This window comes from Ilumatobacter coccineus YM16-304 (genome assembly GCF_000348785.1).
Taxonomy (GTDB): Bacteria; Actinomycetota; Acidimicrobiia; order Acidimicrobiales; family Ilumatobacteraceae; genus Ilumatobacter_A; species Ilumatobacter_A coccineus.
This window is the reverse complement of record NC_020520.1, coordinates 631,029-687,647: the sequence shown is the minus strand read 5'-3', so window position 1 is coordinate 687,647 and position 56,619 is coordinate 631,029. Positions and strand designations below refer to the sequence as shown.

At 66.6% G+C, this 56,619-nt stretch carries 58 protein-coding genes (2 of these 58 running past the window's edge); 32 read left to right on the top strand and 26 right to left on the bottom strand.

The features are described 5' to 3' along the window. The 7 genes from YM304_RS03160 to YM304_RS21875 all read right to left on the bottom strand — a co-directional run. Positions 1–691: the 5' portion of an ABC transporter ATP-binding protein gene (locus YM304_RS03160; RefSeq protein WP_015440188.1), read on the bottom strand. Its footprint begins 293 nt before the window's first position; 691 of the gene's 984 nt are visible here — the first part of the coding sequence; the start codon lies at positions 689–691; its stop codon lies off the left edge, out of view. After that, the gene (locus YM304_RS03155) at positions 688–1,131 is read right to left on the bottom strand and encodes a fasciclin domain-containing protein (RefSeq protein WP_162142027.1); all 444 of its coding nucleotides are present in this window, start codon (positions 1,129–1,131) and stop codon (positions 688–690) included. The genes YM304_RS03160 and YM304_RS03155 overlap by 4 nt, the downstream gene beginning before the upstream one ends. Positions 1,132–1,648: 517 nt before the next feature. Continuing rightward, entirely contained in the window at positions 1,649–1,867 is a 219-nt protein-coding gene (locus YM304_RS03150; protein ID WP_015440185.1) for an amphi-Trp domain-containing protein, read from the bottom strand. A 109-nt stretch (positions 1,868–1,976) separates the two neighbouring features. Then, entirely contained in the window at positions 1,977–2,447 is a 471-nt protein-coding gene (locus YM304_RS03145; RefSeq protein ID WP_051071293.1) for a hypothetical protein, read from the bottom strand. Next, the gene (locus YM304_RS03140) at positions 2,447–3,235 is read right to left on the bottom strand and encodes a protein kinase family protein (RefSeq protein WP_154723287.1); all 789 of its coding nucleotides are present in this window, start codon (positions 3,233–3,235) and stop codon (positions 2,447–2,449) included. The genes YM304_RS03145 and YM304_RS03140 overlap by 1 nt, the downstream gene beginning before the upstream one ends. Positions 3,236–3,522: 287 nt before the next feature. Beyond that, positions 3,523–4,692 carry a hypothetical protein gene (locus YM304_RS03135; RefSeq protein ID WP_015440182.1) on the bottom strand — a complete coding sequence of 390 codons (1,170 nt, stop codon included), beginning with the start codon at positions 4,690–4,692 and terminating at the stop codon, positions 3,523–3,525. Between the two features lie 182 nt (positions 4,693–4,874). After that, complete coding sequence (locus tag YM304_RS21875) at positions 4,875–5,675, bottom strand: SDR family NAD(P)-dependent oxidoreductase (protein WP_015440181.1); 801 nt, start codon at positions 5,673–5,675, stop codon at positions 4,875–4,877. 50 nt (positions 5,676–5,725) lie between these two features. Between YM304_RS21875 and YM304_RS03125 the strand changes: the two genes are divergently transcribed. From YM304_RS03125 to YM304_RS03095, 7 genes are all read left to right on the top strand, one after another. Then, the gene (locus YM304_RS03125) at positions 5,726–6,487 is read left to right on the top strand and encodes an ABC transporter ATP-binding protein (RefSeq protein ID WP_015440180.1); all 762 of its coding nucleotides are present in this window, start codon (positions 5,726–5,728) and stop codon (positions 6,485–6,487) included. Continuing rightward, the gene (locus tag YM304_RS03120; RefSeq protein ID WP_015440179.1) at positions 6,487–8,340 is read left to right on the top strand and encodes an AMP-dependent synthetase/ligase; all 1,854 of its coding nucleotides are present in this window, start codon (positions 6,487–6,489) and stop codon (positions 8,338–8,340) included. Before YM304_RS03125 ends, YM304_RS03120 begins: the two co-directional genes overlap by 1 nt. After that, positions 8,337–9,236 (top strand): branched-chain amino acid ABC transporter permease, encoded by a 900-nt coding sequence (locus tag YM304_RS03115; RefSeq protein ID WP_015440178.1) that lies wholly within the window; start codon positions 8,337–8,339, stop codon positions 9,234–9,236. The genes YM304_RS03120 and YM304_RS03115 overlap by 4 nt, the downstream gene beginning before the upstream one ends. A gap of 97 nt (positions 9,237–9,333) precedes the next feature. Next, positions 9,334–10,407 carry a branched-chain amino acid ABC transporter permease gene (locus YM304_RS03110; RefSeq protein WP_015440177.1) on the top strand — a complete coding sequence of 358 codons (1,074 nt, stop codon included), beginning with the start codon at positions 9,334–9,336 and terminating at the stop codon, positions 10,405–10,407. A 77-nt stretch (positions 10,408–10,484) separates the two neighbouring features. Next, the gene (locus tag YM304_RS03105) at positions 10,485–11,837 is read left to right on the top strand and encodes an ABC transporter substrate-binding protein (protein ID WP_015440176.1); all 1,353 of its coding nucleotides are present in this window, start codon (positions 10,485–10,487) and stop codon (positions 11,835–11,837) included. Between the two features lie 18 nt (positions 11,838–11,855). After that, positions 11,856–12,647 (top strand): ABC transporter ATP-binding protein, encoded by a 792-nt coding sequence (locus tag YM304_RS03100; RefSeq protein ID WP_015440175.1) that lies wholly within the window; start codon positions 11,856–11,858, stop codon positions 12,645–12,647. Between the two features lie 28 nt (positions 12,648–12,675). Beyond that, positions 12,676–13,548: an LLM class F420-dependent oxidoreductase gene (locus tag YM304_RS03095; RefSeq protein WP_015440174.1), complete on the top strand. Its 873-nt coding sequence runs from the start codon at positions 12,676–12,678 to the stop codon at positions 13,546–13,548. On the opposite strand, the gene YM304_RS03090 is transcribed toward YM304_RS03095, so the two are convergent. Continuing rightward, the gene (locus YM304_RS03090; protein ID WP_015440173.1) at positions 13,542–14,222 is read right to left on the bottom strand and encodes a TetR/AcrR family transcriptional regulator; all 681 of its coding nucleotides are present in this window, start codon (positions 14,220–14,222) and stop codon (positions 13,542–13,544) included. The genes YM304_RS03095 and YM304_RS03090 overlap by 7 nt on opposite strands. Before the next feature lie 67 nt (positions 14,223–14,289). On the opposite strand from YM304_RS03090, the gene YM304_RS03085 reads away from it, so the two are divergent. The 4 genes from YM304_RS03085 (at position 14,290) to YM304_RS03070 (ending at position 17,417) form a co-directional block, all read left to right on the top strand. Further along, positions 14,290–15,570, top strand: a complete 1,281-nt coding sequence (locus YM304_RS03085; protein WP_015440172.1) for a cytochrome P450 — start codon at positions 14,290–14,292, stop codon at positions 15,568–15,570. A gap of 12 nt (positions 15,571–15,582) precedes the next feature. Next, positions 15,583–16,125: a nuclear transport factor 2 family protein gene (locus YM304_RS03080; protein WP_015440171.1), complete on the top strand. Its 543-nt coding sequence runs from the start codon at positions 15,583–15,585 to the stop codon at positions 16,123–16,125. Positions 16,126–16,224: 99 nt separating this feature from the next. Continuing rightward, positions 16,225–17,127, top strand: a complete 903-nt coding sequence (locus tag YM304_RS03075) for a phytanoyl-CoA dioxygenase family protein (protein WP_015440170.1) — start codon at positions 16,225–16,227, stop codon at positions 17,125–17,127. Further along, positions 17,124–17,417, top strand: coding sequence for a hypothetical protein (locus tag YM304_RS03070; protein ID WP_015440169.1), 294 nt, complete (start codon positions 17,124–17,126; stop codon positions 17,415–17,417). Before YM304_RS03075 ends, YM304_RS03070 begins: the two co-directional genes overlap by 4 nt. Positions 17,418–17,421: 4 nt before the next feature. Here the strand turns inward: YM304_RS03070 and YM304_RS03065 are convergent, their stop codons facing one another. The 3 genes from YM304_RS03065 to YM304_RS03055 form a co-directional block, all read right to left on the bottom strand. After that, entirely contained in the window at positions 17,422–17,736 is a 315-nt protein-coding gene (locus YM304_RS03065; RefSeq protein WP_231897622.1) for a hypothetical protein, read from the bottom strand. Then, a complete protein-coding gene (locus YM304_RS03060; RefSeq protein WP_015440167.1) occupies positions 17,729–19,072 on the bottom strand; it encodes a class II fumarate hydratase in 1,344 nt (447 codons plus the stop codon). Before YM304_RS03060 ends, YM304_RS03065 begins: the two co-directional genes overlap by 8 nt. A gap of 162 nt (positions 19,073–19,234) precedes the next feature. Next, complete coding sequence (locus YM304_RS03055; RefSeq protein WP_015440166.1) at positions 19,235–20,224, bottom strand: isopenicillin N synthase family dioxygenase; 990 nt, start codon at positions 20,222–20,224, stop codon at positions 19,235–19,237. 40 nt (positions 20,225–20,264) lie between these two features. On the opposite strand from YM304_RS03055, the gene YM304_RS03050 reads away from it, so the two are divergent. Beyond that, positions 20,265–20,852, top strand: a complete 588-nt coding sequence (locus tag YM304_RS03050) for a helix-turn-helix domain-containing protein (RefSeq protein ID WP_015440165.1) — start codon at positions 20,265–20,267, stop codon at positions 20,850–20,852. 11 nt (positions 20,853–20,863) lie between these two features. Here the strand turns inward: YM304_RS03050 and YM304_RS25020 are convergent, their stop codons facing one another. The 5 genes from YM304_RS25020 to YM304_RS03025 form a co-directional block, all read right to left on the bottom strand. Then, positions 20,864–21,274 carry an ester cyclase gene (locus tag YM304_RS25020; protein ID WP_015440164.1) on the bottom strand — a complete coding sequence of 137 codons (411 nt, stop codon included), beginning with the start codon at positions 21,272–21,274 and terminating at the stop codon, positions 20,864–20,866. Then, positions 21,261–22,094, bottom strand: a complete 834-nt coding sequence (locus YM304_RS03040) for a phytanoyl-CoA dioxygenase family protein (protein ID WP_015440163.1) — start codon at positions 22,092–22,094, stop codon at positions 21,261–21,263. The genes YM304_RS25020 and YM304_RS03040 overlap by 14 nt, the downstream gene beginning before the upstream one ends. Next, positions 22,087–23,394 carry an aromatic ring-hydroxylating oxygenase subunit alpha gene (locus YM304_RS03035; protein WP_015440162.1) on the bottom strand — a complete coding sequence of 436 codons (1,308 nt, stop codon included), beginning with the start codon at positions 23,392–23,394 and terminating at the stop codon, positions 22,087–22,089. Before YM304_RS03035 ends, YM304_RS03040 begins: the two co-directional genes overlap by 8 nt. Further along, positions 23,391–23,996: an aromatic-ring-hydroxylating dioxygenase subunit beta gene (locus tag YM304_RS21865; RefSeq protein ID WP_015440161.1), complete on the bottom strand. Its 606-nt coding sequence runs from the start codon at positions 23,994–23,996 to the stop codon at positions 23,391–23,393. Before YM304_RS21865 ends, YM304_RS03035 begins: the two co-directional genes overlap by 4 nt. A gap of 133 nt (positions 23,997–24,129) precedes the next feature. Continuing rightward, positions 24,130–25,542 carry a sulfatase family protein gene (locus YM304_RS03025; RefSeq protein ID WP_015440160.1) on the bottom strand — a complete coding sequence of 471 codons (1,413 nt, stop codon included), beginning with the start codon at positions 25,540–25,542 and terminating at the stop codon, positions 24,130–24,132. Positions 25,543–25,901: 359 nt separating this feature from the next. Here YM304_RS03025 and YM304_RS03020 point away from each other — a divergent pair, with 359 nt between their 5' ends. The 4 genes from YM304_RS03020 (at position 25,902) to YM304_RS03005 (ending at position 33,955) form a co-directional block, all read left to right on the top strand. Next, positions 25,902–27,026 (top strand): ABC transporter substrate-binding protein, encoded by a 1,125-nt coding sequence (locus YM304_RS03020; protein ID WP_197536920.1) that lies wholly within the window; start codon positions 25,902–25,904, stop codon positions 27,024–27,026. Positions 27,027–27,082: 56 nt separating this feature from the next. Further along, entirely contained in the window at positions 27,083–27,904 is an 822-nt protein-coding gene (locus YM304_RS03015; RefSeq protein WP_154723286.1) for an ABC transporter ATP-binding protein, read from the top strand. Continuing rightward, positions 27,901–29,532 carry an ABC transporter permease gene (locus YM304_RS03010; protein ID WP_015440156.1) on the top strand — a complete coding sequence of 544 codons (1,632 nt, stop codon included), beginning with the start codon at positions 27,901–27,903 and terminating at the stop codon, positions 29,530–29,532. Before YM304_RS03015 ends, YM304_RS03010 begins: the two co-directional genes overlap by 4 nt. A 91-nt stretch (positions 29,533–29,623) precedes the next feature. Beyond that, the gene (locus YM304_RS03005; protein WP_154723285.1) at positions 29,624–33,955 is read left to right on the top strand and encodes a glycoside hydrolase family 38 N-terminal domain-containing protein; all 4,332 of its coding nucleotides are present in this window, start codon (positions 29,624–29,626) and stop codon (positions 33,953–33,955) included. A gap of 14 nt (positions 33,956–33,969) precedes the next feature. Here the strand turns inward: YM304_RS03005 and YM304_RS21860 are convergent, their stop codons facing one another. After that, complete coding sequence (locus YM304_RS21860; protein WP_162142026.1) at positions 33,970–35,283, bottom strand: GGDEF domain-containing protein; 1,314 nt, start codon at positions 35,281–35,283, stop codon at positions 33,970–33,972. A gap of 199 nt (positions 35,284–35,482) precedes the next feature. On the opposite strand from YM304_RS21860, the gene YM304_RS25250 reads away from it, so the two are divergent. Both YM304_RS25250 and YM304_RS02990 read left to right on the top strand, forming a co-directional pair. Continuing rightward, complete coding sequence (locus YM304_RS25250; protein WP_051071287.1) at positions 35,483–36,493, top strand: nuclease-related domain-containing protein; 1,011 nt, start codon at positions 35,483–35,485, stop codon at positions 36,491–36,493. Between the two features lie 59 nt (positions 36,494–36,552). Next, on the top strand, positions 36,553–37,080 hold the full coding sequence (locus YM304_RS02990) for an O-acetyl-ADP-ribose deacetylase (protein ID WP_015440152.1): 528 nt from the start codon (positions 36,553–36,555) through the stop codon (positions 37,078–37,080). A 193-nt stretch (positions 37,081–37,273) separates the two neighbouring features. Here YM304_RS02990 and YM304_RS02985 read toward each other — a convergent pair whose 3' ends face one another. Both YM304_RS02985 and YM304_RS02980 read right to left on the bottom strand, forming a co-directional pair. Beyond that, complete coding sequence (locus YM304_RS02985; protein ID WP_015440151.1) at positions 37,274–37,546, bottom strand: DUF7218 family protein; 273 nt, start codon at positions 37,544–37,546, stop codon at positions 37,274–37,276. A 107-nt stretch (positions 37,547–37,653) separates the two neighbouring features. Next, positions 37,654–38,106, bottom strand: a complete 453-nt coding sequence (locus tag YM304_RS02980) for a hypothetical protein (protein WP_015440150.1) — start codon at positions 38,104–38,106, stop codon at positions 37,654–37,656. A 380-nt stretch (positions 38,107–38,486) separates the two neighbouring features. On the opposite strand from YM304_RS02980, the gene YM304_RS02970 reads away from it, so the two are divergent. Continuing rightward, positions 38,487–38,834, top strand: a complete 348-nt coding sequence (locus YM304_RS02970) for a PRC-barrel domain-containing protein (protein WP_051071286.1) — start codon at positions 38,487–38,489, stop codon at positions 38,832–38,834. A gap of 233 nt (positions 38,835–39,067) precedes the next feature. Next, a complete protein-coding gene (locus YM304_RS02965) occupies positions 39,068–40,039 on the top strand; it encodes a TIGR03557 family F420-dependent LLM class oxidoreductase (RefSeq protein ID WP_015440146.1) in 972 nt (323 codons plus the stop codon). Between the two features lie 66 nt (positions 40,040–40,105). On the opposite strand, the gene YM304_RS02960 is transcribed toward YM304_RS02965, so the two are convergent. Further along, positions 40,106–40,540, bottom strand: coding sequence for a winged helix-turn-helix transcriptional regulator (locus YM304_RS02960; protein ID WP_015440145.1), 435 nt, complete (start codon positions 40,538–40,540; stop codon positions 40,106–40,108). A gap of 66 nt (positions 40,541–40,606) precedes the next feature. Here YM304_RS02960 and YM304_RS02955 point away from each other — a divergent pair, with 66 nt between their 5' ends. Genes YM304_RS02955 through YM304_RS02945 form a run of 3 tightly spaced genes read left to right on the top strand, consistent with a single transcriptional unit; the run spans position 40,607 to position 43,356 of the window. Beyond that, positions 40,607–41,566 (top strand): NADP-dependent oxidoreductase, encoded by a 960-nt coding sequence (locus YM304_RS02955; protein WP_154723284.1) that lies wholly within the window; start codon positions 40,607–40,609, stop codon positions 41,564–41,566. 12 nt (positions 41,567–41,578) lie between these two features. Then, on the top strand, positions 41,579–42,568 hold the full coding sequence (locus YM304_RS02950; RefSeq protein WP_015440143.1) for an LLM class oxidoreductase: 990 nt from the start codon (positions 41,579–41,581) through the stop codon (positions 42,566–42,568). Beyond that, positions 42,553–43,356, top strand: coding sequence for an SDR family NAD(P)-dependent oxidoreductase (locus tag YM304_RS02945; protein ID WP_015440142.1), 804 nt, complete (start codon positions 42,553–42,555; stop codon positions 43,354–43,356). The genes YM304_RS02950 and YM304_RS02945 overlap by 16 nt, the downstream gene beginning before the upstream one ends. Positions 43,357–43,455: 99 nt before the next feature. On the opposite strand, the gene YM304_RS02940 is transcribed toward YM304_RS02945, so the two are convergent. Then, positions 43,456–43,983, bottom strand: a complete 528-nt coding sequence (locus YM304_RS02940) for a MarR family winged helix-turn-helix transcriptional regulator (protein ID WP_015440141.1) — start codon at positions 43,981–43,983, stop codon at positions 43,456–43,458. Between the two features lie 120 nt (positions 43,984–44,103). Between YM304_RS02940 and YM304_RS02935 the strand changes: the two genes are divergently transcribed. From YM304_RS02935 to YM304_RS02910, 6 genes are all read left to right on the top strand, one after another. After that, on the top strand, positions 44,104–44,664 hold the full coding sequence (locus YM304_RS02935; RefSeq protein ID WP_015440140.1) for an NADPH-dependent FMN reductase: 561 nt from the start codon (positions 44,104–44,106) through the stop codon (positions 44,662–44,664). 25 nt (positions 44,665–44,689) lie between these two features. Further along, a complete protein-coding gene (locus tag YM304_RS02930; RefSeq protein WP_015440139.1) occupies positions 44,690–45,496 on the top strand; it encodes a DUF4386 domain-containing protein in 807 nt (268 codons plus the stop codon). Continuing rightward, complete coding sequence (locus YM304_RS02925; RefSeq protein WP_015440138.1) at positions 45,493–46,749, top strand: hypothetical protein; 1,257 nt, start codon at positions 45,493–45,495, stop codon at positions 46,747–46,749. The genes YM304_RS02930 and YM304_RS02925 overlap by 4 nt, the downstream gene beginning before the upstream one ends. After that, entirely contained in the window at positions 46,746–47,384 is a 639-nt protein-coding gene (locus YM304_RS02920; protein ID WP_015440137.1) for an NAD(P)-dependent oxidoreductase, read from the top strand. The genes YM304_RS02925 and YM304_RS02920 overlap by 4 nt, the downstream gene beginning before the upstream one ends. A 148-nt stretch (positions 47,385–47,532) precedes the next feature. Then, positions 47,533–48,231, top strand: coding sequence for a DUF2271 domain-containing protein (locus YM304_RS21850; protein ID WP_162142024.1), 699 nt, complete (start codon positions 47,533–47,535; stop codon positions 48,229–48,231). Then, a complete protein-coding gene (locus YM304_RS02910; RefSeq protein WP_015440135.1) occupies positions 48,228–48,905 on the top strand; it encodes a PepSY-associated TM helix domain-containing protein in 678 nt (225 codons plus the stop codon). The genes YM304_RS21850 and YM304_RS02910 overlap by 4 nt, the downstream gene beginning before the upstream one ends. Here YM304_RS02910 and YM304_RS21845 read toward each other — a convergent pair. Together YM304_RS21845 and YM304_RS21840 are read right to left on the bottom strand one after the other, a co-directional pair. Further along, on the bottom strand, positions 48,898–49,863 hold the full coding sequence (locus tag YM304_RS21845) for an FAD:protein FMN transferase (protein WP_015440134.1): 966 nt from the start codon (positions 49,861–49,863) through the stop codon (positions 48,898–48,900). The genes YM304_RS02910 and YM304_RS21845 overlap by 8 nt on opposite strands. After that, on the bottom strand, positions 49,856–51,436 hold the full coding sequence (locus tag YM304_RS21840; RefSeq protein ID WP_051071284.1) for a DUF389 domain-containing protein: 1,581 nt from the start codon (positions 51,434–51,436) through the stop codon (positions 49,856–49,858). The genes YM304_RS21845 and YM304_RS21840 overlap by 8 nt, the downstream gene beginning before the upstream one ends. Before the next feature lie 257 nt (positions 51,437–51,693). Here YM304_RS21840 and YM304_RS02895 point away from each other — a divergent pair, with 257 nt between their 5' ends. Next, complete coding sequence (locus YM304_RS02895; protein WP_154723283.1) at positions 51,694–52,155, top strand: hypothetical protein; 462 nt, start codon at positions 51,694–51,696, stop codon at positions 52,153–52,155. A 96-nt stretch (positions 52,156–52,251) separates the two neighbouring features. On the opposite strand, the gene YM304_RS02890 is transcribed toward YM304_RS02895, so the two are convergent. Next, entirely contained in the window at positions 52,252–52,704 is a 453-nt protein-coding gene (locus tag YM304_RS02890) for an Lrp/AsnC family transcriptional regulator (RefSeq protein WP_015440131.1), read from the bottom strand. A gap of 23 nt (positions 52,705–52,727) precedes the next feature. Here YM304_RS02890 and YM304_RS02880 point away from each other — a divergent pair, with 23 nt between their 5' ends. Beyond that, positions 52,728–54,512 carry a UGSC family (seleno)protein gene (locus YM304_RS02880; RefSeq protein WP_273701417.1) on the top strand — a complete coding sequence of 595 codons (1,785 nt, stop codon included), beginning with the start codon at positions 52,728–52,730 and terminating at the stop codon, positions 54,510–54,512. Positions 54,513–54,589: 77 nt separating this feature from the next. Here YM304_RS02880 and YM304_RS02875 read toward each other — a convergent pair whose 3' ends face one another. After that, positions 54,590–55,000, bottom strand: a complete 411-nt coding sequence (locus tag YM304_RS02875) for a PaaI family thioesterase (RefSeq protein ID WP_015440128.1) — start codon at positions 54,998–55,000, stop codon at positions 54,590–54,592. 135 nt (positions 55,001–55,135) lie between these two features. Beyond that, a complete protein-coding gene (locus YM304_RS02870; RefSeq protein ID WP_162142023.1) occupies positions 55,136–56,140 on the bottom strand; it encodes a diadenylate cyclase in 1,005 nt (334 codons plus the stop codon). A gap of 170 nt (positions 56,141–56,310) precedes the next feature. Here YM304_RS02870 and YM304_RS02865 point away from each other — a divergent pair, with 170 nt between their 5' ends. Beyond that, positions 56,311–56,619, top strand: the 5' end (the start) of a protein-coding gene (locus YM304_RS02865; protein ID WP_231897648.1) for an adenylate/guanylate cyclase domain-containing protein. 735 nt of this gene lie beyond the right edge of the window; the window shows 309 of its 1,044 coding nt (coding positions 1–309); it begins with the start codon at positions 56,311–56,313; its stop codon lies off the right edge, out of view.

The following is a 56,619-nucleotide window of genomic DNA, read 5'->3' as shown; positions in this document are numbered from 1 at the left end:
CCTGGCGTCGGAGCTCGTCGGGAGCGCCGACTGCGACGAGGCGTCCGTCGGCGAGGAGACCGACCGTGTCGCAGTGCGTCGCTTCGTCGACGAACTGCGTGCTGATCACCAGCGTGTCGCCGGCGTCGCTCAATGCTCGGAAGTGCTCCCAGAACCGACGTCGAAGGATCGGGTCGATTCCGGCGGTGGGCTCGTCGAGCATCACCAGATTCGGAGCGTGCACCAACGTGGACGCGAGGGCGAGTCGACGCTGCATGCCGCCCGACGACTCCCGCACGAGCTTCTTGCGGTGACCGTCGAGTTCGACGAGTTCGAGCACGTCGAGCAGCCGCCGCTTTCGACGGAGTCCGACGCCGTTCAGCGAGGCATGGAAATTGAGGTTCTCCCACAACGAGAGCTCGTCGAAGAGCACCGGCTGCTGGGGGAGGTAGCCGATCATCGATCGGTCATGACGCCGTCGAGCGACCGGGTCGGCGCCGAGCACGTCGACCGTGCCGGCGTCGGGCCGGTAGGCGCCGGTCATGAGTCGAACCGTCGTGGTCTTTCCCGAACCAGACGGTCCGATCAAGCCGATGATGCTCCCCCGCGGCACGCTGAAGCTGAGGTCTTCGAGGACCCATTCGTCGTCGAACGCCTTGCCGACCCCGTCGAACGTGACAGCGGGCTGTGCTCCCTGCGTGGCGTCGCTCATTCGAGGATCAGCCCGTCGACGATGTGCACGACACCTTGGGTCTCTGCGGATGCTCCCGTGGCAACCTCGGCTTCCACGACCGTGATGCCGCCGATGGTGACGGCGTTTCCGTCGACCGTCACGTCGAGCATCCGACCCGACGCAGCCTCCATCGACGCACCGTCACGCAGCTCGTCGGCGACCACGGCTGAGGCGATGATGTGGTTACGCAGCACGCGCTCCACCTGGCCGGGGTCCGCGAGCAGATCGGCGAGTTCGTCGGCATCGACGGCGAAGAACGCGTCGTTGTTCGGCGCCAAGAAGGTGAACTCACCGGCGTCGACGATGTCGGTCAGGTCGGCCGACGCCACCGCGCTCGCCGCACTGTCGAGCCCCAGGCCGTTCAGCGAGGCGATCAGTTCGTCGACCACGTCGGTCACGTCGTCGACGGCTGCGTCCACGCCGGGTTCGTCGACGCTCGCGGTGTCGTCGCCACAGGCAGATGCCGACAACAACATGATCGCGGCGCATGACAATCGTTTCGACCATCGTGACCTGGGCGGGCGAGACATGGGCGGGCTCCCTACGGTTCGGTGCGGGTGGACAGGCACGTCAGCGCCGCGGGTTCAGCAGACGATGGGGGACGCGTTTCGGATGACGTGCAGCGATCGGGGACGAACGACGGGCCGGCTCGGAGAGCCGGCCCGTCGTCTGGGATCTGGAGTTTCCACGGTGGACTCGCAGCGGCGGGGGGACCGCCACGGGCCGACCGGAGTCAGACTCGCTTCGCGAAATAGATGATCGCGAGAATGACCAGAATGGTGATGAGAATTCCTCCGCCATAAACCATGGATGACTCCTTCTGTGTAGGCACTAGTTGGTTTCAACTACAAGAAGATCACTACCCATCCAGGACGAATCCAAACGCTGTTCGTCAAGGAATCATCAACGATCGACACGTTCTGTTCGCCCGAGCGGTCACCAGGAGAGTTCGATCTCGAGTTTGGTCTCGTCGTCTTCGACCTCGAGTTCGACTTCCAAGTTGATCACCGATGGCACGGCGATGGTGTACCGGAGGCCCTCACGCACGAACTCGACGTCGTTGTGGCGGGCGAGCGAGTCGGCGAGGTCCCGGAGCCACGCGGCAGCCGCCTCCCGACCGATCGGGCCTTCCTGCTTGATCTCCATCAGTTCCATCGTCGATCACTCCTGTGTCGTTCGGGTCGGGGGACGACTTCCATGGTCGCGCCCGACCAGCCGGCGGAACAGGGCCGGAGGTCACGACCTCCGTGTCCGCCCTCGAACTTCAGCGTCGGTCGCCGATGAACGGATCGACTGCCCATTGCGCCTCGCGCCCCAGATGCCGTGCCATGTAGCCATCGACGCGCGCTGCCAGCGACGCGTCGCTCCCTACGACCCCCGACCGGACCACGGCGTCGAGTGCGAGGCGCAAGCGCTCGGCTTCATCGACCAGAGCCTCGACGGATGGCCACGGCTCGGGGGCGACCGGCGGAGCATCGAGGACAGCGGCGACCTCCATCAGAGGCCCGACCTCGGGATGGATCTGCACTGCGCCGAGCACCGCTCGCAGTTCTGCGTTGTCTTCGGCCAGCCCCTTTCCTTCGAGTTGCACTCTCGCGCGTACGTGGCGAAGCAGATTCGTGACCGTTCGCGCCGCGCTCACCGCGAAGTCGTCGTCGATAGCAGGAGTGATCTGATTCTCGAAGGTCCACAAAATCGATCCGAGTACCTCATCGGTCGTCGGGTGCGATGACATCAGCGTCCTTTCGATTCGTCAGTCGGGCGTTCGGCTCGGATGCCGAACGCCGCTGCCAGTCGTGCTTGGCCGTGATGCTGCATCTCGATCGCCACCCAAGCGAGACGGGCCTGATGATCGCGGCCTTCGGCGAGCGCTCGGGCAGCCCGACTGGCAAAGGTGAACATGATCAGGCCGTAGAGCGTGCGATACCACTTGACCGCCGCTCGCTCGATCGTCCGACCGGTGAGTTCGCGGTAGTAGGCGAGCGCATGGTCGAGGCTCCAGATCACTTCGCCGTCGTGTTCGATGCGATCGATGAAGCCTTGGAGTTGAGCGAAGTCGTACGCCGGGTCACCGATCGCGGCGAGTTCCCAGTCGCTCATCGCCACCAGGTCGGTGCCAGCGAACACTTCCTCACCGAGACCGTTGGTGCCTTTGACCAATCGGAGGTCCCCGGCTGAGGGTGCGGTCTCGCGAAGTCGGGCGATCCCACGGGTGACCACCGGGTGCGCCACCATCCGGGCGTCGTCGAGATGGGCTTCGTGCAGGTCGATCAGGTGGTGTGCAGCATGTTCGGGACTCGCAGGCACGGGCAGGATCTCGGCGAATCCGAGGCTGCGCCAGTCGACCTCGTGCACGGTCGCCAGGGCCCTGATGTGCGAGCGACAGATCTCGACGCGCCGGAGGTTCCACTGCGGATCGGGATCGTCGAAGTGCTCGGGCATCCAGTGACCGTCGACGTGCGAGCGCAGGTACGCAGGCCGCTGATTCGGGCATCGTGTCGTGTCGTCGTCATACGACAGCACGTCCACGACGGGAACCGCTGAGTCGGCGAGCGCCCGATAGATCTCATACTCCTGCCGGAGAGGCGAGGCGTCGATGCTGCCACCGGCCAAGTCGCGTCGCAGGATGAGTGTGCGGGACGGGTCCGCATCCGTCGAGACGTCGAACGTCCACGTCTCGCGCGAAACCCCGCGGCTGATTCGATCGACCGCACTCACTCGGGCCCCTGAGAACGACTCCGGCAACAGGCTCTGTAGCCAGCGTTCGAGCTCGGGAGCGGTCAGTTCGTCTGAGTTGTCAGGAACGACGCTCACGTCAGACCCAACGGTTCGTATGGCCCGTCGAGAAAGCACTCGAGGTGCGCGAGTCCCGGCCCGTGTTCGGTTCCATCGGGTCCGGTGACCCACAGGCGACACACGTACTCGAGGCCAATCGAGTTCGGGATCGAGCGCCCATCGGCGAGCACCAACTCGAAGGGTTGCGGGTCGACCTGCAACTCGTCCCACTCCGACGCGACGCCTTCGCGGTAGGTGAACATCGAGCCGCCATCCGACCACGAGCCGCGCCCGTAGCCGATCGTGGCGGGCGTCCACGGAACCGCCGCCGGTTCGTAGCGGTGGACCCACGTCTGGTCGTCGGTGTCGGTGAAGCGCACCGTCACCCCGCTGACGAGTCGCGTTCCGGGCACCAGTTCGATCTCGTGTTCGGCGTCGGTGAAGCGGACGGCCACCTCGCCGTCTCTCCATGCTGCGCCTTCGAAGGGGCTGGAGAAGGTGTCGTTCAGTCCGTCGCGGCTGCCGTCGGCTGCTTCGTGGAGATGGAACATGCCGGCAGCACCGTCGACCTCGAAGTTGGCCCAGAGTCGCAGTGCCCGCGACTTGCCGTCGTGCTCGCTCGGCGGCAGCCACCGCGACGAGGGGGCGAGCGGCGCACGCGAGGCGTAGAGGCCCCACGAGTGGTCTCGGTCGGCCGACCAGTTCGCGGGCGTGACCTCGTGCGTGTGTCCGTCGATCGTGATGCGTCCGGTCGGCGATCCGCCTTGCGAGTAGCGCGATTGATCGGTGGTCAGGCGGCCGCGCCGACGCGCCTGATGCCGTGGTTCGAGATGGGCGGGGCGGGTGGCGACCCAGGTGAGATCGACCTCGATGCCCGATTCGTTGGCATCGAGGACGAGTCGAATCTCTTCGAACGGTTCGATCACATCGAGGCGCAATGGACCGATGGTCGTGCTCATGTCGGCACGCCACGGGCGGCTGACGCGGCACGTCCGTTGACGCCCGTCGTGGATGACGCCGACGTACCCGCCGATCATGTCGGTGTTGGGTGCGACCCGCATGCCGGCGAAGAGAAAGACCCCGGCATCAGCCGAGTACGCGCCCAGGTAGGTGCCGTCGTCCCAGCCGAGATCGGAGGACGACACCTCGCCGAACGTCGTGGGCGTCTGGTGGACGAAAAGTTCGTCGTGGGGGGACAGGGTCATGCTTCGACTCGTTTCGGAAGGGCCACGAGGATTAAAAGTAGTCCATAATATGTTTCGTGCAAGAGGCCAACCCGCAGCGGATGGCACTCGAGCAGTTGTCACCGGTCAGGGGACCGGGCAGTTCTCAGGGGGAGCGAATGGATTCCAGAAGTGACGAGCGGCGTCGTGCTGCATTCAGCGCCTCAGTCGGACGCCGCGGGCCATACGCCGCCCTCTGCGATCGAGTGGAGCGCATCCTCGCCGACGATGGTTCGCATCGGCGGATCCTCGGCTCGCAGCACTCCAACGATGGCTTCGGCCACGACGCTCGCCTCCACGCCTTCAGCGATCGCTCGGCGAGCACGCCGACACTGTCGCTCCAGGGCCGAGGCGTAGACACTCTCGGTCGGTTCGTGCCCCGCCACCGCCTCGGCCCCGTGTCCGTCGCCATCGAGGATGCCCGTACGCACTCCGCCGGGCACGACGAGTCGCGCGGCGATGCCGAACGGTCGCACTTCGTGATCGAGCGAGACGGTGAGATGTTCGAGCGCCGCCTTCGATGCGCCGTACAGACCGAAGTACGGGCTCGGCAGGTGAGCCGACTGCGACGAGACGTTGACGATCAGCCCGCGCTGCGCAGCGCGCATGACGGGCAGCGCCGCTCGAGCAACGTGCATCGCACCGCGCACGTTGGTGCCCATGACGCGATCGAACTCGTGGCCGGTCGACTCCTCGACGGTGCCGCTCAGCGTCACTCCGGCGACGTAGACGGTCGCGTCGAGTCGACCCAGCGCCTCGGCAGCACCACGAGCGGCGGCCGCGGTGGCCTCGGCATCGAGCAGATCGACGAGCACATGGTGCACGTCGGCCTCGAAGGCGACGTCCGGAGCCGAACGGCTCAGTGCGATCACGGTGTCGCCGTGCGCACGGCAACGATCGACCAGAGCGCGGCCGATGCCGCGAGAAGCACCAGCCACGAGAACGACACGAGGTTCATCAGCCATGAGGCCGGACCCTACGTGCGAGCTCCGCGGCTCGAACGACGGAGCGTGTCGTGCTGAGCGTCGAAGGATTGACCCTCGAATACGGAGCGGTCCGAGCGATCGACGACGTCTCGTTCAAGGTGAACGAAGGCGAGTTGTTCTCGATCGTCGGCCCCAACGGTGCCGGTAAGACCTCGATGTTCAACGTCCTCACCGGACTCACGCCTGCCACATCGGGCCAGGTCCGACTCGACGGCGAGGTGATCAGCGGGCTTCCGCCGCACGGTGTCGCTCAGCGCGGCATCGCGCGCAGTTTCCAGAACCTGGCGTTGTTCTCGAACTCGACGGTGCTCGAGAACGCGATGGCCGGCCGCCACCGCCTCATGCAGCGCGGACTCTTCGCCGGCATGTGTTTCTGGGGTCCGGCAAAGCGTGAGGAGATCGCCCACCGAGCGCGAGTCGAGGAGATCCTCGACTTCCTCGACATCGATCACTACCGCCACAGCGTCGTGACCGAACTCCCCTACGGCCTGCAGAAGCGTGTCGAACTCGCCCGAGCACTCGCGACCGAGCCACGGCTGCTCCTCGTCGACGAACCGGCAGCGGGCCTCAACCTGGAAGAGACCGAAGACATCGCTCGATTCCTGCTCGACGTCGTGTCGGAGTGGGGCGCGACGGTCGTGTTGATCGAGCACGACATGGGCATGGTCATGGACATCTCCGATCGCGTGCTCGTCCTCGACTTCGGCCGCCTGGTCGGCGTCGGCACGCCGGCGGAGATCGTGAAGAACGAACGCGTCGCCGCGGCCTATCTCGGCGAGGAGGTCATCTGATGACCATGCCACTGACACACGACGGCCGCATCTCCACGCCTGACGACACGCCGACCACGCTCCCGGCGTGGCTTCGTTTCCAGGCGCAGCAACGGCCGACCGAAACGGCGATCCGCGAGAAGCGCCTCGGCCGGTGGCGCGAGATCGACTGGGCCGAGTACTGGAACCTGGCCGCCACGGTCGGCGCAGCACTCACCGAACTCGGCGTCGCCGCGGGTGACCGCGTCGCGATCCACTCCGAAAACCGACCCGAGTGGGTCTATGCCGACATCGGAGCCCAGGGCATCGGCGCGATCCCGTTCGGGATCTACCCGACGAACCCCGCTGCCGAAGTCGGCTTCCTGCTCGAACACTCCGGGGCGCGCGTTCTCATCGCCGAAGACCAGGAACAGGTCGACAAGGTGATCGAAGCCGGCGACGCGTGTCCGTCGGTCGAACGCATCATCGTCATCGATCGACGCGGCGTGACCGACTACGACGACGAGCGACTGATGTGGTGGGAGGACTTCCTCGCCCTCGGCACCGCAGCGCTCGAACAGCACCCGTTGCTGTTCAACGACGAGGTCGATCGCCGCGTGCCGAGCGAGGTCGCGACCATCGTCTACACCTCCGGCACGACCGGCCAGCCCAAGGCGGCCATGCTCAGCGCTCACCTCATGGTCGAAGACGGCCAAGCCGCGCTCGGCGCCCTGGGCATGACCCGGTCCGACGAGGTGCTGTCGTACCTGCCGCTCTGCCACCTGGCCGAGAAGGTCTACACGCTCTTCATCCCGCTGCAGTTGGGGTGCGTCGTCAACTTCGCAGAGAGCATCGAAGCGGTTCAGCAGAACCTCGTCGAGATCCAGCCGTCGGTGTTCCTCGGCGTGCCCCGCATCTGGCAGAAGATGCGCGCCAACATCGAGTCGCGAGCCAACGACACCGACTGGTTGAAGCGAGCGAACTTCCGGCTCTGGCTGCGAGTCGCGCGCTGGCGCGGCAGCGTTCGTGTCGCCAACCGCGGCCAGGACACGCTCGCCACGCGGATCGTCGGCGGCATCGGGCACTGGATGCTGTACCGGCCGCTCAAGGCGAAGCTCGGCATGCTCCGCTGCCGCCAAGCGGTGTCGGGTTCGGCCCCCATCTCGCAGGAGACGCTCGAGTTCTTCCTCGGTATCGGCGTGCCGATCTGCGAGGCGTACGGCCTCACCGAAGCCGCCACCGTCTCGTGGACGCTGTCGGACGACGTGCGCGTCGGCACCGTCGGGCCGCCCGTGCCGAGCATGGACGTGAAGATCGCCGACGACGGAGAGATCCTCGTCAAGGGGCCCCTCGTGTTCAGTGGCTACTTCCGCGACGAGGAGGCGACGAAGCAGTCGTTCACCGACGACGGCTGGTTGATGACCGGCGACATCGGCGAACTCGCCGACGGCCACCTGCGCATCACCGACCGCAAGAAAGACGTGATGATCACGGCCGGCGGCAAGAACATCACGCCGACCGTCATCGAGAACCGTCTGCGTGCCTCTCCGCTCGTCAAGGAAGCGATCGTGATCGGCGACGGACGCAAGTACGTGTCGGCGCTGATCGGCATCGAAGGCGAAGTCGCCGGCGACTGGGCGCAGCGCAACGACGTCGCGTACACCACGTATCGCGACCTCACCGAGCAACCCGAGATCCTCGAGTTGGTCGCCGAAGTCGTTCGTGAGGCGAACACCGAACTCGCTCGAGTCGAGCAGGTCAAGTCGTACCGGCTCCTGCCCAAGGAACTCGACGAAGACGACTCCGAAGTCACCGCAACACAGAAGGTCAAGCGGCGCGTCATCGCTGAGCGGTTCGCAGACCTGATCGAAGGAATGTACGAGGAAACCTCATGACCGAACTTCTCCAACTCGTCTTCAGCGGCGTGGCGCTCGGCTGCATCTACTCGCTGATCGCGCTCGGCTTCGTCATCGTCTTCAAGGCGACCGGGGTCTTCAACTTCGCACACGGCGAGTTCGTGATGATGGGCGCCTACCTCGTGTTCCTCATGGTGACGGAGCGCTCCGCGGTGCCGTTCTACCTGGCGGTGCCGATCGCTGCGGCGTTGACCGCCGCGTTCGGCGTGTTCGTCCAGGTGGTCGTGCTGCGCACCATGGTCGGCGAGTCGCTGTTCAGCATCGTCATGGTCACCCTCGGCCTGTCGATCGTGATGCGTGCCGGACTCGCCTCCGGTTTCGGGTTCGACAGCAAGTCGATCGGCGACCCGTACGGCGCGAAGCTCATCGACGTCGGTGGCGTCCGGATCACGCACGTCAGCATCGCCACGGTCGTCACGACCGTCGCGCTCGTCGCTGTGCTGACCTGGTTCTTCCAGGCGAGTCGGTACGGCGTCGCAATGCGAGCGACCGCTCAAGACCACGAAGCGGCGAGTGCGATGGGCGTCAACGTCCGCTCGATCTACGCCCTCGCCTGGGCGCTCGCAGCGATCCTGGCCACGGTCGCCGGCGTCTTCCTCGCCGGCTTCCCACGGGCGCTCGACCTCAACATGTCGTCGGCCGCACTCCTTGCGCTGCCCGCCGCGATTCTGGGCGGTTTCGACTCGATCGTGGGAGCAATCACCGGCGGGGTCATCGTCGGCGTGGTCCAGGTGCTCGTGGCCGGCTATCAGCCCGAGTGGGCGCCGTGGCTCGGGTCGAACTTCCACCAGGTCGCTCCGTACGTCATCTTGATCGTGGTGTTGATGGTCCGGCCCTACGGACTGTTCGGAACGAAGGAGATCACCCGTGTCTGAGACCGCGACACCCAAAACGACGCCCAGAGCGACACCCAGAACCGGCACTCGCAAGAAGTCGAGCGCTCGTCGACTGCGGTCGCCACTGCGGCCCCCATTGGCCAACGACTACGACGTCGAACTCCGCATCTTCAGCACGCCGTTCCTTCGCGGCGGCGCCATCTTGCTGATGGCCTTCGCCGCCTGGGCGATGTTCTGGCTCGGCGACTACTGGCTGTCGGTGGCGAACTTCGCGGCGATCGCCGCGATCGCGGTGATCGGGCTCAACGTGGTGTCGGGCGATGCCGGCCAGATCTCGCTCGGCCACGCCGTGTTCGTCGGCGCAGGTGCGTACACCGCCGGTTGGCTCGGTACCGACCACGGTTGGCCGTTCCCGGCCGTCGTCATCGCAGGCGGAGTGATCGCCGCTGCATTCAGTCTCCTTGTCGGGCCGCTCGCCCTGCGATTGCGCGGTCTGTACCTCGCGTTCTCGACACTCGCCCTCGTCTTCGTCGGCCAGCATCTCCTTCTCAACCTCGATGGCATCACCGGCGGCGGCGCAGGCCGTGCAATCTCGTCGCCTTCGCTCTTCGGTACGAAGATGTCGGAGGACGCAACGTGGCTCGGCATCGACCTCACCTCGGATCAGAAGTGGTTCGTCGTGCTCGCTGCCTCGGTCGCCGTGATCGCACTCGCGATCCGCAACCTGCAGCGAACGCGCATCGGCCGAGCGTTCAACTCGGTCCGTGATCAAGACATCGCTGCGTCCACGATCGGCATCCACGTCTCCCGAGTGAAGACGCAGGCGTTCGTGCTGTCGGCGTTCATCGGCGGCATGGCTGGTGCGTTCTACGGCTCGTACATCCGCTTCGTCAATCCGGCCACGTTCGGCCTCTTGCTGGCCGTCCAGTACCTCGCCATGGCCGTCGTCGGCGGACTCGGCTCCGTGTCGGGCGGCATTCTCGGCGCACTCTTCATCACGGCGATCCCTCGCGTGATCGATGAATGGGGGCATGGGCTCCCCTTCGTCACCACCGATCTCGCATCGCAGCGCGGGCTCACCCCCGAGCTGCTCTCGAGTGTGATCTACGGCGCGGTGGTGATCGGGTTCCTCATCTTCGAGCCGGCCGGAATCACCGGTATCTGGCGGCGGGTGAAGGCCTACCTGCGGAGCTGGCCGTTCCGCTACTGACACAGATCGCCCCGTCGACCCTCGACGGGGCACCCCCCGAAGACAACACACATGAACACCAACTTGAGGAGGACCCCGTGAGAAAGAACACAACAACGTGGCGAGCCGTTGCGCTCGTCGCAGCATTCGCCACCGTCGCCGCGTCATGCGGCAGCGATGGAGATTCCGACGCCGAATCGGTCACCAGCGAAGCGCCGGCAGCAGCCGACGACTCCGCCGACGCAGATGAGCCGGCAGACGCGGCCGAGACGACCGAAGAACCAGCGGAAGCACCAGCCGAGCTGGCCACCGGTCGTGGTGTCAGCGACGACACGATCAAGCTTGCCGCACTCAGCGACCTGTCCGGCCCCGTGGCCTCCGCAGGTCGACCGATCGCACTCGGTTTCGAGACGTACTTCGATGCGGTCAATGCCGAGGGTGGTATTGCCGGTCGACAGGTCGAGGTGATCGCCGGCGACACTCGCTACGACGGTCAGGTCGCGGTGCAGACCTATCAGCAGATCGGCCCTGACGTCCTCGCGATGCAGGTGTTCGGCACACCGATCGTCGGTGCCATCCGAGCGCTGGCTTCAGAGGACTCGATGGTCATCATCCCAGGGTCGAAGGACTCCGGTTTCCTGACCGACCAAAACATCGCACTGGTCAGCACACCAGTCAGCATCGAGGTCGCAAACGCGGTGGAGTACATCGTCAACGATCTCGGCGACGGCGAGGCACCGGCCATCGGCATCATCGCTCAGGCCGACGACCTCGGTGCCGACCACATCTACGGCCTCGAAGTTGCAGCGGAGACCTACGGGTTCGAAATCGTCGCCGAAGCCTCGATGGGCGCTGCCGACACCTCGGCCGACGGTCAGGTGCAGGCCATGCGCAACGCTGGCGCCGAGTACGTGATCATGGGTGTCGGCCCCGGCGCGGCCAACGTGGTCATTGGTGCAGCCGCAGCAAGTGGCTACGACGCCACCTTCGTCGGAGCCGGCTCGTCGTTCACTGGAGCGCTCCTCCAGACCGCGACGGCCGACGCCTGGAAGTCGCAGTTCATCACGACCTGCGGGATCGCTGTGTGGACCTCCGACATCGAAGGCATGACCAACCTCAACGCCGCGCTCGCCGAATTCGCTCCGGACCAACAGCCCGACAACTCGTTCCAGTACGGCTACCTCCAAGCCCTCGTGCTGCACGGGATCATCGAGCAAGCGGTGGCGAACGGGGACCTGACACCCGAAGGCCTGGTCGAAGCGTCGACACAGATCGTCGATCTCGACACTCAGGGCTTCACGACACCGATCTCGTTCGGCACGGACCCCGTCGACCGAATTCCGTACCGGGCGTCGCAGATGTGTGCCGTCGATGATTCACCGGGCAACTTCACGCCCATCACCGACTTCTTCGAAGGACCCGCAGCCGCCGCCGTCGGCCTGCGCGACTGATTCGGAGAAACGGCCCCGATGCTCTCGATCAAGAATCTCGAAGTCGTCTACGACGACGCAATCGTGGCACTGCGCGGCGTCAGCCTCGATGTGCCGGCGGGCAAAGTGGTCGCCCTGCTGGGCGCCAACGGCGCCGGCAAGACCACGGTGCTGCGCGCCGTCGGTGGGTTGCTCGACGACCACGACGCCAAGGTCACCAAGGGTGAGATCGAGTTGGACGGCGTCTCGCTGGTCGGTGCACGCGCTGCGAGCATCGTCCGGCGAGGTGTCGGCCAAGTGTTGGAAGGCCGTCGAATGTTCATCGAGCTCACCGTCGAGGAGAGCTTGCTGGTCGGCGCGTTCACGCGGTCGGGTCGAGATGCGGTTCGCCGCAACCTCGACCGCGTGTACTCGCTCTTCCCGCAACTCGTCGATCGACGCAACGTACACACCGGGTACTTGTCCGGTGGGGAGCAGCAGATGGTTGCGATCGGTCGGGCGTTGATGAGCGAACCGTCGCTCCTCGTGCTCGACGAACCGTCACTGGGCCTGGCGCCACGCTACGTCGAACGAGTTCGCGACGTGGTCGCGGAGATCAACGCCGAGGGCACCTCGGTGTTGCTCGTCGAGCAGAACGCCCGCATGGCCCTGTCGGTGGCCGACCACGGATACGTCCTCGAAGACGGTCGCGTGGTGCTCGACAAGGCCGCCGAAGACCTCAGATCAGACAGCGAGATCCGCGAGTTCTACCTCGGGGTCGGCGACAGCGGTACGCGTCGCAACTTCGCTGCAGTGAAGCACTACCGACGTCGCAAGCGCTGGTTGAGCTGATGCGTACCCCGACCAAGAAGGTTCCATCATGAAGTTCGGCGTGGTGTCGTCAAACACTGGCGAGCGTGCACATCCGGCGGAGGCGAAACGGTTCGCTCAACTGGTCGAGCAACTCGGCTACGAATCGATCTGGACCGTCGAGCACGTTGCCATTCCGGGCGGTTTCGATTCGCCCTACCCGTACACCGACGACGGTGAGATGCCCGGCGGCAATGACCTCGTCATGTCCGATCCACTGGTGTGGATGGCCTACGTCGCCGCCGTGACCGACGCGGTCAAGCTCGCGACCGGCGTGCTGGTACTTCCGCTCAACCATCCGGTACGGCTCGCGAAGGCCGTCGCCACTCTCGACCTCCTGTCGAGCGGACGCGTGATCCTCGGGCTCGGCGTCGGTTGGCTCCGCGAGGAGGCCGAGTTGCTCGACGCGCCCTGGGACCGACGCGGCGTCCGCAGCGAGGAACAGATTGCCGTGATGCGAGCGCTCTGGAGCGACGCACAAGCCACGTACCGGGGCGAGTTCTACGATCTTGATCGAGTTCGCAGCTTCCCGAAGCCGTCGAGCCCGGCCGGGCCCCCGATCGTGCTCGGCGGACACAGCGAAGCGGTGGCGAAACGCGCCGGTCGGTTGGCCGACGGATTCATCCCCGCTCCATCCGACATCGACGACATCGCTCACCTGATCGGCGTGATGCGCGGGGCCGCCGTCGCGGCTGGACGCGATCCCGATGCCATCGAAGTGACCTGCTCGCGGGTACGCGATGTCGACTCGGCATGTCGACTCGCCGAGTTGGGAGTGTCACGGCTCAACGTCATTCCCCCGGCCCGCGCCGACGACGTCGGACCTCGACTCGAGGCCTACTGGGAGCGAGTCGCCGCCCCGCTCGCGGAGCGTGGCTACTGATGGACGTGCGGATTCACGCCGAGCAACTGGCGAACACGTGTGAGCACCAGTTCCCGCCACCCCTTGTCGTCGAGCAGCTCGGGACCGAAGCTGTCGATCCGACAGAGGCCGAGGATCTCGACGAAGAACTGATGTGCGACGAGCAACGGATCGGCCGGTGGATCGCACAGACCTTCCTCCGCCCACCGGGTGATCATGGCGGCGACTGCCTTCGTCTCGCCTTCGGCGTAGTTCTTGACCATCTCGAAGACCTTCGGCACTCGGTCGGCGGTCGTGTACACCTCGCTGATCAGCTGCCGGGTGGTACGGCGGTCGACGTGCAACAGCCAACGCACGTACCCTTCGAGCGAGGCTGGGCCGTCGGCGACACTGTCACGCGACTCGTACGAGAGGAACGCAAGCGTTTCCCGGATGACTTCGACGAGCAGTTCGGGCTTGCCTCTGAAGTGAGCGTAGATCGCCCCCGTGGTCGCATTGGCCCCCGCCGCGATGTTCGCCAGCGAGGCGTTGTCATACCCACGTGTGGCGAAGTGCAACGCCGCCGATCGGAGGATCGCCTCCCGCATCTCGGGTTCGCCAGGTTGCCGCGAGTCCTTTCGTGGCCGACCTCGACGGCGCTGCGGCGCGGTCGGCAACGGGGTCTCGGGAAGCGGGGAACGGCGTCGATCAGTCATGGCGGCGAGAGCGTGGGCAACGCTCGTCGCTCGGATGATAGTACGCGTTATCTATTAGGAGATTCCGATGTCTGACTTCGACCGCGAATCCGATGATGTCGTCGCTGTTCCTGACAGTACATCGGTCGAGTACAACCCGTTCGACGAACAGACGTTGGCCGACCCGATCGGGACCCATCGCCGACTCCGTGAGGGATGCCCGGTGCACCGGTTCGACGCCTTCGACCCTCCCTTTTTCACGCTGTCGAGATACGACGACGTCGTTTCGGCGCTTCGCGATACCGAGACCTTCTCGAGTCGCCACGGTCAGGGACCGCGTCACACTCCGGAAGGCGGACTTTTCAGCGATCCGCCGGCCCACACAGCGTTCCGGCGACTGTTGCAGCGAGCATTCACACCGCGTGCCGTCGCCGACATGGAGCCGTTCGTCGCCGGTCTTGCCGACGATCTTCTCGCCAGACTCGTCGGCGCTGGGCGCGGCGACCTACACGCCGAGTTCGCCTCTCCGCTGCCGACGATCACGATCGCGACGATGCTCGGCATCCCGCCCGACGATCACAGCCGATTCAAGGAGTGGTCCGACGCGCTGGCCGCCGATCTCGTCGCCACCGATCGAGAGACACACCGTTCCGTTTGGCGCGACCTCAGGGCGTACCTCGACGAGCACATCGAAGCCCGGCGCGACGCGTTGGAGCGTGACGACGACCTCTCCGATGATCTGATCAGCGCGCTGGTCACGGCTGAAGACGAAGACGCCTCGCTCTCATCGGCGGAGATCTTCGGCGTCATCGTTCAACTCCTCGTCGGCGGCAACGAAACGACGACGTCATTGATCACCAACGCCGTCGTGCGACTGCTGGAGCAACCAGACCTCCTCCAGCGCGTGCGCGCCGATCTGAGTCTGATCGACGTCGTGATCGAAGAGAGCCTCCGTTTCGACGCACCGGTGCTCGGACTCTTCCGCACGACCACGTGCCCGATCGAGAAGCACGGCGTCGAGATTCCGGAAGACGCGAAGGTGATGCTGCTCTACGCTTCGGCGAACCACGACGACGCCGAGTTCGATGAGCCCGACGTCTTCTCGCTGGATCGGCCGCCGCAGGAGGCTCGTCGGCACGTCGGCTTCGGAGCCGGACCCCACTTCTGTCTCGGTGCTCCACTTGCCAGACTCGAAGCGCGCGAGGCACTCCGGGCAATCGTCTCGGGGTTGCCCGGGCTCCGGTTCGATGGCGAGCACGAGCGAGTCGCGCCGTTCTACCTGTGGGGCCGTCGCTCGCTGCCCGTCGCATGGGACCGACCGGATACCGAGGGCGAACCGAACCGCCGATCCGGATCGACCACCGAATGAAGGGGATCACTCATGACCGATGAAGCGACCAACGCACGTATGGAGCGGCTGCTCGACGTCCAGGAGATCACCGAGGTGCTGTATCGATACGCCGCCGCTGTCGACCGGCTCGACGCCGATCGACTCGCGACCTGCTTCCACCCCGATGCCACCGACGATCACGGTCTCTTCGCCGGACCCGTCGACGAGTTCGTACCGTGGGTGATGGGGCACGTCGGTGCGTGGGTGTCGACGCAGCACGACATCACGAATCCACTGGTCGACGTGCGCGGCGATCGCGCCACCTCCGAATGCCACTGGAACGGTTGGTACCGATACCACGACGGCGACGGAGCGTCCGACGAACTCCACTGCGGTCGATACGTCGACCGCTTCGAACGTCGCGACGGGGTGTGGCGCATCGCCCACCGAACCTGTGTGACCGACTGGTCGAGGGCGCTGGGGTCGACCAGGATGCCGATCCAGCATCGACTCGCCGGCCGCCGCGACCAGCACGATCTCTCGTACCACTCGTGGGATCTCGAACTCGGCTACCGCGTCGACGCGTCGACGTGACCCCCTGACAGCGACGCTCGTCGAGCGGGCGACGTCCGTGTCCGACCGGGCCGACGGTGCCGCCTACGATGACGGGCGTCACGATCAGGGGGGATCTTAATGACACTTTCCACAGCGAGCGACCATCGATTGTCGACGCGCCAGATGGCCCAGTTCGTGGCCAACGGATTCCTGCGGTTCGACGCGATCGTGCCCGACGACATCAACCGCCGAGCGATCGAGGAGATCGAACGGCTCAACGCCGAGCGGCTGCTCCCCGACGGGATGAAGCCGCCGCACTCACGCACACCACTCGACGAGTGTTATCCGCTTCCGTCGGCGATCGGCGAGTACCTCCGACTGCCGCAGATCCGCGGGATCATCGAGTCGATGGTCGGGACCGACCCGGTGTTCGATCACGACTGGGTTCACTACATCCCGGGCGGCGGCACCTACGTCCAGCCGCTCCACGTCGACGCGGTGACCGACTCGCCCGACCCGACGTTCGACGTGCAGCTGTTCTGGTACCCGAGCGCCGTCGCTCCCGGCGAAGGCGGCACCCGGTTTCTTCCCGGCAGCCACCTGTCACGGGTTCGGTCGTCGGGTCTCAGTCGCTATCAGAACATCGTCGGCGAGCAGCAGGTGTCGTGCGAAGCGGGCAGCGTGTTCGTCTTCCACCACGGGCTCTGGCATGCGGGCCAACCCAACCCGGGGGCCAACGACCGCTGGCTCTACAAGGTGCGACTCAACCCAACCGCACCGCAGGTTCGGCAGTGGAACACCGACGACCTCGACGAGGTGCAGAATCCGCCGAGCGACCACGTCTTCGCCCGTATGCAGCCGGGCAGCGTCGCCGAGATCTTCCGGACGTGGCACCCGTGGATGGGGATCACCGACTACCGCAACGACCAGATGCAGCGCGCCCGGTTGTGGCGGTATCTGAGCGGTGACGACGAGTTCGACGTCGACTACTACCTGTCACGTCTCGAAGGTCGCGCCGACCTGATCGGGAACGACGCATGACGACCACGCGGCAGCAGGTCCTCTACCTGTGGTTGCAGGGCTCGGCGCTCGACGAGAGCGTGGTGGGTTGGGCGTTCCACGACGGCAGCGACGGAGCCGGACCGCAGCTGCCCGAATCGGAGCAGCCCGGACGACCGCCGTACTCCAGCGGGGTCGCCGCGTTGCGCGACGGCTGGATGCTGTTGCAGTCGGCCCAGCTGATTCCACCGGCGCCGGGCCAGGAGTACGCCAACGCCTATCTCGAGTACGAGTTCGTGTTCGAGCGGCGCGTCGACGTCGCCCCGTCCTGACCGGTCAGGGCCGAGCGTCGGGAAGGGCTGCGACCACGGCGATGTCGTCGGCCGTCGCATCGGGACCGTACGCCGACACGTAGAGGCCGCGATGGCCGCATCCGGCATCGATCGCGTACGCCACCGCCTCGTCGTCCGGATTGCTCTGCCCTTCGAAGCGCACGATCTCGTCGATCGTCACCGTCGCCGGGTCGTAGGAAGCACCGCACTTGCCGCACGCAAGGTGCCCGTCGCGTGCGGTGTAGTTCTCGACGTAGCCGGCCTTCGACAGACGGGTCGTGGCCTGGCTCAACGTCTCCATCTCCGTGCCGTCAGTCATGTGGCGCACCGTATCCGTTGTCGTCGACCCGGTTGCCGCGGGCGATCTTGCGAGCGTCGAGAACGTCGGCGATGACCTCCTCGTCGACATCGAACGTTCGGGCCGCGTCGCGCAACGACAACCCGTCGCGGTCCGCGAGTTGCACGATGGCGCCCGCGACGTCGTAGCCGACGATCGGATTGAGCGCCGTCGCCGATGCCAGCGTGTGGTCGGCCAACCACGCCAACCGATCATGGTTCGCGACGATTCCGGCGACGCAGTTCTCGGCGAAGACGATCGACGTCGACGCGAGGATCTCCATCGAACCCAGGAGGTTGCGCGCGATCAGCGGGATCCGAACATTGAGCTGGAAGTTGCCCTGCATACCGCCGATGGTGATGGCCGTGTCGTTGCCGATGACCTGCGCAGCGACCTGCAGCACCACCTCGGCGAGCACCGGGTTGACCTTGCCCGGCATGATCGACGACCCCTTCTGCAATGCCGGCAACGTGATCTCGCCGAGCCCGGCCCGCGGGCCGCTCGCGAGGAGCGCGATGTCGTTCGCGATCTTGGTGAGCGAGACGGCGACGACCTTGAGGGCACCCGACAGTTCGACGAGCGAATCGCGGCTTGCCTGCGCTTCGAAACGATCGCCGGGCTCGACGACCTCGACGCCGGTTCGCTCGGCGATGAGCTCACGCACGCGGCGGGCGAAGTCGGGGTGTGTGTTCAACCCGTTGCCGACGGCGGTGCCACCGAGCGGAACCGCTGCCACCCGTTGCAGACACGACTCGACGCGGTCGATGCCGAGACCCACCTGGTGAGCGAAGGCCCCGAACTCTTCGCCGAGCGTGATCGGTACGGCGTCCATCAGGTGCGTGCGTCCGGCCTTGGCCAGATCGGCGAACTCGGCCGCCTTTCCGGCCAACGAGCGTTCGAGTGATCGCAGCGCCGGAGCGAGCGTGGTGGTCGCCATGTCGAGCGCGGCCAGATGCACCGCGGTCGGAAACACGTCGTTCGAGCTCTGACCGAGGTTGACGTGATCGTTCGGGTGGACGTCGTCGCCGGCGAGGTGCGCGATGACTTCGTTGACGTTCATGTTCGTCGACGTGCCCGAGCCAGTCTGGAAGATGTCGATCGGGAACTGGTCGGCGTGTTCGCCTGCACCGATCTCGTCGGCCGCGGTCGCGACCCGAGCGGCCAACTCGGCATCGAGCACGCCCAGTTCGGCGTTGGCGGTCGCCGCAGCCGACTTGATCCGTCCCAGCCACCGGATGACCGATGCCGGCACGCGTTCACCCGAGATCGGAAAGTTCTCGATCGCCTTACGTGTCTCGTTGCCCCAGTACTCGACCATCGCTGCTCCTCGCTCGGCTGTTCGCCGCTCGTGTGTGGATCACTCCCCACCGTACGAGGCTGTCGCCGAGCCATTGGCGCGGCACGAGCGCCGCAAGGGTATTTCACGACGGTTCGAGACGCCGGGACGACCACGCACATCAGCGGTGTGCGGGGTCGACGCTCAGTCGACCGCGAGCGCGGCGACTTTCGCCGCGACGTACTCCCCGGCGAGCACCGGGCTGCGATCGACGACCCCGCTTCCCCCGACGTCGAACGGGACCACCACTGCGTCGTGGTCGGCCCCGTGGAAGAACACGAGCGAGAGCAATTCTTCGGACGGAACGTCGATCGGTGGCGGGAGCACTCGGTGGCGTGTCGACCGCCAGCGACCGTTCGTCCAGTGACTCATGAGGTCGCCGATGTTGACCGTGAAGGTTCCGGGAACCCACGGAGCATCCACCCACTCGCCATCGAGGCGTTGCACCTGGAGCCCACCCGCGCCCGGCTCGCGATCGAGCAAGGTGATGGTGCCGAAGTCGGTGTGTGGACCCACTCGAAACTGTCCGACGGGCGCCGAGGGCGTGACGGTGTGACTGGGATACCAGTTCAGGTTGATGCTCGACGTCGGCGTCGCGCAGAAGCTGGTCAACGCGTCAGCTTCGAGACCGAGCGCTTCGGCGAACAACGTGAGGACTTCTTCGGCCAGCCCAGCCATCGCTGCGTGGTATCGCTCGGTCCACGTTCGAAGATCCGCCGGAGCGGCGGGCCACCGGTTCGGCAGAAACCACTGCTCTCCTGCCGGGCTGAGTTCGACGTCGGCGGGTGCCGTCGGCCCGACGATGTAGCTCTCCTTGAGATCGGGCAAGGTCTCGATCCCGTAGGTGGCTGCGTTCGACTGCGTGCCCGACCCCACCCAGCCGCGATACGCGTCGGGGGTCACCGCTACCGACGCCTTCGCCTCGTCGGGTCCGTGGAAGAACGCGTAGCCAGCCGAGCGGGTGCCGTCGATGAGCCCCTGATCGACGCCGTGGCCGGCGAGCATCACGAAGCCCACGGTGCGGAGCGCGTCGTCGACGGTGGCAGCGACCGACGGGTCGCCATCGCGCCACCGCTGCAGATCGATCACCGGGATCGCGGGCAGATGCTCATCATGGTCGGCCGTGTGGGCCATTTCTCCTCCTGACGGTGTAAGGGCGGTACGTTGAACGACGATGACGATCGACGGCGCGGCGGAGCGTGAGAGAGCTCCGCGTTTGGAGCAGCTGGGCACTCGGCTGAGAGCTTCTCGTCGGACACATGGGCTGACGATGCGTGAGGTGGCGGCCCGGACCGGCATCTCCCAGCCCTTCCTCAGTCAGATCGAACGAGGCCAGGCGGCCCCGAGTCTCACGACGATGTTCACCCTCGCCGAACTCTATGGCGTCACTCCCGAGATGCTGCTCGCAGACGACGTTCCCGACGTGGTCGATGTCATCCGATCCACCGAGACACCGATGTATCGGGTCACCGACGACGAGCACTCGGCGCATCGTCGTGCCCTCATCGACGGTTCGGTCATGACGGTGTCGGAGTACCTCGCCGAACCGGGCGACGAGCTCGGCGGTTTCTACGAGTCGAAGGGCGTCGAGTTCATCAACGTACTCGAGGGCGGTTTGATCGTGGAGATCGAGGACGCTCCACCCCATCACCTGCGTGCCGGCGACAGCATCCGCTACCCGAGCCACATGCGGCATCGCTGGAAGCAGGACGGACCCGTTCGAACTCGCTTCGTACACGTGATCACCGGCCAGGACTCCTGACGGCGAGGCCGTCATTCTCCAGCCAACTGCTTGTCGACCGAGGCGGCGTCCCAAAGACTCCACGCTTCGACGATCAGCCCGCCATCGAGACGGAACACGTCGACTCCCTGCATCGCGATGACACGATCGGTCGCCGGAGTGCCGTAGTAGTCACCGACGTGACGGCCGGCTGTGGTCCAGCGAAGCACGACCCGGTCGCCTTCGGCGATGAGATCGTCGACCGACATCGTCACGTCGGTGAACGCATCGAAGTAGTGCTGGGCGTCGTCGATCACATCGTCGATGCCGCCGGTGTCGTAGCCGGGGACGAAGATCGATGCGTCAGGTGCGTACGTGGCCCGGACGAAGTCGAGGTCGCGGCGGTTCCACTGTGCGTCGACCAGGTCGGCGATGATCTTCTTGTTGTCGTCACTGCTGGGCATGATCGGTTCTTTCGTCGGGGGATGAGGAACTGTCGAGGACGGGAAACCACGGGCTGTCCGAGAGGTGGTCGCCATCGTCGAGACCGTGGGGCAGCGTGCTCCAGAACGCGGCAACCGGCCGGTCGGTCGTCTGCCGGCGGGCATCGGCCGGCGCATATCGAAGGCTGAATCTGCGGCCGCCGACTGGCGAAGGGACCGGCACGCCATGCACGGTGCCGGCGTCGAACCACAGCGCATCGCCGGCGCTCATGTCGTACGACACCGCGCGCTCCACGGCGAGAGCCAGCGTCGATGCATCGCTGTGATCGTCCGAGTGAGAGACGTTGCTGATCGTGTCGCCATCCGCGTCGAACGCGACAGCATCGAGGCGAGTCCCGTCGAGGTGGCTTCCGGGTATGACGTGGAGAGCGTGCGCCGCGTCGACGTCATCGAGGGCGATCCAACACGTGACGAATGCCCGGTCGATCTCGTAGTACGGACCGTCCTGATGCCACGGCGAGCCGGTGGCCGAGCCGGGATCCGCGGCGAACCACTGGTCCTCGACGAAGAGCACCGGTGAAGCGAGGAGCAGTGTCGCCTGCGAGACGAGTCGCTCGGCGGCGATCAGATCGCCGATCGCCGGCCGGTCTCGCCATCGGAAGAGATCGCTGTCGAACACCGCGTCGCCGACCCGACCGAGGACGGCGTGATGCTCACTCGGTGCGCTCCGACATTCGTCTATCTCGCGGCGCAGGATGTCGAGTTGGTGAGCGCCGAGCGCCTTGCGTTGCACGACGTGACCGTCGCTGACGAACGCTTCGAAACAGGCCTCGTCATCCATCGTTGGCCCCAGCGGTGCGAACCGTCACTCTCGGCGAACGATCGGTCATCAATCGGAGGTATTCGGCGTGGTAGCCGCGCATCGGCGCCTCCGACGTGATCGGGCCGGTGAGCAGACCATCGTCGGGATCGATCCACTCACACCCGGCGTCGTGGCCGCGGCTGGTGTCGATCCACTCCATCTCCGGCACGAGCAGCCCGCGCTGCACCCGCTCGAACATCTCGAGATCGTCGGGTGTGCCGAAGTTGGTGAAGTCCTCCTCGACTCGGGGCCGCAGTCGTGCCACCTCGTCCGATGCTCGGGGCGCGGCCAGCAGGTAGAGCGTGAGGCGCGTGTGATCGACCGCGAGCGGCTCGACGACCATCAGCTGGTTGCCGACGAGGATCATGTTCGGGAACAGCGTCAGGTTGACCATCGAGCCCGTCGCGAGTTCGAGCTGCGCGCGTGCTTCATCGGGACCGAGTGTCGAGGTGAGCGACGCGATCAGCTCGTCGGAGAACGGCATGGCGCGCATCGTCGCCCATGCGTCGGACGCGAGTCCTGGCCGCTGATCCACGAGCATGTGTCCGTGACCCAAGGCCTTCGCAAACATCTCGGTCTGCGCTGGATCGCGTGCGAGGACGGTTTCGACATCGGTTGATCGGCCGAGGTGGTTGTACGAGCGATGAGCGAACGTGGCGTGTAGCCCGTCCGACGCATTGTCGAACGCGAGCTTCCAATTGCCGCGATACTCCTGCCGGATCGGCCCCGGAAGCACGGCGAGCTCACCGCCTGGGTTGCGATCGATGTGGACGTCCAGCCAGCCGGATGCCGCCCCGAGATACTCGGCCAGATCGGGGCCGTCGTGATCGACGGTTCCGAAAACGAAGCCGCGGTAGATCTCGACCCGGAGCCCTCCAAGACCGAACTGCGCCTTGTCGAACGACGGCCCATACGAGTCGGGGTACGGGACAGCGAGTAGTCGTCCGTCGTTGGCGAATGACCACCCGTGATACGGGCAGGTGAATCGCTTGGCACAGCCGCCTGCGCCTTCGACGACCGTCGTCCCGCGGTGGGAACACCGATTGAAGAGCGCCCTGACGACGCCGTCGCGGCTGCGCGTGACGATGGTCGATCGACGGCCGACGTCGACGGTGAGGTACGAGTCGGGTTCTGCGATCTGACTCTCGTGGCAGAGATATGTCCACGAGCCCCCGAACACGTCGACCATCTCCCGTTCGAAGATCGCCGGGTCGGTGTAGAGCCGCCGATGCACCCGCGTCGGCTCGACGAGTCCGTCGATGCTGACCGACGCGCTCACAGCAGGTACCCCGGGTTCGACTGCCCGATCTCGGAGTCGATGAGCAGGATCACCTTGCTCCGCAGTCGCAGGTCGCCGAAGGGTGAGGCCAAGGGGTGTGAGCGATCGACGACGAACTCGTGGACCTGACGTCCGGCCACCACACGAACGTTCCCACGCCGCACACTGCTCAGGGTCAACGCGGACGAAGCGACAAGACGATCCGGTCCGTCGAACCATGCTTCGACCGCGTTCACCGAGCGGACCACGCGGGTCGCCGGGTGCTGGGACCACGCGGCCGGGTCGGTCATCCAGGCCACGCGTTCGCGAAGGCGACGAACGTCGTCGAGCGCGAGCGACTGGGCGTTCGCGTCGGGCGACGTGTGTGCGATCGGTACCCACCAGATGCCGTCGTCCGCCCAACTCTCCAACCAATCCTCGTAACGCTGAGCGTCGAGGAGTCGCGCTTCGTGGAAGAGGATCGCCGCCGCCTGAGCCGACACCTCCGGATCGGCGCGCTGCCTCGCGGCGATGGAGTCGACCAGGAAGCCGAGCTGCGCACAACGCTGCTCGACGTCGGCGAGCCGATCGGTCGGGGAGTTGGTGATTGTCGGACTGGCCATGTGTACGTCGTTGCTCGAATCGTCTCCGGCTGATTGATGTAGTCAATCAAACCATGGCAACGTTGCAATACGAACCCATCTCCGTGAACAGCGCGTTTCGTGACTCAGCCGCGCAGCGCTCAACTGGTTTGCGTCAGCCGCGCGCAGTGATGTCGTACTCGGCAACGATGTACGGGTGATCGGGGTCATACCTCGTCAGCGGCGCTGGATCGTCGACCTCTCCGACCGGACGGACCTCCGATCCCGATCGGCCGAGCCGTTCGTCGCCGAGCGTCGAACGGGCGACCTCGGCGAGTCGGTCGAGGCGCTCGACCACGTCCGGACGATCGGCGAGCACATCCGCGAGAACGTTCGTCGTCTCCCCGATGTCGCTGTCGAGGTCGTACAACTCGCGCTGCTCGGCTCCGTGTTTGGAGAAGTGCAGCTTCCAGCGGCCGGAGCGAACCGCCTCCAGATCGTTCATCCAGTAGTAGTAGAAGACCTCGTGCGGAGAGGGCGCATCGCCGAACCAGATCGACTGAATGTCGCGCCCATCGATGATCCGATCGGTCGGCACTCGACCGCCACACAGCGCAGCCAAGGTCGGGTACAGATCCATCGCCGTGACGAGTTCGCCGCTGACTCGACCCGCTTCGACGCGGGCCGGCCAGCGGACGATCCCCGGCACCCTCTGGCCACCCTCCCAGGTCGTGGTCTTCGCGCCGCGCAGCGCACCGTTGCTCGCGCCGAGCGACTCGCCTTCACCCCATGGCGGCGGATTGTCGCCGAGCGATCCGTTGTCGCTGGTGAAGATCACGATCGTGTCGTCGACGATTCCCTGCGCCTCGAGTTCGGCAAGGATGACCGCCGTCGCCCAGTCGATCGATTCGACCGCCGCGCCGTAGACGCCGTTGGACGACTGCTCGGCGAATCGCTCCTCGACATAGATCGGGAGGTGAACGTACATGTGCGCGAGATACAAGAAGAAGGGCCGCTCATCAGAGACACGCATGAACTTGAGCGCCTCATCGACGTAACGCCCCGTCAACGCCGCGAGGTCCGGCTGCTGTTCGATGACCTGCCCGTCGGCGATCAACGGCAGTGGCGCCAACTCCGGCATTGTCGGCGGCTCGCCTCCGGCCTGAATCCCCATGTCGTTGCTGTACGGCAACCCGAAATAGTGATCGAACCCGTGGTTGGTCGGCTGAAAGTCGGGCTGGTCACCACAGTGCCACTTCCCGACCGCCTGCGTTCGGTAGCCGGCATCCGACAGCAGACTCGCCAAGCTGTATTCCTCCGGCGCCAGACCGAGCCCCATGCCTGGAAACAACACCGACACACCTTCGAAGCGTCCGAATCCGATCCGCGGCGGGTAGCAACCGGTCAAGAGTGCACCGCGAGCCGGCGAACACACCGGCGATGCCGTGTAGAACGAATCGAATCGGAGTCCATCGGCCGCGAGCCCGTCGATCGCCGGCGTCTTGTTGAGCGTCGATCCATAGCAGCCGAGATCGCCGTACCCCAGGTCGTCACAGTTGATGAGTACGACGTTCGGTTGATTCGTCATCGTGGGTTCCTCGTTTCGCCCAGTCTGCAGATATTGATGTCATCAAAGTACCGGTGACGGGCCCCCACGGGGGCGGACTCGCGTGAACGCTCCGTTACGACGTCGGTCGACGCCGATCGGTTCGCGTCGTCGAGCGGCACGCTGGACGAGATGACGAGCGCTGCGTGTCGGGATCGGAGGCGATGGTCGAACCATCGAGCGCTCGACGACCACACACCACGAGCGCGTCGCTCGGGGAGTTCACGCGGCCGAAACATGCACGTCGATGCCCCGTGACGTTGACCCGCAATATTGACCACATCAAATATTGCGGATCGGCGCTACGTCGGTCGGTGCTCCCCCCAACCGAGAACCTGGAGATGAAGATGACCAAGCAATACGACCTGAAGATGCAGTCTCCGACGACGATGACCCGCAGGCGTCTACTACGCAACGGATGCATCGGTGTCGGAGCCATGTCGATGGGGCCGGCGTTCCTCGCGGCCTGCGGCAGTGACGACGACTCGTCGTCGGCCGACGAGCCCTCGACCTCCGGCGCCGCTGCCGACTCCGTCCCGGCTGTGTCGCTGACGCCGACCACACTGCAACTCTCGTGGACACCGAGCGTCCAGTTCGGCGGCACCTACCTCGGCGTCGACCGCGGCTACTACGCCGACCAGGGTCTGGACATCACGCTCGGCTCCGGCGGGCCGAACGTCGCCGGCAACACGCAGACCGTTTCGGGCGCTGCACTGATGAACATCTCCGGTGGCGACAACGTCGCTCGGTCCAACGCGGAAGGCGCCGCGCTCACCATCGTCGGCATGCAGTACCAGCGTGCTCCGGGCACGCTCCTGTCGCTCGCCGAGAAGAACCTCGTGACCCCCGAGTCGCTGATCGGAACACGTATCGCCGTCGCCGGCACCGACACGCCGGCACTCGACGCGTTCCTGCAGTACAACGATATCGATCGATCGCAGATCGAGTTCATCCCCAGCCAGTACGACCCGGCGGTCCTCACCGCCGATCAGGCCGACTCGATCTTCTGCTTCTACAACGACTTGCCCGTCGCTCTCGGAGTTCAGGGCATCGAGCACAGCACGATGCTGCTCGCCGACTTCGGGTTCAACCCGGCCTCTCAGGTGTACACGGTGTTGACCGAGAACCTCGTCGGCGAAAAGCGCGAACAGATCATCAGCCTCCTGCGTGCCGAGATCCTCGGCTGGCAGGACTACAAGACCGATCACGCCGAAGCTGCACAGATCTCGATCGACATGAACCCCGATGCGGGTCTCGACATCGAGACACAACTCGAACAGGCCGAAGTCCAGCTCGACATCATGTACAGCGACGTGACCGACGCCAACGGGTTCGCCTGGTTCACCGACGAGACCGTCGAAGAGAACATGAAGCTGTTCGCCGACCTCGAGATCGCTGGCGCCTCGCCGGAACTCTTCGACCGATCGCTGCTGGAGGAGATCTACGCAGACGGACCCACGCTGTGAACGTCTCGTCTCCTCCGAGACATCGACCGACCGAAGGCACCGACGAGGCCCACAGGATGACCCCGGCAACATCGAACACGCCGGTGGACGAGGGGTTGGCCCCGCGAGTCGAGTGCATCGACATCACGAAGCGGTTCGGCGACGGCAGCGCTGCGGTCCACGCACTCGATCACGTCTCGACCGTGCTGGAGCCGGGAACGGTGACGGCGCTGGTCGGGCCGTCCGGGTGCGGCAAGTCCACGCTGCTGAGGATCATCGCCGGCCTCGAGTCCGCCACCGCAGGCATGGTCAGCATCGACGGTGAGAGCCCCGATGTGTTGCGACGGCAAGGCGAGATCGCTGTCGCATTCCAAGATGCTTCCCTTCTCCCGTGGCGCACGGTCGAGTCGAACGTGGCACTGGCGCTGAAGCTCGCGGGCAAGAGGTCGGCACCCGGTCGTGTCGCCGAACTGATCAAGCTCGTCGGACTTGCCGGATTCGAGAAGGCCAAACCAGCTCAGCTGTCCGGTGGCATGCGTCAGCGAGCGGCGATCGCCCGCTGTCTGGTCACCGCCCCACGCCTGCTGTTGCTCGACGAACCGTTCGGCGCAGTCGACGAACTCACCCGCCGACGACTCAACCTCGAACTACCGCCCATCTGGCAGGACCGCGGGAGCACGACGCTCCTCGTCACCCACTCGATCCCCGAAGCCGTGCTGCTCGCCGACCACGTCGTCGTGATGTCGGCGCGTCCCGGCCGAGTCGCCGCAACGGTCGACATCCCGATCGAGCGACCACGACGGGCGAAGCACCTGCACCTTCCCGAGTTCCACCAGCTCGTGGACGAAGTCGGTGTGCTGCTCGGTGTCGACGTCGACAAGGACGACGAGCCAGAGTGACCGCCGCCGTCACCGCCCAGTCCCGCCCGGTGAAGGTGCGGCTCTCTCCGTCTCGCGCATCGATCGGGTCTGGCGCTCGCACCATCGCCGGTTTCGCCGTCGTGGCCGCAGCGTGGGAGTTCATCGCGCGCGTGATCCTCGGTGGAACGAATCTGATCGCCCCGCCGACCGGAGTTGTCGCAGCCAGCATCGAGAACTGGGACCTGTATCAACGTGCGGTTCGGATCACCGCCTGGTCGGCCATCCGCGGCTTCTTCTGGGGCAACCTCGTCGCGATCGCGCTGGCATCGCTCGTCGCGGTCGCACCGTCGGTCGAACGCGTGCTGTTGCGCCTGTCGCTGGCAGTGTTCTGCCTGCCGTTGGTGGCGATGGGACCAATTCTCCGCGTGGTGTGGGGTGTCGGCGAGGGTCCTCAAGTCACGATGGCCGCCCTCGCGGTGTTCTACACGACGCTCGTTCCGGTTCTCGTGGGATTCCGCGCAGTTCCACAGTCATGGACCGATCTGATCCACAGCTACGGACGCGGGCGGTTCCGAGTCCTGGCGACGATTCGCGCTCGCGCCTCGATCCCCTATCTCTTCGCCGGTCTCCAGGTTGCTGCGCCGGCCGCGTTCCTCGGTGCACTCGTCGGAGAGTTCACCGGCGCCGATCGAGGAATGGGCATTCTCACGATCAACTCGATGCGGGCACTCAAGACCGACGAACTGTGGGCGGTGGCCTCGATCTCCGCGCTCGTGTCGATGGCGGCCTACGTCGGCGTCGGAGCGATCGGCAAGCGGCTTTCCGTCGGTCGTCCTTCGCTCCTCATGGCACCCGGATCGAGCGGTCGAGCGATGTCGACATCGCGCCGCATCGCGCGCACCGCTGTCGAGGCGACGATCACGTTGGCGATCATCGTGGTGATCTGGGCGGGGCTCATGAACTTCTTCGACCTCGACTCGTACTTCGCGAAACGCCCGAGCGACGTGTGGCGCTACATGGTCTCCGGACCATCCGCCTCCGCCAACCGCTCCGAGATCCTCGAATCCCTCAGCGACACGGCCCAGGTCGTCATCCCCGGCTATCTGCTCGGGCTCCTGCTCGGCGCTGCGGCAGCATCGATCTTCGACCTCTTCGCCGCGGTCCGCCGGACGCTCACCCCGATCGCGGTCGCATTGAGGTGCGTCCCGATCATCGCGATCGCACCGCTGCTCGTGCAGGCGTTCGGCAGAGGCGTGGCCGGGATGACCATCACGGTCGCAATCATGACCTTCTTCCCGACACTGGTCGCGTGCGCCCACGGCCTCCGTCAGACACCGGGTCAGGTGCTCGACTTCTACGCGGTGTACGACACGAGCCGGGTACGCACGTTGCTGTCCGGGCAGATCCCCGCCATGGCACCCGCGTTCTTCGCTGCGGCGCGCATGGCGGTGCCCGCCACGATCCTGGCGGCCACGGTTGCGGAGTGGTTGGCGACCGGATCCGGCATCGGAAACCTGATGGCGATCGCAGCAGTGAGCAGTCGCTATGAGACGTTGTGGGCCTGCGTCGTGATCGTCACCGCGATCGCGTCGATCTCGTACGGTGCGGTCGCGGTCGTCGAGCGCCTCGTGCTGTCGCGAGTTGCACCCGAGCAGATGCAGTGGTGATCTCGATGACATCACCGAACAACGGTTGCGATCGCTCGCTCCCGACTCGTCGCCTCTCGTGACCTGGCGATCGGGAGACACCGTCGAGTTGATGGGAGCCGAGTCGACCGCGTACTTCGTCGATCTCGAACCCGAAGGAATGGAACGTCTGGCGCAGATCCTGCGCCTCACCTTGAGGACCCGACCCGGTGCCGAGATCACGATCACCGTCGACGATCCTGCGCCGATCCGCGTCACCGACGATCGTCGACTCCGACTGCGGGTGATCGACGTGCCAATCGAGTTCAACGGTCCACCACCCGAGCCGGGAGACACCGTCAGGCTGAACGTGATCGTGTCGACCTCGGTCTCCTCGGCGACGGCGGAGGTGCCATTGCTCGTTCACGAACCCGGGCGGACGATTCATCTGATCCCGCACTTCCACATGGACCCGGTGTGGTGGAACACTCAGGCGTCGACGTTCGACGAACTGGATCGATTCGACTGGTCGGGCTCACCACGGATGCAGTTCCAGCGCTCGGTGATCGACATTCTGCGCACCCACATCGACCGTGCCGAAGATGACCCCGAGTATCGGTTCTGCGTTGCCGAGGTCGACTACCTCGCACCGCTCTGGACACACCATCTCGAGGATCGAGAACGTCTACGACGGCTGCTGGCCGATGGTCGCGCCGAGGTCGTCGGCGCGACCTACAACGAACCGAACGGCACCCTCACCAGCGCAGAACTGTCTCGCCGCAATCTCGACATGGGCACCGAGTTCCAGCGTGACGTGCTCGGCCAGCGAGCCGACACGTCGTGGCAACTCGACGTGTTCGGCCACGACCCCCAGTTCCCCAGCCTGTTGGCGGACGCTGGCGTCGAGACGATCGTCTTTGCACGCGGTCCGTTCGGAGCGTGGGGCCCGATGCTCGACGGCGGCTTCTCGTCACCCGCCGACCCGGGCGAGATGCAATTCCCGACCGAGTTCGAATGGATCGCTCCGGACGGCCGAAGCGTCATCGCCGCATACCTCGCGGCGCACTATTCGTCGGGCTTTCGGATCGACGGATACGACACCATCGAGGAAGCGGCCGAGTTCCTGATCGGGGTCGGCACGCACCTCGGCAATCTGGCGGCGTCGAGCCATGTGCAGATGCTGGTCGGCACCGACCTCTCGCCTCCAGCGCGCTGGATCACCGAGCTACCCGGCTGGTTCGCCGCTCGCTACGCCTGGCCGAAAGTCCGTTGTTCGCTGCCGAGCGACTTCATCGGTGCGATGCGCGACGAACTCGCCGGTCGCCCGCTGTCACCGCAATCGCGCGACATGAATCCGGTGTACACCGGGAAGGACGTGTCGTACATCGACACCAAGCAGGCCCAGCGCGAGATCGAGAACACACTCGTCGACGCCGAGCTCTGGTCGACGGTCGCGAGCAGCCGCCACGGGGTCGACTATCCGGCGAACGAACTCGACGAAGCGTGGCGACTCCTCGTGTACGGCGCTCACCACGACGCCATCACCGGCACCGAGTCGGACCAGGCGTATCTGGAACTCCTCGCTGGCTGGCGTCGCGCCCACGCTCTCGCACACACCGTGAAGAGCAGAGCGCTCGACCACCTCCACCGGCGCGACGGCACGCTTGACGTTGGCACCGACCACGGTTCCGCCGCGTTGACGGTCACGGTGTTCGACGCGACCATCGGGGCGCGCACCGATGCCGTGCGGGTCGTCCTCGACCGCGACCATCTCGCTGCGCTCGATCCGAACACCCCATCGGGGCTGACCGTTCTGAGCCAAGACGGCGACGAGCTTCCCTTCGTCGTCGACGTCCTCGATGTCGACGAGACGTCAGGTGCGACGATCTCGATCGCGCTACGCGTCCTCGTTGCGACCTCCGGGATCGGCCGCACCACGCTGCGCGTCATCGCTGCTCCCGACCGGGCACTGCCACGCTGGGAACACCGTCCCGGCACGACGATCGAGAACCGACATCACCGATTGACGGTCGACCCGCAGCGCGGCGGTTGCGTGACGTCGTGGCGAGCGCTCGACGACGAGATGATGATCGAGGATCGGCTGGGCAACGAGTTCGTCGTCCACGACGAGTACCCGAACCACCCCACGCACGGCGAGGGCCCGTGGCACCTGTCGCCGACCGGGACGACGCGGCGCTCGTCCGACCGACCGGCGAAGGTTCGCTGCGAGACGTCACCGATCGGCGAGCGACTCGTGATCGACGCGTCCCTGCCCACGGCGGCCATGACGAACGGCGAGAGCGACGCTCGCGTCAGGTCGACATTGACGCTGCTCGCCGGCGTAGATCGCGTCGATGTCGGTGCCGTGATCGATGACCCTGATCTCCGCGACGAACTCGTTCGGGTCGAATGGGCGGCGGCGGTTCCGGGAGCGACCCCCGTCGTCGAAGTCGGTGAAGCCGTCGTCGGTCGTGGATTCGCCTTCACCGACGTCGACGCAGCACTTCACGCCGAGACGCTCGACACCGCCGCCACGAACTGGTTCGGTTCGTCGGTCACTGCCCGAGTCGACCTCGTCGCAGACTGCGCGGAGGCAGACGCAGCGAGTCCTGTGCTCTCGCATGCCATCGGCATCGGGGAGGTCGTGACCGCTGACTGGTCGCCGACGTCGATGTCCAGCGCGCGCCGACTGGTCGTGGCGTTGGGGGCCGCTGGCGTGACGGCCACTACGACGTCGGCCGCCGGTCGCCGATACGGCCGCCTCGGTTTCGACTCCAACGCTCCGGATCTGCGGATCGCTCTCGGAGAAGTGGGGGCGAACTCGGTCGCCGAGGCTGCACTGAGGAGGCTGCCCACCGCTGATCGGAGCCGTATCGACCGGAACCTCGCCGACACGGGCAGCGCCCGCGCGTGGACGCCCGCCATTCGGCCGCTGACGGATGTGTGGCAACCGGGTCTCGACGTCACGAACGACGACGACCTCCCCGTCCTGACCGTGATCGCCGTCGACGCCGCAGCGCTCGAACGCGAACTCGATGCACTCATCGAAGAGCTCGCCGTGCACCGGATCACCGTCGAGTCGGCCACGACCGCCGATCCTGCGGGCGCGTTCCGGCCTCCGTGGCCAGGGCGAACGGTGGCCGTGGCAAACACCGGCACACCGAGTTGCGCAGTGACGACAGACGGCGTGCTGAGCTGCGCCATCATGCGCTCCTCGACCGGGTGGCCGTCGGGTCAGTGGATCGAGCCACCCCGACGAACGGTGCCCGACGGCTCGTCGTTTCAACTCCAGCACTGGACGCACGCATACAACGGAGCGCTCTTCGCCCGCGACGGCGATTGGCGTCGAGCAGCAGTGGTGCGGTCGGCGAACGACCTGCAGCATCCGCTCGACGCGGTGGTCACCGTCGGCATGCCAGCCCCGGATGATCCGTGCGACGCCGGCGCCGACACCAACGCGCACAACCGACCCGACCAGGTCCTCGGCGCCGACGTCGACGTCGACGTCGAGGGTTCCGGTACGCCGATCCTCCGGTCGGTCAGCGTCGTGCGTCCCGGTGTCGCACGAGTGCGCCTCGGCAACGGCACGGGCACGCCATCGCGTCATCGCGTGCGGCTGGCCGGGCTCCCCGGTCAGCCAGGAGCGACCGGCACGGACCTGGACACCGGGCCGTTCCGAACCGACGAAATGACGTTGCCACTGCTGGCGGATCTTGCGATCGCGCCCCGCCCCGACGCCGAACCGACGCCGGTGTTCTCGCGTTGGTGGTCGCAGGGTCGAGGTCCGCTGCAGCGACGCCATGCCCCGGTCGCCATTCGCATCCATCCTCTCGGGCGTCGAGACGATGGCCAGATCGAGGTCGACCTGGTCCGTCTCACCGACCCGTTGATGACGCTGAGCCCTCGGGAGAGCGGCTGCGAACCCCTCGACGTCGAGGTCCAGGTCATCGCCGGTGATCGAGTCGTCTCCACGGCCACCGAGGCAATCTCCGCGGGAGCAGGGCGGACCGCCACCTACTCGACCGAGTGCTCCGGCGACCGGGCTCCTGGCGGAATCCGGGTGATCGCTCGCGGCAGGCACGCCGACGGCTCACGCTGGGCCGTGTACGACGAGGTTCACCGGACTCGTGCCGCACCCGTGGTCCTGGCGTCCGACCCGGCGTCGATTCGCGTCCTGCCCGGGCGCCGTGCCACGGCGGAGATCCGCGTCGAGAACCACGGTGACCTGTCGGCGTGGGTCGAACTCGACGTGTTGTGTCCGTGGGGCACGTGGACGATGACGCCGCCTCGGCACGAGGCCACGGTGCCGCCACACGACACCTGCGTCGTCACGGTCGAGTTCTCACCGCCGGTCGATGCTCCGACCGGCGCGTGGTGGTGGGGCGTGAGGTTGGTGGCAGGGCCGACCGTGGCGTACTCGCCTACTGCAGACATCGAGATCGTTGGGTCGAACTCCGCAGAGTGAGGAGCGGCCGTCCGTCAGGCGGGGCCGGAGCCCGCCACCTCGCGGCGCCGTCGTTTGGCGCGCAACATGGCCTGGTCGGCGGCGTCGAGCGGATCCTTCACGTCGAGCGGCGCGCTTCCGACACTGACCGACACGGTGAGCCCCGACTCGAGCCTGAGGTCGTCGACGCTCTCGACGATGCGTCGGGCGATCTGATCGGCGAGTTCGGCGTCGGCGCCGGGCAGCACGACCACGAACTCGTCGCCGCCGACCCGTCCGATGCCGTCCTGCGGTCGGCACACCGACTCGATGCGACGAGCGAGCTGCACGAGCACCTCGTCGCCAGCGGTGTGTCCGAGTCGATCGTTGACGCTCTTGAAATCGTCGACGTCGACGTACAGCAGCGAACCGGTACGCCGTTCCGAACCGAGGCGAGCAAACAGTTCGCGCCGGTTGATCAGCCCCGTCAACTCGTCGGTCGTCGCGGCCGCATGGAGCCGGTCCTGGTCGTTCCAGCGTTCGATGAGCATGGTGGTGGCCCGCACGAGTGACTGGATGCGTGCGGCCACGTTTCGTTTCACGCTCATCGGGTCGTAGTCACTCGGCACGCCGCCGACGAGCAGGAATGCCGCCGACAGCTTTCCGTGCACGAAGACCGGGGCGACGATCGATCGCGTCCAGCCGCGCTCGTCGAGCACGGCGCGAACACTGTCGGGAAACGCGGTGACGTCGACCGACGCCGAGGCACCGGCCGACAGACCATCCCACGGCTTCCAGCCGGTTTGTAGGCCGACCGACACGGCGTCGGCGATGACCTGGTCGACGGGTCGGGCGACGATGACGTTCGGCGAGTCCGGTTCGGCGAGGTCGATGAGAAGCCATCGGCTCGTGTAGTTGGCGTTGTCGACTCGAAGTTCTTCGCAGAGCATCTTGCGGACGGCGTCACGCGGCGCTCCGCCGATCTCGAGGTCGAGAGATCGAGTGTTCGAACCGTTGAGCGCCACCGGGATCAACAGGACCGTCCACGACCAGTCGTCGCCATTGATCATCTTCCCGGTCGGGATGACGTCGACCGGATGAGCAAAACCGTCGGGGTCGACGACCGCCATTCGGAACGGCAGTGGGAGGGCGATCGTGCTGGCCGACTCGTCCACGCTCTCGATGAAGTAGAGCGCCAGTTCGTCGGCGTCGGCAGGCGGCACGTGTTCGAACACGTTGGTGCCCGGCAGCGACGCCACGTCGAGGCCGAGAAATCCGCCGAAGCCGCCGCGAGCCTGCTCGATCGTTCCGTCCCTGAGCACGACGATGATCAGGCCGCGCATCGAGTCGAGCAATGCGTCAGTATCCATCTTCAGGTGCATCGGTCACCCCCGACCAGTTCTTGACCGTTCCCCGCTCAGCGCCGTCTCAAACGTACAAATCTCACCGGGGCGGCCAAACACATTCGGGGTGTGTGACCTGGGACGACCCGGACGACCCGCGCCACCCGATGGCAGCGTGCTGACAATTTTCCTCATGCTGATCATGTGACGCGCCGATGTGTCAGACATGAGCCAACTCATCGAGCAACGTTGGAAACGGTTCGGGAACGATCGCGTCTACGTGCGCGATTCCGACGGCAACGAGATCGGCCACGTCGACCTCAAGAAACGTACGGTCGCTGCGGCCGAAGCGTGCTACGAGGCCACGCTCGAAGACTGCCTTCGCCGGTGGGCCAGCGCCGACGCCGGAACGTCAGCCGCACCGATCGGGCTGCCCCCGCCCCCTCCGCCCGAGGCTCCCCCGCCAGCCTCGCCACCCGTGCTGGCCGCGCCGACTCCGCCGCCGCCCATCATCGAGGAGGCTGTCGCCGACCCGTCGGTCGACGTTGGCGCCGCCGCCACATCCACGGCAGACCCGACGGTCGACGCAGAGCTCACTGCCGTCTCCGAACCCGTCCCCGAACCCCGCGACCTCGCCTCGAACGAAGCCGGCGCGGCAGCACGAGCCGAGCGAGATCGCATCAACAGCGAAGCCCCCGTTCGCAACCTGCTCGCCCGTCTCTGCGGCGTCAAGACCGACGAGCGGGCGTGGCGCATCGGCGCGAAGGGCGAGGAGAAGGTCGGTCGACAACTCGCCAAGCTCGGGGCGGGCTGGCACGTGCTGCACGCCGTCCCCGTCGGAAAGAACGGCAGCGACATCGACCACGTGGTCATCGGCCCGCCCGGGGTCGTCACGATCAACACGAAGTGCCATCCGCGAGGCGACGTGTGGGTCGCGCGTCGAGCACTGCTGGTCAACGGCCGCAAGACCGACTACCTCCGCAATTCGCAGTTCGAGGCAACCCGCGCTGCCGAGCTGCTGTCGGCTGCGTGCGGACGTCCGATCGAGGTGCGAGCAGCGATCGTCTTCGTCGACCTGGAAGACATCAAGATCAAGCAGATGCCGCCCGACGTCCACGTGGCCACCCGCCGCCGCGTCGTCGAGTGGCTGCACTCACTCCCGGCCACCACGACGCCGGACGACGTCGACGAGATCTTCTCCCGAGCTCGCAACAGCACCACCTGGAAGACCCCATGAGACTCGCCACCTGGAACATCGGGCGGCTGTCAATGACTCAGACGCGACACTGACGAGCGATGAACGACACCAGCCATACTGGGCCCGCACTCGACGTGACGACCGGTGACATCACGACCGAACAGGTCGATGCGATCGTCAATGCTGCCAACTCGTCGCTGCTCGGCGGCGGCGGAGTCGACGGGGCGATCCACCGCGCCGCCGGCCCAGGCCTGCTCGACGAATGTCGACTGCTCGGCGGCTGCGACACCGGGGAGGCAAAGACCACGAAGGGCCATCGGCTGCCGGCGACGTGGATCATCCACACCGTGGGTCCATATTGGCGAGGCGGGGACCACGGCGAGGCCGAACTCCTCGCATCGTGCTACTCGTCGTCGCTCGCTCGCGCCGACGAGGTCGGGGCGCGGTCGGTTGCCTTTCCTGCGATCTCCACCGGCGTCTACGGCTACCCGAGTGACCTCGCGGCCGCCGTCGCGGTCGACGCAGTTCGCTCTGCGGCGACCTCCGTCGAGCTGGTCCGCTTCGTGTGCTTCGACGATGAGACCCGACGCCTCTACGAACAGCTCCTCACCTCACCCAAACGGTGACCCCGCCCCCAGCTCACGCGACCACATCGAGCCTGGGCAGAAATCACCCTCACGCGACGACATCGAGCCTGGGCAGAAATCACCCTCACGCGACCACATCGAGCCTGGGCAGAAATCACCCTCACGCGACCACATCGAGCCTGGGCAGAAATCACCCTCACGGGTGGCGACTGCGGGTGTCTTTCTGACCGGGTCAGTGGTTTCGGAGGGCGTCGATGAGTTCGCTCTTCGACATCTTGGAGCGGCCGTCGATACCGATCTCGCGAGCCCGCTCAAGCAGTTCTTCCTTCGTCCGATCCTCGTAGTCCTCGGCTTCGCCGCCGCGTTTGCCGACCTCTGAACGGCCCTCGGCCGCCGACGCGTTCGAGATGCGCGCCGCCTTCTCCTTGCTCATTCCTTCATCGCGAAGTGCTTCGTACTGATCCGGGTCCTTGATCGACGACCCGGGTGACTTGCCCCGTGGCATGAGATCTCCTCTCCGACAGCCGAACTCCTGTCGAGTCCGGTCTGAGACGGGATGTACCCGAATTGCTCCGACCTATGCACCGACGACTGCGAGGACGGGATGGAGCGTCACGTATCGATGGCGTTCCATGCGGTGACGATGCGATCGACGACCTGGTCGACGTCGTCGTGCCGAACCGCCAGACGAACGTCGACGCCGGTGTCGGTGTCGGAGTGGGCGTCGGCGTCACCGACATCATCGGGATCACCGTCGAGCCGGACGACCCACACGTCGGTGTCGCCGGAGTCGTCGGTCCGGCGGCCGAGCACGAACGCCGGTGTCGCGACGACCGCTCCACAACTCGTCCGGGTTGCAGTGTGGAACCACGCGCACACCGCGTCGCGAGGCGTCGATTCGGCGTCGCTGTCTGACGCAGCGAGCATCGCCTCGGGCGTCGCCGTCCCGTCGAGGAACGGCCGGTGCAGTCGCCGAGCGAGCGAGAGGCCGACCCGCGATGCCTGAACGTGATCGTCGCTCGCGACGACGATGTGTTGCTGACGGCGATCATTGCGAGGTCGCATCGCGCTCTCGCTCCACTGGCATCACTGGCATCGGTTCACTGAGGGCCGACGTACGGCGAATCGTGCGCACGTGCGTCGACGAGTCCAGATGGCTCGTGCACATGAGGTCGTCTCCGTTGTGGGAGTCGGGCACCGAGGTCTTGGGTGGCGGACGAACGTCGCCGGGGTCCGGGGCGACGGTCTCAGTCAACCACGCCGTGACCGCGCGCGCCATCGCGACCGCGCAGACGACCACGGACGCCATGCGCGAGTCGCTCTCGGCCCGATCGCGCGAATGAGCCAGCGGCACCGCGGGTACGAGAACGGTGCGGGCCGGCCGAGCGACTGCCTGGCCGGCCCGCCCAACACAGCACAACGATTCAGCGAAAGGACGTGACACCATGGCGAACACATGGACGTATCGCGAGAACATCCATCGGGCGGACACGGATTTGAGCGGCTTCGACGTCGAGGCGACCGACGGCGGCATCGGAAAGGTCGACGAGGCCACGAGCGATCGTGACCACATCATCGTCGACACCGGGTTCTGGATCTTCGGCAAGCGCCGACTCCTGCCCGCCGGCGTCGTGACTCGTGTCGACTACGACGACGAGAAGGTCTACGTCGACATGACCAAAGACCAGATCAAGGAAGCACCCGATCTCGACGAGACGGTCGATCGCACGAGTGGCGACTGGGACCGAGACCGCGATCGCTACACCACGTACTTCGAGCCCTACATCTGGTGACACCGCCATCTGGTGCATTGCCATCCAGTGCACAGTGCACCGCCGCTCCTTGCGTCGGCGCACACGGTGTCTGACACCGTGTGCGGCGACGCACGCGATCGGAAGCAGGGGCGAGCAGCGGGAATAGTTCGTCGCGATCCGGGTACGACCTCTTCGAGACCAACTCAGCACAACGAGGTGATCAGCATGAACAACACACCATGTCGAATCGTCGAAGGTGGAGCGAGCGAACGATGAGCGCCACCAAGTTCGGACTGACGTTGTCGAGCGAGGAACACGGCCCGCAGCGACTCGTCGAACTGGCCTCACTCGCCGAGGCTGCCGGATTCGACTTCGTCTCGATCTCCGACCACTTCCATCCGTGGATCCCGGAACAGGGCCACTCTCCCAACGTCTGGCCGGTGCTGGGTGCCATAGCGGCGACGACCGAACAGCTCGAGATCGCGGTGGGCGTGACTTGCCCGATCATGCGAATCCACCCAGCGATCCTGGCGCACCTCACGGCGACGACGGCGGGGCTCTGCGACGGTCGCTTCACGTGGGGTGTCGGTTCGGGCGAAGCGCTCAACGAGCACGTCCTCGGCGACCGATGGCCACCGGCGCCGCAGCGCATCGAGATGCTCCGCGAGGCGGTCCACCTGATCCGTGAACTGTGGACCGGCGAGAACGTGACCTTCTCCGGCGACCACTTCCACGTCGAGAACGCGCGCATCTACGACCCGTCGGAGCATGAGATTCCACTCGTCGTGTCGGCGTTCGGTGACCGTGCCGCCGGCGTCGCTGCCGAGGTCGGCGACGGACTCTGGATCACCGGTACCGACGGCCCGATCGACGTGTGGAAGGAAGCTGGCGGTTCGGGACCGGTGTACTCACAGCTGTCGTTCTGCTGGGCGGAGGATCGCTACGAGGCCCTCGACACGGTCGCTCGCATCTGGCCGAACACTGCGGTGCCCGGTCAGCTCAGCCAAGACCTGCCCACACCCGAGCACTTCGAGATGGCCACATCGATCGTGACGAAGGAGATGCTGGCCGAGCAGGTCGTCCACGGACCCGACCTGGACCCGCTCGTCGAGAACGTCGAGCGTGCAGTGGCGGCCGGCGTCGACCACGTCTACTTCCATCAGATCGGTTCCGACCAGGAGGCGTTCTTGCAGGTCTGGAAGGACGAGTTGGCTCAGCGCCTTCGCTCGGGCAGCGGCTCGTAGCGACGGGCCGACGCGCGCGACGAGCCCATCGGCGGCGCCTCGGATCGAACGTCGCCGCCAGTCGGATCAGACGGGTTCGAGTTCTTCGAATCGGCGCCGGGCGGCGCGGACATCGGGGAGGTGTTGCTCGGTCCAGTCGCGCATGGCCGCGAGCGGCTCGGTCACGGTTCGGCCGAGGTCGGTGAGCGAGTACTCGACCTGCGGTGGTCGCTTCTGAGCGAGCACGGTCCGCTCGACGAGTCCGTCCTGTTCGAGGCGTCGGAGCGTCTGCGTGAGCATCTTCTGCGTGATGCCCGGGATGGCGCGTCGCAGCTCACCGAAACGATGCACGCGCTCTTCGAGTCTGCCGATGATCAACGCCGACCACTTCGAGGCGACGAGGTCGAGAATGTCACGGCACGGGCACTCGGCCGAGTAGAGGTCGCCGAAGTGTTCGGGGTCGTCGCAGGAGTCGTGATCCACCGAGAGGGCGACAATTCCCTGTTCACCAGTGGTTTCCATCGGGTACCTACCTGTCTTGAGAGTGCCTTCTTGCGTTCGGGTACTACAGAGATCATCCTGGATCACATGACGGAAAGCAACCCCCAGATGCATGCGATCGTCCGACACGACGACGGCTCACTGTCGCAACAGCAGGTCGATCGACCGACCCCCGGACCGACCGAGGTGCTGATCAAGAACGCGGCGGCCGGCATCAACCCGGTCGACTGGAAGATTCGAGCGAACGGTGACGCCTTCGGCACGTTCGACGCCGCCCGCCCGATGATCCTCGGGTGGGACGTCGCCGGCGAAGTGGTCGAGGTCGGCGCGGGCGTCACACGCTTCGAGGTCGGTGACCGAGTGTTCGGCATGCCTCGATTCCCACGACCTGCCGAGGCCTACGCCGAGTACGTCGTCGCCGGGTCGCGCGAGGTCGCCAGGACGCCCGCTGCGCTCTCCGACATCGAGGCCGGCGCGCTGCCGCTCGCAGTGCTGACCGCCTGGCAGGCGGTGGTCGACACGCTGCACATCGGTGAGGGCGACCGCTTGCTCGTCCACGCCGCGTCAGGAGGCGTCGGCCACCTCGCGGCACAGATCGCCAAGGCCCGCGGCGCAGAGGTGTGGGGAACCGCATCGGCCAAGAACCACGACGCCCTGCGCGACCTGGGCGTCGATCACCTCATCGACTACCGGACCGAGCGTTTCGAGGAGATCGCCGTCGACATGGACGCGGTGCTCGACCTCGTCGGCGGTTCGGAGCACGCCGAGCGATCCGTGAAGAGTCTTCGCCGTGGCGGTCGACTCGTCGTCGTTCCCGGCGGCGACGCGATCCCACCCGCATCAATGCTCGACGACGCAGGCGTGAGCGCGACGTGGATCCTCGTCGAACCCGACTACGCATCGCTCGAAGCCGTGGCGGCGATGATCGAGGCCGGCAGTCTGCGCGTCGTCGTGGGCGACACCCGGCCGCTCGACCGACTGGCAGAACTCCACGAGATCGGCGAGACCGGTGGCCCGATGGGCAAGCTCGTCGCCACCATCGGCTGATCGGCGAGCACGATGACGCACCACGACACACACTTCGCGCCGATCAACCGCGGCTACGACTCGGTGTTTCGACCTGGCCGTCTGAGCGTGGGCCTCGTCGCCCCGATCGAGAACCACCACGGGCCGATACCGACGATGGACCGACACCTCGAGCGTGTCCGCCTCGCCGAAGAGCTCGGCTTCGCCGCGGTGTGGCTGCGCGACGTGCCGTTCAACGTCGACTCGTTCGGTGACGCCGGACAGCTCCACGACCCCTTCGTCTACCTCGGACTGCTGGCCGGCGCCACCGAGCGGATCGCGCTCGGCACGGCGAGCATCGTGCTCCCATTGCGACACCCCGCACACGTCGCGAAGGCGGCTGCCAGTGCCGACGTCCTGTCGGGCGGAAGGGTGATCCTCGGTGTTGCGTCGGGCGATCGCCCCGACGAGTTCCCGGCGATGAACGTTCCGTTCGAGGAGCGCGGCGAACGCTTCCGCGAATCGTTCGAGTACCTGACGCGGATGGCCGATGAACGGCCGCGTTTCACGAACTCGTTCGGCACGACGAACACGGCGATCGACCTGCTCCCCAAGCCGACCGGTGGCCGACTGCCGCTCATGATCACCGGATCGAGCCGGCAGACACCCGAGTGGGTCGCTCGGCACGGCGACGGCTGGATGACGTATCCGAGAGCGAATGCGGTTCAGACGAGTCACGCGATCGACCAGTACCGCGATGCGGTCGACGCCGCCGGCCGCGACATGCAACCGGTGATGCAACCGCTCTACATCGACCTGGCCGACGACCCGTCGGAGCGGATGCGTCCGATCCACCTCGGCTACCGACTCGGCGTCGACCGACTGGGCGAGCATCTGCGCTCGCTCGAGGCGGCAGGTGTCAACCATGTCGCCCTCAATCTGCGGTTCAACACCTCGCCCGTCGAGCCGACGCTCGAGACACTCGCCAACCACCTCCTCCCCGACTTCACGCACCAAGGAGCACTCACATGTCAACCATCATGATCACCGGCGCCACCGACGGCATCGGTCTCGCCACCGCCGAACACCTCGCAACGCTCGGCCACCAGCTCGTCCTCCACGGCCGCAATCCGGTCAAGCTCGACGCCGCCCGCAAGGCGGTCGAGGCTCGTCGCGCCGGCTCGGTGACGGCCACGCTCATCGCCGACCTGTCGATGTTGGCCGAGGTCGATGCGCTCGCCGATGCCGCCGCCGATCTCGGCCTCGATGTGCTGATCAACAACGCCGGCGTCTACCACACCGACCGCCCGGTGACGACCGACGGCCTCGACGTGCGATTCGTCGTCAACACGATCGCTCCCTACCTGCTGACACGCCGACTGCTCCCGAACCTGCCGCCGAACGGGCGGGTCGTGAACCTCTCGTCGGCCGCCCAGGCTCCGGTCGACCTACGCGCGCTCGCCGGTGACCGGCGACTCGGCGATGGTGCTGCATATGCGCAGAGCAAGCTGGCGATCGCGATGTGGACGCGTCACATAGCCACCGAGATCGGCGCCGATGGCCCGGTCATCGTGGCCGTCAACCCGGGTTCGCTGCTCGCCACCAAGATGGTGCGCGAGGGCTACGGCATCGCCGGCAACGACATCCGCATCGGCGTCGACGCGCTCACCCGCGCGGCGACCGGCGACGAGTTCGCCGCCGCGTCAGGTCGCTACTTCGACAACGACTCCGGCCGGTTCGCCAGCCCGCACCCCGATGCCCTCGACGCAGGCATGAACGCCGCCCTCGTGGCCGCCCTCGACGAGCAGATCGCCGCGCTCACGTCTTCCTGACCCACCCTGACCGTCGTTCGGCGGTCACGAGCCCGACGGACGGCTGCGTTGCGCCGCCGTCCACCACGTCCCGTCGGCGCGAGCGCCGGCGCCATCCCGCTAGGGCGCAGCAGCGGACGTCGTTTCGCACGCGATGAGCATCTGGCGGAGGCTCGATTCGGTCGCGGCACGGTTGCGCTTCGAACCGACCGACTCGGCGACGAAGCGCGCCTCGCGCTCGACGACGGCGGGGACGGCCGCGCTGATCAACTCGAACCCCTGCGGCGACAGCGTGATGAGCGTGCCTCGCCGATCGTGCGGGTCGGGATGGCGTTCGATCAATCCCGCATTCTCGAGGCGATCGAGTCGTTTCGTCGTGCCGCCCGACGAGAGCATCAGTGACTGCTGAAGATCGCGGATCTTGATCGCGTCGTCGACGGCGCGGCGACGAAGCGTCGCGAGCATGTCGAAGTCGCCGACCGAGAGTCCGTACTCGCCGAGCGTCTCCTCTCGCGCCGCCTCGAGATATCGAGCGAGGCGCAGGATGCGGCCGGTGATGCGGAGACCCTCGACATCGGTCTGCGGCGACCAACCCCGCACCCCGTCGACGATCTCGTCCATGGCGTCGGCATCTCGTTTCTCATCCACGAAACAATCTTACCAGAAAGTCTCTTGACATCGAGCTTTCGGTTGTCGATACTGAATGTCTCACGCCAGCAAGATACTTCTTGGCGTGTTACTTCACGAGAACTGCAACTGGAGGCAGACATGCACACAACACACACCCATCCCGACAAGGTCCTGGTCGTGGCGGCCAGCACCCGCACCGGCTCGATCAACCAGGCGCTGGCCGGTCACATCGCCGAGCTGCTCGACGCTGCCGGACACGCCGAACTCGTCGACCTTCGCCAACACGTCCTGCCGCTCTACGACGGCGACCTCGAAGCCCGCGATGGCATCCCCGCTGCAGCCGTGGCCCTCGCCGCCGAGATCGCATCAGCCGATGCGCTCGTGATCGTGTCACCCGAGTACAACGGCACGTTCTCGCCGCTGCTCAAGAACACCATCGACTGGGTCAGCCGAGTCGACGCAGCGGCGCTCGCCCACCTCCGGATCCTCGTCGCCTCGGCCAGCCCCGGACGGGGTGGTGGCGCCAACGGCGCCGCGATGGTCTGCACCTGGCTCAGGAACATGGGCCTCGACGTCGCCGATCGCACGCTCACCGTCGGCGAGGCGTCGATCGGATCGGACGGGGCGCTCGTCGGCCTCGACGACGTCGCGCTGGACAGCTTCGTCGGCCAGTGCGTCCTCGAACGTTCGACGAACTGAACCGTTCAGGAAGGAACAACCTGCCATGTACGTCCCACCGCAACCCCGCACCCCCTTCGGCGAGGCCGACCGTCGACCGCCACGATCACGATTCGCTACAGCTCGCACCGCCGGCGTCCTCTACGTGATCATCATCGTCTGCGGCCTCTTCGCCGAGCTCGGTGTGCGCTCCCGACTCATCGAGTCGGACGACCCTGCGACGACCGCGCAGAACATCATCGATGCCCCGGTGCTGTTCCGGGCCGGCCTCGCTGCCGACATCGTCATGTTCCTCGCCGACGTCGCCATCGCGGTCGTGCTCTACCAACTCCTTCGCCCACTCGGCCGAACGCTGTCGCTGCTCGCCGCAGCCTTCCGCATGACGCAGACCGCGGTCATCGGCCTGAACCTGCTCAGCATGTTCCAGGCCGTCAGGATCCTCGACGACGCCGACCATCTCGGCGCGTTCGACGACGACCAGACCGCCTCACTCGCGCTGCTCCACCTCGAGGCGCACGAGTACGGCTACATCCTCGGCTTGGCGTTCTTCGGCGCCAGCACGCTGACCGTCGCCTACCTCGCGCTCACATCAGGACAGATGCCGAGACCCCTCGGCGTGTTGCTCTGCCTCGCCGGCACCGGCTACCTGATCGACACGTTCAGCCACTTCCTCGTCGCCGGCTACGACGGGTCGGCCTCGCCGATCATTCTGGCCCCGGCCCTGATCGCCGAGGTCTGGTTCGCACTGTGGCTGCTCACGAAGGGGCGCCGGCTCGAACGACTCGCCGACGAGACCAGCACGGTCGGCGGGGTCGACGTCGGAAGCCATCACATGGTCGGAGCGACGTCGTGAGTCGGCAGACGTCGGTCCTGCTCGCCCCGAGCTCGTGGTCGCCCGACCACACAGACAGGCTCACCGACAGCGACCTCTTCGACGCTGCGTCCCGTCTCCTGTCGTCATCGAGCGCCGATGCGAACTCGTTCACGCTGCACGCTCCACTCGAACTGATGGCCCGGGCCCGGCTCCTTCCGCTGGTCAGCCCATCCCGGCGGACGGCAGCGAGACGACGAATCGCCCACATCGCCGAGACCTGGGCCGAGACGGCCGCCACCGCGGCGGCCCCCGCCTCAGGCAGCGAGTCGACCCCGATCGAACGCCCGCTCGACGTGCTGCGAAGCGCTCTGGAAGACGGCGATCCCGATTCGGCCGACCGTGCATTCGTCGCGCTGTGTGCCGCACGGACGCCGGCAGAGATCGTCGGTGACCTCGCCGGCCTCGTCCTCGGGCTCCTCGGTGGGGCCGCCCACGGAGCGATCTTCCTCGAACTGCTCCCCCAGTTCCGGCCGACATCCGGCATCAACCCGGCGCTCATGGGCCGCACCGTGATCGGCGACATCGCAAGGCACCCTGACTGGCGGCTTCGGTGGCTCGACGAACCGAGCCCAGCACCGTCCGATGCCTCGCTGTTCGAACGTCTCACGTCGCCGCGTGCCGAGGGCCGCCCGTCGAGTCACTTCGTGCAGCCGACCATGGCCCTCGTCGACGACACGGGGCTCGCCCACCGGGCGTTGGCCGACGTGACCCAGCACCTGACGATCGATCAGGCACGCCGCGAGTTGCTGCCGATCGCCGCCATGTCGATGCTGCAAGACGACCCGGCCAACGCTCCGTACGGATGGACTCACTGCCTGACCCTGCCCGCTGCTGCACTGGCCATCGGCGACCGGACCGACGACCCGCAGCGCGCCGTCGACGTGGCGGCCACCTTCGTGCTCGGCTTCCGAGCGACGCAGAGCTCGACCGCGATCGACCCGAGCTGGGCTCCCGAACCTCCGCAACGCTTCATCGCCGAGGTGGAACGGCTCCACCCGGGCGCCGCCGCCGCGACGACATGGCACGCCGACACGGCAATGCGGGCGAGCATCGTCCAGCGCCTCGTCGACCACGCGGCGACTCATCGCGACGCGCACCTGGTGAAGTACACGCTCGCCTGTCTCGACGCCGCCGAACACGACCCCTCCAACGAACACCTCTTCCTCGCTGCGGCGGCATTCCTCGCCGCGTGGTGGAACGAACACGATCTCGCCGAAGGAGCGACGACATGAACATCACCATCTTCGGAGCGACCGGCCAGGTCGGTCGACGCGTTCTCGACGAAGCGATGCTTCGAGGCCACCAGGTCACCGCCGTGTCGCGCAGCGCGGTCGCACACGTTGCAGTCGACTCCACCTCCTGGGAGACGGGCGACGCCCGTGTGCCCGATGACGTGGTGCGTCTCAGCCGTGGACGAGACGTGGTGATCAGTGCGACCTCGGGGCCGCGCAGCGGCGGTGACGAGCTGGCCATCACCGCCGACGCATTGCTCCGTGGCGTCACCACTACCGGTGCTCGACTCATCGTCGCCGGTGGTGCCGGCCCGCTCGTGGTCCCCGGTTCCGATGGACGACTCGTGCTCGACGATCCCCGCTTCGTTCCGGAGCCGATCCGTGGCGTCGCCCGCGCTTGCGTCGACCAACTCGATGCGCTGCGGCGCAGCTCGGGAGTCGACTGGACCTACTTCAGCCCCTCCGCCGACCTGTTGCCGGGAGAACGTACCGAACGATTCCGCGTCGCCCGGGACGAACTGGTCGTCGACAGCGACGGTGCATCGACGATCTCGTTCGAGGACGCTGCCGTCGCGATCCTCGACGAAGTCGAGCGCCCGAAGCATCAGCGAACCGTGTTCACCGCCGGGTACTGACCTCGGTCACGGATGAACGAAGCATTCATCGGATCCTTCGCGAATCCTTACATACGAGGCGTACGTTCCGATCGTGTTCCCTCGACGACGCAACTCCAGTCGATACAGACAGGCGCTGAAACGGCGTCCGGTTCGGTCGTTCGCGACGGTGGGAGTGCTCACCATCACGGCGGGGTGCGGCGACGACGATGCCGCGGTCTTCGACGGCGCGCAGATTCCAGCCGTCGTTCCGGCGGACGACAGCGTGCCGACGAGTTCCGCCGACGACGAATCCGACGGCTCCGACCCGGGCGCTCTGTCGACCGGGCAATCGACGACGACCGACGATGCCGCAACGCCCGCATCGACTCCCGCCGAGCCAACCGCGCCGGACGACGGCGAGGTCGCCGCGTCCGCCCTCCCCACCGGCGGCGAGTTGCTGGTCGAGTTCACGTTCGCCCCGACGTCGTCGGGGGAACGGATCCACAACCCGTACATCGCCGTGTGGATCGAGGACCTCGACGGGAACCTCGTCGACACGATCAGCCTCTGGTACGAGACCGGCGGACGCGGCTCGCGCTGGCTACGGACGCTTCGACAGTGGAGCGATCTCACCGAAGAGGTGGTCGACTCGACCTCGTCGGGTGCCACCCGACCGGCGGGCACGTACACAGTCGCCTGGGACGGACTCGACGCTGACGGAGCCGCCATCGCGCCGGGGACGTACCAACTGTTCGTCGAGGCTGCCCGCGAAGACGGTCCGTACGAGTTGTCGAGCACGCTCGTCGACTTCGACGGCTCCGAATTCGAAGCCGTACTCCCCGACGACGGCGAGCTGACGAACCTGACTGCGCGGGTCGTGGCGTGACCGCACTCGACGATCCGCTGCTCGCGACGCGCCCATCGGAGCGTTCTGCCGGACCCGTTCACCAGCGTCCGGCTCCATCGAGATCGACGGCCTCGCGCAGCGGTCAGAAGTGGTCGCGGCTCATCCACGTGTACGCGAGCATGATCGCGTTCACGGTCGTGTTGCTGTTCGCGTTCACCGGGTTGATGCTCAACCATCCGACGTGGACGCTCGGCGACGAGGCGAACATCACGGTGTCGACCGGCGAGTTGCCGGTCGAGCTCTACCTCGACGATGGTGCGCTCGACTACCTCACGTTGTCGGAGTTCGCTCGCAACGAGTTGGGAGCGAACGGCGAGGTCACGTCGTTCGGCGAGGCCGGCGGATCCGCTTCGATCGTTTACGCCAACCCTGGCTACACCGCCGACCTGGTGGTCGACATCGAGACGTCCACCTACGAGTTCTCGGCCGAGCAGCAGGGTTGGGTGGCGGTGTTGAGCGACTTCCACACCGGCACCGACACAGGTGGTGCGTGGTCATGGGCGGTCGATGCTGCGGCCATCTTCTTGATCGTCGTGTCACTGAGCGGCATCGTGCTGCAGTTCTTTCTGCGCAAGCGCCGTCGCTCCGCCTACGTCAGCGCCGCCGCGGGCAGCGCGATCATCGTGGGTCTCATCGTCGTCGCACTCATGTGACCCTGCCGCTCTCGCCGACCCGTCGCGCTCGCCATCGAACATTGGCGAGAGTCGAGTGATCAGCGAGCACGGCCATGACCGCAACGCCGGCCGCGTCGGCGGTCGGGACGATCTCGTCCGGGCCGGCAAGCGCGAGCGCTGTCGCCCACGCGTCGGCGGCTTCGGCCGAGTCGGCGATCACGCTGACCGACGCGGCGCCATGCGCGGGCTGCCCGGTGCGAGGGTCGATGATGTGCGAGAACCTGTGGCCGTCGATCTCGACACTTCGCCGAGCGCTGCCGCTGGTGGCGAGTCCTCCGCGGCCGAGGATCACTCGGTCGACGGGCGCTGCGTTGTCGTAGGGGCGGAACGGGTCATCGATCGCGATCACGGTGTCGCCCGGTCCGGCCCGAGCGATGTCGCCGCCGGCGCTCACGACGATCGCTGCGTTCGGCGCGGTCGCCTGCGCCGCGCGCAGTGCACGGTCGACGATCCAGCCCTTTCCAAATGCGTGCAGATCGAGGTCGGTGCAGTCGCCGACGCGTCGCACCTCACCGTCGTCGGTGATCTCGTACCCGGGCTGGGCGAGCAAGCGCCGCGCTGCGTCGACCTCGCGGTCCGCTGGCACGTGCCCAGCGGCGGCCGATCGACGCCACAGCTCGGTCAACGCTCCAGCGCGGGGATCGAGCGCCCCGTTGGTGCGCGTCGCCCACCAACGCGCGCGAATCAGGAGGCCGGCGAACTCGTGCGGCATGTCGTCGCCGGTCAACTCGTCGCGCTTCCAGCGCTCCAGCGCGCTGTCGTGTCGATGGCGACTGAGCATCGCTTCGAGCCGGTCGATCTCCGCCACGACGAGCGAGTCGACTTTTCGCGCCAGACGGGCATCGGCGCGCTCGACCGTGACCGCCACGACCGTCCCGAGCAAGGGACTGTGCGTGAACACCTCTCGGTTGCCGGCAACGCTCGATCGTTCAACCATCGAGTTCGAGTGTGGCCTGTTCGGTCACGGCGATCCGGACGTCGACCGATTCTGCGTCAGGGACGGCGAGCGCGAGCGCGCTGCCCAGGTCGTCGAGGTCGCCAGGGCCCGACGGCCCACTGAGCACGATCGTTGCGACGGGGCCGCCGACGTCCACCGAGATCACCTCGTAGTCACGGTCGCCGATCCACCGTTCGATGGCTGCGGTGGCGCGTTCGGACGTGACCGCGTCCTCGTTGACCGCCGCCGTGTTGATGACGAGCGCGGCGAACACCACGACTGCGACTGCTCCGAGGCCGATCGTCCACCAGTCGAGCGTCCATCGGCGCTTCGACTCAGCTGCCGCCGCTCCCGTGACAAGGAATGTCAACGCTCCCATCGCAATGATCGCCATCGCGTTGGCACCGAAGAGCAGGAACGCTCCGATGGCGTCGTCGGCAGCGCCGAGTTGCGCGGTGATTCCGACCACCGCGAGGGGCGGAACGAGGGCGATGGCCACAGCGACGCCCGGCAGCGCGTCGGACACGTCGCGACGCGACAGCGCATACGCGCCGGCGGCACCCGCAGCGAGAGCGATGACCAGATCGAGCAGCGTGGGTGAGGTGCGCGAAACGATCTCGGCGTTGGACGCCACGTCGGTGCCACTCCCGAACATCGCTGACATGAGGTAGCCGACCCCGATCGCCACGGCCGTGCCGAGCAACGCCACGAAGCTCTCTCGACGCAGTTCCTCGGTCAATCCGACGACCAGCGACAACGACATGCCCATGAACGGCGTGAGCAGCGGTGCCACGAGCATCGCGCCGATGACCACCGCCGTGGAGTCGGCGAGCACGCCAAGGGAGGCGATCGCCGAGGCGAACGACATCAACACCACGAACCGGAACACCCGCGACCGCCAACCGGCCCCCGTGTAGAGCACCTTGTCTCGAACCGGTTCGCCTGCCGCTGCGTCCGACGCCCGCTCGATGATCGCCCTCGCGCCGCGATCCATGATCTCGCCGAAGCGATGCTTCGCCGACAGTTCACTGTCGCGCCGAGCACGGGCCAGCCCCGTACCGGCGACGACGACAGCGAGTGCGCCACTCACACCGAGCGCGAGCGACAACAGTTCGCGGTCGTAGTAGACGAACAACGTGGCAGCAGCGACGAACACGCTGAACGCCGCCGCACTCGCGAGACGACCGAGTCGGCCGAGTACCCATCGCGAGGCGAGCGCGCCGACGATCACGACGACGATGCCGCCGACGCGCGTGACCGGTTCGATGAAGCGGGGTCCGTCGAGTCGCAACAGCACCCCGCCGACGATCGACACGATGCCGAACGGGAACAGCCGCCAGTGCCGTCCACGCCACGAGAAAAAAGAGAGGGTGGCGCCCGCGAGGACGAGCGCGGTCGCGATCCGCTCGGGAGGACGTTCGCTCGACGGTGCGGTCGCAGCGATCAGCGCGGCGACACCGATGGCGGCGATTCCCCAGACGACCGGCACCGACCACCATCGGCACGACGGCTGGTCGGCAAGGTCCGGCATCGGTCCGGACTCGGTGGCGTCAGCGTTCGACGAGTCGATCATGGGCCTGCAGGGGCGAACGAGAACACGGACATTCGGCGGACGGTAGATCATCACCCTGTGAGAACTCTGGGAACTGCTTCCGAGTTCTCGGCCTCGACGGCAATGGCGCGTGCCCGACATGGTCCCGCCACGTCTCTCGATCCTTTGTTTCTCTTTCGACGCTGCGACACGTCGCTTTACCCGGTGACACGAGCGTGGTGGATGTCGACAACGACATCGCCGGAGACTCCGGCTCGATCCAACCGAAAGGGAACACCATGAACAAGAACCTCACCCGTGCAGTGCTGACCGCAGCGATCGTCGCCGGTGGCGCCGTGAGCGTCGGCAGCGTCGTGGCCCAGGCCAGCGATGACGGCATCGCCGACACCTCGACGGAGCCGGTCGGGCTGCAGACGCTCGACGACGTGACGGTCGACGACACCGACGGCGAGCAGCGCGACGGGCGCGGCTGCAACGACGATGCCGTGGCAGAAGCGCTCGGCATCACCACCGACGAACTGAGCGTCGCTCAGGAGTCGGGGATGTCGATCGCCGACATCGCCGCGGCGCAGGGCGTCGAGATCGATGCGGTCGTCGACGCCATCGTCGACGGGAAGGCCGAGCGACTCGATGCGAAGGTGGCCGCCGGTGACCTCACCGCCGAGGAGGCTCAGGAACGTCTCGACCGGGCCGAAGACCGCGCGCTCGACCGTGTGGTCGGCGACGAGACCGAGAGCTGATCCGACAGCGTCCGCGATCCTTACCCTCCTCCCCCATCTCCCGACCGGTGGCGGCGTCGTTCCTCGTGAACGGCGCCGTTCCGCGAGCCGGCCCGTTCAGAGGGGCAGGGCGGTCGAGCGCTTCACGACCTTCATCGCGAGTTGCGAGGTGAGTTGTTGGACGTGCGGCAGCGTGGCGAGCACGTCCATGTACAGCGTCTCGAACGCAACGGCGTCGGCGGCGACGACGCGGAGGAGGTAATCGGGCTGGCCCATCATCCTGCTGGCCTCGGTGATGTTGGGAGCGTCGGCGATCGCTGCTTCGAAGTCGAGCATCGTGGTGCGGGTGACCTCGCGCAGCGTCACCCACACGAGCGCCTCGTAGCCGCTACCGACCGCATCGCGATCGAGCAGCGCGACGTAGCCCGTGATGAGGCCCGTCGCCTCGAGGTTGCGAACGCGTCGGAGGCACGACGACGGACTCAGTCCGACGATCGCCGCCAGCTCGTTGTTGGCGATTCGACCGTTGACCTGCAGTTGGTGGAGAATTGCACGATCGACGTCATCCATGACCGTCGATTCTACGATCAGCCGTGATCGGCGCGAACTACGCCAGCGGCTACCAGGTCCGTCGTGCAAGAGTGGGCCGCATGGAGTCGACGTACGACGTGGTCTGGCCGAAGTCCCCCCGAGGTGTGCAGCAGACAGCGCTCGCTCCTCGCCTCGACACGCTCGACGGCAAGCGTGTCGCGTTCCTGTGGGACTTCCTGTTCCGTGGCGACGAGGTCTTTCCGGAGGTCGAGGCCGAACTGCGGCGCCGCTTCCCGACCGTCGACATCGTCGGCTACGACGAGTTCGGCAACACGCACGGTGCCGACGAGAAGGAGATGGTCGCCGGGCTCGCGGAGGGGTTGACGCATCGACACATCGATGCCGTCGTCTCCGCCATGGGGTGTTGAGGCAGCTGTACGCCCGCCGTGATGCGGGCATCCATCGCAGCTGAAGCAGCCGGCATTCCCTCGGTGTCGATCGTGTGCGAAGGCTTCGTCACCCAGGCCGCCGCGACCGGTCGCGGGCACGGCTTCGACGGCTTGCCGCTCGCCGTGCTCCCCGGCCACGTCGACGCGCAGTCGAGCGACGTACTGCTCGCCAACGTGCGCGAGATCGCCGTCGATCGGATCGTCGCCGGCCTGACCGAACCCGTCGCGGTCGGCGACGCCGAGGTTGCCGAGCCGAGCGCGCTCGACGTCGCCGCGTCGGGGACGATCGACGAGATCTATCGGACGTACCTCGCGCACGGCTGGTGCGATGGCATGCCCTTCATCCCGCCGACCCGCGAGCGCGTCGACGACTTCATCGCGGTCACGGCGCACGACCCGTGGAAGCGACTCGGCATCGCCCCGTCGTCGGGTCGCGACGTGACGATCTGGTCGATCGCGGTGAACGCGGTGATGGCCGGGTGCGAGCCGGCACACCTCCCGGTCCTCATCTCCGCGGCACAGATCCTGCTCGATCCGCGCTACGGAGCAGAGCACTCGGGCAACACGACGGGCGCCGACGCGTTGATGATCGTGTCGGGTCCGTCGGTGAACGACCTCGGCTTCAACCACGGCCAAGGTGCGCTGCGCGACGGGCACCACGCGAACACCACGGTCGGTCGTTGGTTGCGGTTGTTCCTGCGCAACGTATTCGGCTTCACTCCCGACGAACACGACAAGGCGACGTTCGGCAACTCGGCCCGCGTCGTCCTCGCCGAAGACATGGACGCCCTCGCCGAGATCGGCTGGGGACCGCTCGCGGCCGACTTCGGTTTCGACCGCACCGACGACGTGCTGACGATGGCGCGCTTCAACTCGGGGGCGATCGTCGGCAGCGTCTTCGGCTCGTCCCCCGACGAGGTGGTCCCCTACCTCGCCGACGGGCTGGCGCGGATCAGCGGATGGGATCTCACCCACGTGTACGGGTTGGGCCAGGCCCAGTATCGACCGCTGCTCGTCGTGTCGCCGATCATCGCTCGCATGTTCGCCGCCGCCGGATGGTCGAAGAACGACGTGCGCGCCGCACTGTTCGAGCACGCGCGCATCCCGGCGTGGCGTTTCGAGAAGCTGATCGGCGAGTGGAGCAACCTCACCTCGGGGCGCCGCACGCTCGTCGAGTTGGCCGATGCCGGCCACGTGCCCGCCGTGTTCGCCGAGTCGGGCGACCCGGACCGCCTGGTTCCGATCGTGACCGACCCGTCGAAGTTCGCCATCGCAGTCGCTGGCGATCCGACGCGGACCAACGCGTACGTGTTGAGCAACGACGGGCCGCACGGCGACTGGACGGCCCGCACGATCGACCGGTCGACCTCGACCGACCTCGTCTGCGGCATCTTCTGACGGCGTCCGAAGCCGAGGAGGTCGCGTCGTGCCGAGTCGCGTCGGCCTCGACGCGACTCGCGGGCCCTGGCGCGTCGTCAGCGCGGCCGCAGGACCGCCTGGGTCTGGGTCACCTTGGCGACGAGTCGTTGCTCGTGGCGGATCTCGGTCTCGACGACGATCGTGGTCGACCCGACGTGGAGCGGCGTCGCTGTCGCCACGACCGAGCCCTCGGTGACGCCGCCGAGGAAGTTGGTCTTCGATTCGATGGTCGAGGTGCCCGTGGCTCCCTCGGGGAGATTGAGGAACGCCGACGCTCCACCCGCCGAGTCGGCGAGCGCCATGAGCGCGCCACCGTGCAGGAGGCCGCCGCTCGTGCAGAGCGCGTCCGTCCAGTCCATGGTGAGTTCGACGCGCTCTGGCGTCATGGCCATCGCGGAGATGCCGAGCGTGTCGCACAGTGGCATCGCGCTGCGGATGAAGCTGGTCGCATCGGTGCTCTCGGTCATGGGTCCTCCGTCTCGTTCCGAGCCGATCGCCCGGTCACCCATCGACGCTAGAGATGCCGGGCACGCCTGTCCAGGCCTCGTGGCCCGTGCTGGCCACGTCGTGTCGTCGGCCGTGCAGCCGACCCGTGTGGCGGATCAGCCGATGGTCTCGTCGGCGGGGTCGGCTTCGGTAATTGCCCGGCCGGCGTGCATGAGCGTCACCGGCCCCGACTCCGACACCACGATCACGATCGAGTGAGGGTCGTCGTGCGAGTAGCGGAGCGCGGACGTGTGACGCATGCCCCCGATCGGGCTGATCGACTGCTCGGCGACCGACGACGGGGCGAGCCGGATTCCGAGCGCGGTCAGCGTGGCCGTGCCGTCGAACACCGCTGCGCCGTCGGTCTGGGAGAGCGCGTGCGCGAGTGCGGCCTCTTCTCCGACCTTGCCGACTCGGAGCGGCGGTGCGTTGTGGATGAGCGATTCGTGTCGATGCGGCGGCACGGCGTGTGGAGTCGGCCGCCAGATCAGCGTCGCCCCGATGCGATGCCCGCCGAGCTTGTGGATCGCGAAGCGCAGGAGTGGGCGCACCCCACCGACCGGGAGGTCGGGAGCGACGGTCGAGAGGCGCGCGATCCAGGCGTTCATCGGAACGTCGTGGTGCCATCCGGTTCCGTTCCACCTGACCACGCCGGCCGGCCCGAAGACCCGAACCTCACCGGCCGGGTGGCGCTGGATGATGAGCCCGCCGATCGCTGCCTGCAGCCCGACCAGGTCGTGTTCGTCGGACATGTTCCGATCGAAACATGCGAGCTGGTCGACGGCGTCGTCGGTCCTGACGCCGAACGACGTCACCCCATCGGCGAAGCGGCGAGCGAACTTCAGATCGAGGTCGTGAGCTCCGATGAGATCGACCGAGGTGTGGAGTGCCGCCGATGCCGAGACGACGTCGGCGATCGGGCCGGGAGGGAGCAGCACGCCGTACGACGGGACGCGTCCTTCGTGCAGGTGTGGCCGAAGGGCGTATGCCAGCTCGACGAGTGCGATGACCGGATCGGACGCTCCGTCGAGGGCGGGCAAGGCCTCTTCGTTCAGCTCGTCGGCGAGGCGTTGCAGCCGTCCGGGAAGGACGGGCAGCTCGTGGGCATCCCATCGTGTCACGAGCCGACCGTACTGCGGGCCTGGCGTCCGGCGACCGCACATCGACCGAATCCGACTCGACGTGTCGGACACCACTGCCACACCGTGATCCCGCTGCTCGAAGTCAGCGAGAGGTGAGGCACTAGCTTCGACCTGATCGGTGACCGAAGGAGGTGGCGGCAGTGAAGCGGATGACCTACATGAGCGCCTTCGCCCGACCGCTCGACCGCAGCGAGATCGATCAGATCGGCATCGATTCGTCGCGACGGAATGCCGCCGACGGAATCAGCGGTGTGCTGTTGACCCTGGGCGATGTCTTCTTCCAGATCATCGAGGGCGACGAGTGGGCGATCGACGATCTCTACCGTCGCGTCCTGGGCGACGATCGCCACACCGACATCATCTGTCTCCGAACCGAGCACGGCATCGCCGAGCGGCTGTTCCCGGACTGGTCGATGAACGTGCTCGATCTCGACCATCTCGACGGTGATGTCGTCGGC

Coding starts and splice junctions, on each gene's coding strand:
- YM304_RS03150 (WP_015440185.1), bottom strand. CDS start 1,867: ATGGAACTGATGGAGATCAAGCAGGAAGGCCCGATCGGTCGGGAGGCG.
- YM304_RS03145 (WP_051071293.1), bottom strand. CDS start 2,447: ATGTCATCGCACCCGACGACCGATGAGGTACTCGGATCGATTTTGTGG.
- YM304_RS03135 (WP_015440182.1), bottom strand. CDS start 4,692: ATGACCCTGTCCCCCCACGACGAACTTTTCGTCCACCAGACGCCCACG.
- YM304_RS21875 (WP_015440181.1), bottom strand. CDS start 5,675: ATGGCTGATGAACCTCGTGTCGTTCTCGTGGCTGGTGCTTCTCGCGGC.
- YM304_RS03120 (WP_015440179.1), top strand. CDS start 6,487: ATGACCATGCCACTGACACACGACGGCCGCATCTCCACGCCTGACGAC.
- YM304_RS03115 (WP_015440178.1), top strand. CDS start 8,337: ATGACCGAACTTCTCCAACTCGTCTTCAGCGGCGTGGCGCTCGGCTGC.
- YM304_RS03100 (WP_015440175.1), top strand. CDS start 11,856: ATGCTCTCGATCAAGAATCTCGAAGTCGTCTACGACGACGCAATCGTG.
- YM304_RS03095 (WP_015440174.1), top strand. CDS start 12,676: ATGAAGTTCGGCGTGGTGTCGTCAAACACTGGCGAGCGTGCACATCCG.
- YM304_RS03090 (WP_015440173.1), bottom strand. CDS start 14,222: ATGACTGATCGACGCCGTTCCCCGCTTCCCGAGACCCCGTTGCCGACC.
- YM304_RS03085 (WP_015440172.1), top strand. CDS start 14,290: ATGTCTGACTTCGACCGCGAATCCGATGATGTCGTCGCTGTTCCTGAC.
- YM304_RS03080 (WP_015440171.1), top strand. CDS start 15,583: ATGACCGATGAAGCGACCAACGCACGTATGGAGCGGCTGCTCGACGTC.
- YM304_RS03075 (WP_015440170.1), top strand. CDS start 16,225: ATGACACTTTCCACAGCGAGCGACCATCGATTGTCGACGCGCCAGATG.
- YM304_RS03070 (WP_015440169.1), top strand. CDS start 17,124: ATGACGACCACGCGGCAGCAGGTCCTCTACCTGTGGTTGCAGGGCTCG.
- YM304_RS03065 (WP_231897622.1), bottom strand. CDS start 17,736: ATGACTGACGGCACGGAGATGGAGACGTTGAGCCAGGCCACGACCCGT.
- YM304_RS03060 (WP_015440167.1), bottom strand. CDS start 19,072: ATGGTCGAGTACTGGGGCAACGAGACACGTAAGGCGATCGAGAACTTT.
- YM304_RS03055 (WP_015440166.1), bottom strand. CDS start 20,224: ATGGCCCACACGGCCGACCATGATGAGCATCTGCCCGCGATCCCGGTG.
- YM304_RS03050 (WP_015440165.1), top strand. CDS start 20,265: ATGACGATCGACGGCGCGGCGGAGCGTGAGAGAGCTCCGCGTTTGGAG.
- YM304_RS25020 (WP_015440164.1), bottom strand. CDS start 21,274: ATGCCCAGCAGTGACGACAACAAGAAGATCATCGCCGACCTGGTCGAC.
- YM304_RS03040 (WP_015440163.1), bottom strand. CDS start 22,094: ATGGATGACGAGGCCTGTTTCGAAGCGTTCGTCAGCGACGGTCACGTC.
- YM304_RS21865 (WP_015440161.1), bottom strand. CDS start 23,996: ATGGCCAGTCCGACAATCACCAACTCCCCGACCGATCGGCTCGCCGAC.
- YM304_RS03025 (WP_015440160.1), bottom strand. CDS start 25,542: ATGACGAATCAACCGAACGTCGTACTCATCAACTGTGACGACCTGGGG.
- YM304_RS03020 (WP_197536920.1), top strand. CDS start 25,902: ATGAAGATGACCAAGCAATACGACCTGAAGATGCAGTCTCCGACGACG.
- YM304_RS03015 (WP_154723286.1), top strand. CDS start 27,083: ATGACCCCGGCAACATCGAACACGCCGGTGGACGAGGGGTTGGCCCCG.
- YM304_RS03005 (WP_154723285.1), top strand. CDS start 29,624: ATGGGAGCCGAGTCGACCGCGTACTTCGTCGATCTCGAACCCGAAGGA.
- YM304_RS21860 (WP_162142026.1), bottom strand. CDS start 35,283: ATGGATACTGACGCATTGCTCGACTCGATGCGCGGCCTGATCATCGTC.
- YM304_RS25250 (WP_051071287.1), top strand. CDS start 35,483: ATGAGCCAACTCATCGAGCAACGTTGGAAACGGTTCGGGAACGATCGC.
- YM304_RS02990 (WP_015440152.1), top strand. CDS start 36,553: ATGAACGACACCAGCCATACTGGGCCCGCACTCGACGTGACGACCGGT.
- YM304_RS02985 (WP_015440151.1), bottom strand. CDS start 37,546: ATGCCACGGGGCAAGTCACCCGGGTCGTCGATCAAGGACCCGGATCAG.
- YM304_RS02980 (WP_015440150.1), bottom strand. CDS start 38,106: ATGCGACCTCGCAATGATCGCCGTCAGCAACACATCGTCGTCGCGAGC.
- YM304_RS02970 (WP_051071286.1), top strand. CDS start 38,487: ATGGCGAACACATGGACGTATCGCGAGAACATCCATCGGGCGGACACG.
- YM304_RS02965 (WP_015440146.1), top strand. CDS start 39,068: ATGAGCGCCACCAAGTTCGGACTGACGTTGTCGAGCGAGGAACACGGC.
- YM304_RS02960 (WP_015440145.1), bottom strand. CDS start 40,540: ATGGAAACCACTGGTGAACAGGGAATTGTCGCCCTCTCGGTGGATCAC.
- YM304_RS02955 (WP_154723284.1), top strand. CDS start 40,607: ATGACGGAAAGCAACCCCCAGATGCATGCGATCGTCCGACACGACGAC.
- YM304_RS02950 (WP_015440143.1), top strand. CDS start 41,579: ATGACGCACCACGACACACACTTCGCGCCGATCAACCGCGGCTACGAC.
- YM304_RS02945 (WP_015440142.1), top strand. CDS start 42,553: ATGTCAACCATCATGATCACCGGCGCCACCGACGGCATCGGTCTCGCC.
- YM304_RS02935 (WP_015440140.1), top strand. CDS start 44,104: ATGCACACAACACACACCCATCCCGACAAGGTCCTGGTCGTGGCGGCC.
- YM304_RS02930 (WP_015440139.1), top strand. CDS start 44,690: ATGTACGTCCCACCGCAACCCCGCACCCCCTTCGGCGAGGCCGACCGT.
- YM304_RS02920 (WP_015440137.1), top strand. CDS start 46,746: ATGAACATCACCATCTTCGGAGCGACCGGCCAGGTCGGTCGACGCGTT.
- YM304_RS21845 (WP_015440134.1), bottom strand. CDS start 49,863: ATGGTTGAACGATCGAGCGTTGCCGGCAACCGAGAGGTGTTCACGCAC.
- YM304_RS21840 (WP_051071284.1), bottom strand. CDS start 51,436: ATGATCGACTCGTCGAACGCTGACGCCACCGAGTCCGGACCGATGCCG.
- YM304_RS02895 (WP_154723283.1), top strand. CDS start 51,694: ATGAACAAGAACCTCACCCGTGCAGTGCTGACCGCAGCGATCGTCGCC.
- YM304_RS02890 (WP_015440131.1), bottom strand. CDS start 52,704: ATGGATGACGTCGATCGTGCAATTCTCCACCAACTGCAGGTCAACGGT.
- YM304_RS02875 (WP_015440128.1), bottom strand. CDS start 55,000: ATGACCGAGAGCACCGATGCGACCAGCTTCATCCGCAGCGCGATGCCA.